Here is a 50,480-nt window from a genome sequence, read left to right as displayed (position 1 = left end):
GGGCACGGGAGGGGCGGATACGGTGGTGACGAGACCGTCGGCGGCGAGGCGCCGCAGCTCGACGAGCGTGGGGAACGTCCGCCAGGCCAGCGCCGAGGCGATCTCGGCGGCCGTGCGCACACCGTCGACCTGGGCCAGCGCGCGGCCGCGCCGGGTGGGCAGCGCCGCCGCGCGGACGCCGGGCACCCGCACGAGGGGGGCGTTGTCGATGTCGGGCTCGGGCCAGATGCGCTGGAGCTGGTCGCGCCGGCGCTGCGACTCCCGTACGACGGCGTCCACCGGCACGGGCCGGACCGCGCCGAGCCAGTGACCGATGTCGGGGCGGAAGCGCGGCGCGCGGCTGGTGCGGCCGAGGGCGAAGTACGCGGCGTCGAACAGCACGCCCAGGTGGCACAGTTCCAGCGCTCCGGCGGCGAGCCGCCCGCTGTCGACGAGTTGCCGGCCGACGCTGCGGCGTCTGCCTCCTCGGTCGAGGGCCTCCTGCCAGCCGTCGGGGTCGACGGCACCGCTGCCGGTGAGCAGCAGGCCCAGGTCGGGGGCGAACGGGGAGTCCACGTGCGCGACGCGTCCGGCCAGCAGGTAGAAGGTGCCGCGCTCTCCGCTGAGGGCACCGGTCGCACGCTCGGCGGCGAGGCTTTCGAGCGAGTTCAGCACGGTGGCGTCGGTCAGCGGTAACGGGGTCATCCGAGCACCAGCCGATTCGCCGTCTCGGCCAGTCGGATGCGGGCCAGGGCCAGGTTTCCGTCGGCGCGGTCCAGCCAGAGGTGGAGGAAGACGCTGCTGTCGAAGGGGGTGGAGACGAAGGTGAGCACGTGGTAGGAGTCGGGGGTCGTGACGATCACGTCCTGCACGGGCGGCGCGGTGCCCGGGTCGGCCTCCGGCCCGTCGCCGACGCCCTCCGGTGCGAAGGAGCGGCTCTCCAGTGCGGCCCGGGCGAACTCCGCGGTCTCCGCGGCCGCGGCCTCGTGGTCCCCGCCGGCCGCCTCGCCGACCACGCCCAGGGCGAGCCCACTGACCCAGTCGACCACCGCGGCGCCACGGGCACCGGGCACCCGCATGGCGTCCAGCAGACTCTCGTCGATTCCGGGCACGCAGGAACCCCCCTCCCCGCACGGATGTATCGCGAACGTGATGTTGAGACTACGGAATGTGTCGGCTGCGGGAGAGGGCTTTGGCATTTTCCAAGGGAACATGCGCGGATATGGCCGAGGATGATCGCTGCCCGACCCGGACCGAAGGCCGGCGGAGGCGGGGCGGAGATCCGTCCGTCCCGGCCCGCAGACAGGGCGGGGACCCGTCCGGCCGCGACCGCCGGGCGCCGGAGCGGGAACCGGTCACGTGGGTGCGCCGGTGGTACACGGAGAAGGCCGCGCACCTCATGGGTGCGACGCGCCGGGCGACCCCCGCCTGGCCGTATGCACCCCGGGACGACGATACTGGCTTTCGCACGTCGTCCCCGCACCACAGATGGACTCATGCCGACCTCTCCCACCGCGCAGCCCACCCTTCCCCCTACGGTCTGGCTCGTCCGGGGCCGCCATCTCGGCCCGGCAGCGGCCGACGCCCTGCGCAAGAACCTCCGTCTCCTCAAGGACACCGAAGTGATCCGGGACTGGCTGGAGGTGCCGGAGTCCGAGAGCTCCCCGGACGAGCGGATCTTCGAGGCCCGCTGGTCGGCCGGGCCGGAGGTGACCGTGCGGGCGCGGCTGACGCTCACCGAGGACACGGCTTTCGGACAGGACTGGACGCTGGTCGCGGAGGCCGAGCAGCCGTGGGACCAGCGCTGGCCCTCCCCTGCCACCATGTTCTGGCCGCAGGAGCGGGACACCTCCTGGGACCACGAGGCCACCACCCGCCTGAGGTTCCTCGACACCAACCAGCTCCCCGAGGACGACAAGGAGCTACGGCGGCTGCTGCGCTCCGCGGTGCGCGGCAGCTGGGCCGTCCATCTCGTCGTCCACGAGGCCATGACCCCCGACCAGCGGGGGCGCCGCCCGCTGACCCCGCTGCTCGGACCCGGTCTGCACCACCGGGTGGTGGAGCACCGTGCCGCGCCGCACCAACTGCGCTCGGTGAACTGGGCCCTGCGCGAGTTCGGCGTGGAACTGCCGCGCGGCGGGGCCGTGGTGCTGCCCGGGACCCCGGCCGCGCCCGGCTACGACGCGTCGGCGTTCTCCGTACGCAGCGTCTTCCTGGACGGCTCGGAGCCGACCGAACTGCTCGACGCGGTGACACGTTTCGCCGCGTCGCCCAGGCCGCTGCCGACCGGCGCCGAGGCCGCCCTGACCCAACTGCGCGAGGACTGGCGGCTGCTGACGCTGGAGGAGGAACTGGAGCGCGAGCGCAAGCTCGTGGCGATGTACGCCGAGGCGCTGGAGGCCATGACGCAGTCGCGCGATCTGTACCGGGAGGCGGCCGAGCGGGCGAACGAGGCACTGGCCGCCTACCGCGAGGGCGCCGGGACGCGCCCCTCGGCCACCCGCGCGGGCGGTTCTCCGCTCCAGCAGTTGACGCGCACCCTGGAACGCTTCAAGGCCGGGCCGAAGGGGCGTCCCTGGACCGCCCCGTCCACCTCGTCCACCTCGTCCCCCTCGTCCGCCACGGACATCCCGTCCCCCACCGCCACCCCGGACGAGCCCGCCGGAACAGCCGGTGCGGCCGGCACGGCCGGCACGGCTGGTACGGCGAACACGGAGCCTCCGGCCGACCGCTGAGCGCGGTGGTCGTCACGGAGGGTACACAGCCGACGCCGTGGCGCGCTCGGCCGGGGAGCGGCCGCCCCCGCACCCGTGTGGGGCGGCAGCCGACTTGGCTCCGTCCGTGAACAGGTGCCCGCACCCCCCGCCCCGTCACCGTGGAGCAGCCGGGTGAAGCGGCCGCAGCAAACGTGCTTTCCGCCGACAAAAACGGGCATTCGACTACCAAAGACGGGGGACAGTACGGGGGTAGACCAGACGTGGCGCGGCAGACCGCGCGAGGGAGGGTCCGTGGATTCGACCACCACGTTCATCACCGTCGCCGTCGTGGCGGCGGTGCTTCTGTTCGCTCTGGCCGTCGGGGTGTTGGTGCGCTTGGTCCGGGCCCGGCAGGGTCTGCGCCGCGCGGGACTCCCGACCGGGCCGCGCTGGGTCTTCTGGGGCGCGGTCCTGTATTTCGTACTGCCGACCGACTTGTTGCCCGATCCCGTCTATCTCGACGACATCGGAGTGCTCCTGCTCGCCCTTCGCACCCTGCACCGTTCTCCCGATCGCTCCGGTGCCGAGGGCTGACCAACCGGCGCCCCTCGCGCCAAATGTCACGGAGAGTAAGGAAACCAATCACCCGTTCGATTCGTATAAGTACCTGGGGGTCGCACGAAGACAACGGGCCGAGTGACACGGCCGGGCGACACCGCTTGATCGAGGCAGTACCGAAGAGGGAGAGACCATGCAACCGTTCGCGCTCAACTACGCACGCCCAGCTGCGGAGTTGGAGTTCGTGACTCCGTATGCCTACGACTCCGGACGGCAGTTGAACGTACTCTTCGACGGTCGGATAGCCGCCCGCGACCACGCCCTGCTGAGAGAACTCGGGACCACGACCTCTACGGCGGGCTCGAAGACCCACTTCGACGACTGAACACGAGCGGCCGACAATGACCGTACTGATCCTTACCTGTGAAGAAGACGTCACGACGGACATGGTGATCGTCCACCTGAACGCGACCGGCGTCCCGGTGGTCCGGCTCGACCCGGCGGATCTCACCAACGGCGTCGCGCTGTCCGGCGAGTACGTCCACGGCGCCTTCCGCGGCCATCTGTCCTCCGCGGGGCGCCTGGTGAGCATCGAGGGCCTGCGTTCCGTCTGGGTCCGCAGGCCCGGCGCCCCGGCCGCCAACGCCGCCGGCGCCTCGGCCTGGCTGGCCGAGGAGTCCTCACAGGCCCTCTACGGCATGCTCCGCGGCAGCGGCGCACGCTGGATGAACCATCCCGACGCGGCCGTGCGCGCCCGGCACAAGCCGTGGCAGCTGCACCTGGCCCAGCGCACCGGGCTGCCCGTCCCTGCCACGCTGATCACGACCTTCCCGCAGGCGGCCCGCGAGTTCGCGGAGCGCTATCCGGATCTGGTGGTGAAGCCCGTGTCGGGCGCGCATCCGCAGGACCCGCCCCGGGCGGTGCCGACCAGCCGGGTGGCTCCGGACGCCGATTTCACGGCCGTGGCGTACGGCCCGACCCTGCTGCAACGCCGGGTCGCCAAGAGCGCCGACATCCGGTTGACCGTCGTCGGCGAGCGGATGCTGGCGGCCCGCAAGGCGGCCGACCCGGACGCCGATCCCGACCTGGTGGACGTGCGCTACGCCTCGTCCGCCGTACCGTGGCGCCCCGTCGAGGTGCCGCCCCGGATCGCCGACGCGGTGCGGGCCTACCTCCGTGGGGCGGAACTGGCCTACGGCGCCTTCGACTTCGCCGAGGACGCCGACGGCACCTGGTGGTTCCTGGAGTGCAACCAGTCGGGCCAGTTCGGGTTCGTCGAGGTGGACACCGGCCAGCCCATCGCCCATGCCATCGCGCGGTGGCTGGCCCGGCCGGTGGCGGACGCGCAGCCGGAACACGCCAACTGCACCGGTTCCGCCATGCCGTGAGCCCCGACCCGCACCCTGCACCCCGACCCGCCCGGTCCGAGCCGTGCCGTGCGCCGGGGACCTCGTTCCGACCCGCGCCACACCCCGCCGCGCCCCGAGCGACCGAGGGATCGGTCAGCCCGGCAGCTGTCCCGGCATCAGGGCCGTGCGCTGCCACCCGGCGCCCGGCGAGGAGGCGCGCGACGCGGTCTCGGGATAGCCGAGCGCCTGCGTCGGCCGCAGCACTATCTCCAGTTCCCTGCTGACGCGTTCGGCCTCCCGGCGTACCTGGCCGGGAACGTCTCCGCGTTCCGCGATGAGTCGGTCGTAGATGGGGGAATCGTGGAACACCGGGCAACGTGCCTTTCGTCTGGTACGCCTCTTGCGCTGCTGCGCCTCGGCACGGTTGCCGAGTCTAGGCGCCCTCGCACACCTCGGTGTTAATTCCGGGAGAGACGGGGGAGAACCGGACAGCCGTCGACACACCGGTCTTTCCGTGCGCCCCGGACGCCCCGGACGCCCCGGACGCCCCGGACGCCAGCATGGCGTCGGCCCTCGCGATCGCCTCCCGCACCCCCTCGGTCCCCATCAGGACACACAGGGTGTAGCTGACGTCCTCCAACTCCCGTGCGGCGGCGGCCGGGCCGCCTCGTTCGGCACGGGCGATCTGCAACGACGCGTAGCGGGTGAGCAGTCTTCTGACGACCTTCGGGTCCGGAACCAGCACGCGACGCCCCTCTCTCGGATGTGCGCTCCGTCTGCCCGGTCCGCCGCCGGACATGCGCCGCGTCCGAAGCCGCCCGCTTCCAAATCAGCCGTGAGCAGTTGAACAAGGGGCACGCCCCTCTCAACGAACGGTGTACCCCGATGTCCCGCTCCAGCCGCTTCCTCTGCGCCCTCTACCTCGCCACCGGCTCCGGACTGGCCTGGCCCGCCGTCCTCGAGTTCCGCTTCGGGCCCGCGTGGGCCGGCTGCCTGTTCGTGGCCGCGAGTCTCGTGCCGGTGATCGCCGTCCTGCGCGAGAGCGTCCTGTGCGACCACCGCAGGGACGTGGCCCGGCTGCGGCGGCTGTGCGCGACCCCGGCAGCGCACTCCGGCCGCACCGCCCTGGACCAGGCGGTCCGCTCCCAGCTCGACGCCGCGTGCTGCGAGCGCTGGTGGACCAGCCTGGGCGCCGACCACGACTCGGCGTGCCGGCACCGCACCCACCGGAGCAGCGCGGCCTGACCGGCGCCCCCGGACGGCCTGTCCGCCGTGCGGTGCCGTACCCGGCGCCGCCGCGGCGCGGGGGCCCGTCGGCGCGCGGGCGAGGGGCGGGTGGCTCACTCCCCCAGAGCGCGGGCGAGTTCCGTGGTGGCGCGGGCGATCTCGGCGTCGTCCTCGGCCATCAGGTGGCACAGCTCGGCCCGGCGGGCGTGGACGGCCTGGCGCGCCTTGCGCTCCCAGACGACGTGGTTCTCGTGGTGGTTGAGCAGTTTGGGGTACACGGCGGCCGTGGACTCCCACTGACGGGCGTCGGCGATGTTGCCGAGCAACCGGATGATCTGCGCCCGGCAGGTGACGTGCGGGAGTCGGGCGAGCTCCCAGAGGAACGGGACGGTGGCGGCGGTGGCCTGCTCGACGACGAAGCCGAACTGGCAGATGCGTTTCCTCAGGTCGTCGAGCGCACTTCTGGCCGTCTCGGCGTCGCCCCAGGCGACGCTGTTGAGCAGCAGCGGGATCGCGGCGGCGGAACCGGAGGAGTCCCGGATCTCGTGCCAGGGCACCTGCCCCAGGGCCATCAGGGGGGCGGTCCTGGCCACGCCCCGCGCGGGTGCGTCGCTGTCGGTGCGCTGCGTGCTCGGCTGTGCGGTCGGAGCGGGGCGCATGGCGGAGAGCCTTTCCACGGCGGTCGTGTCAGCGGAGGGGGTGGAGCGACGGCTCGGCACGGGCGGCGGTGCTCGCGGGGGCCGGCCGGTCCGGCTCCCGCGCAGGTCCTCGGACAGGGTGTGGGCCGTGCCCGGGCGGTGTCCCGGCGGCACGACGGACGGCGGAGCGGGCGGGCACGGGCCCTCCCTGGCCGCATCCGGCACGCGGCGCGGCCGGGGCACGGGAGCCGCTGGACCAGCCGGCTCCCGGCGGCGGCCGCTCCCCGGGATGTACGGAGTGGACGGTTCGCACCGGCACCCCACTGATACCGGTCCCACCTGCCGACAGCGCGGCCTCGCCCGCCGGCCGGGCCGCTCCGGGTGCAGGTGACGACACGACATCCCCCTGATGTGAGGTCAGGTTGCGGCGTCCACACGGGGGTTGACGCCACGGCTATTATCCACGCTGAAGGCCTCCGCGTGCAATTGCACGAGAAATTGCGCGAAAGTCAGCGGTCGTACGCGGGGTTCGGCGAGGAACGTGAACAGCGGCGAGGAACGAACAGCAAGGAGACGTCGATGCCAGGAGTACGCAACGGTGTGCGGGCCAGTTCACTGGACGTCACCTGGGTCAAGAGCCGTCACAGCAACGCCGAGGGCAACTGTGTCGAAGTCGCCTCACTGACCGGCGGAGGCATCGCGGTGCGCAACTCCCGCGACCCCGACGGGCCCGCGCTCGTCTACACGCCGGCCGAGTTGGCGGCGTTCCTCGCCGGGGCGAAGGAGGGGGAGTTCGACCATCTGCTGTGAGCCCGCCGCGACAGCGGACGGCGAGCGCGAGCGGAATGCAACTCCCCTGCTTTCCGGCCACACATGAAGGAGACCGGAGGCGTGCGATAGGGTGGTTGGCACTTCTGCCGGTCAGCTGGGAGTAGAGGATGTCAGCCGAGTCGCATCGCATCTCCCGTCTCGAACCCTATCTGGACAGACCCGAGCCTGCCCCGACTTTGCTCAAGATGCTGGTCGGCGTGCAGCTGGCCGGCTTCCGGGAGGACGCGGGCCTCTCCCAGGACCAGGCGGCGCGCACCCTGGGGTTCAGCGGGGCGAAGCTCTCCCGCATCGAGTCGGGCAAGGGCCGCAGGCCGCCGACGGAGCACGACGTCCGCGCGCTGCTGGAGCTGTACGGCACGGACGACTACGCGACCTCGGTCCTGCTCAAGCTGCTCAAGCGGGCGGGCGAGCCGGGGTGGTGGCAGCGGTACGACAAACGGCTGATGCCGGAGTGGTTCGACCGTCTGGTCGGATTGCAGGAGGCCGCCGCCACCATCCGGACGTTCGAGATCCAGTACGTCCCGGGCCTGCTGCAGACGCCCGCCTACACCCGGGCCGTGGTGGAGCGAGGCCTGCCCAACGCGACGGCCGCCGAGGTGCAGCGCCGGGTGGAGCTGCGGATGCGCCGGGCGGAGCTGTTGTCACGCAAGGACGCCCCGCAACTGTGGGCGGTCGTCGACGAGTCGGTCCTGCTCAGGGTGCTGGGCAGCCGCACGGTGATGCGCGAACAGCTGGCCCACCTGGTCGAGATGGCCCAGCGGCCCCATGTGACCGTGCAGGTCGTGCCCCTGGACGTGACGAACGCGTCGGCGCCCGCCATACCGATCACCTATCTGCGCTTCGGCGGGCTCGACCTGCCCGACGTCGTCTACCTCGAACACATAAGAAGCGCGAACTTCCTGGAGGACCGGGACGAGACGGAGGAGTACCGGCTCGCGCTGGACCGGCTGGCGGACGAGGCGCTCAATCCGCGCGAGTCGATGCGGCTGCTGCGCGCGACGATGGCGGAGCGCTATCAGCGGTCGTGAGCGAGGCTCGCGACCCCCGCTCCGCTCCGGACGGTCCGGCCGTGTTCCGCGACCGGGTGGTCAGCCGAGACGGCCCACGCCGCCGAACTCGATCCACTCCTGGGTGAGCTGACGCGGCGCCACCTCGCTGTCCGGGCGCCAGCCGGACACCTCCACCAGGCCCGGCTCCAGGATCTCGGTGCCCTCGAACAGGGCGGCGACGTCCTTCTCCTGGCGGACCCGGCCCCAGTGGCCCTGCGTGGCCTTGTCCATGAAGTCGGTGACGAACTCACGGACCTCGGCGTCCTCGCTGACCAGCTGGCACATCACCAGAAAGCTGCCGGGCGCGAGTCGTTCGCTCACCCGGCGGACGACGGCCTGCGGACCGTCGGTCTCGCTGTCCGGGATGCAGTGGAAGACCGAGTTGAACAGCACGGCCACCGGCTCGGAGAAGTCGATCAGGCGCTGGGTGTCGGGGTGGTCGAAGATCTGGTCGGTGGCCCGCAGGTCGGCGTGGATGACGGTGGTGCGCTCGTCCTGCTCCAGCAGCGCCCGGCCGTGGACCAGCACCATCGGGTCGTTGTCGACGTAGACGACGTGCGTGCGCGGGTCGACGCGCTGGGCGACCTGGTGCACGTTGTCCTGGGTGGGCAGGCCTGAGCCGTGGTCGAGGAACTGGCGGATCCCGAAGTCGGTCGCCAGGGTCCTGACGACCCGCTGGAGGAAGCGCCGGTTGTTCACGGCGAGCCGACGGGTGCTGGGGACGACCTTGTCGAGCTCCTCGCAGGCCGCCCGGTCCGCCGCGTAGTTGTCCTTGCCGCCGAGGTAGTGGTCGTACATCCGGGCGGCGGTCGGCACATTGGCGTCGATCTTCGTGGACAGCTGCTTTTCCATGTGCACCGCTCCCCCAGCTCCGTACCGTGCCACCTGCACGACTGACGGTACATCCTAGGGACTTGGCCTTCGGCCGTTCCAGACTCTGCGCCAAAGTCCCTGTGAATCAATCGGGTTGCTCACGCAACCTGTCAACAGGCCTTTTCCCGTCGGCCCTGCCGACGCGTCGCGGACCATCACGGATTCTTCACCTTTCGGACACGCATCAGGTGGCTGGACCTGAGCACTCGCAGCAGATGGATCGCCGGGAGGGGATGTCGTGATCGTGATCGTGGTCGCCGTTCTGCTGTTGCCGCTGCTGTCCGCCCTGCTGATCGTGATGGACCGGGTGGAGGACCACCTGCTGCATCCCGTCCGCACGAGACGTCGGCACGCCGGTGGGCGTCGGCAGCTGCGCCTGATACGGGGCGACGGCCGCCGGTACGCGACCGGGAACCCCGAGCGACACCCCACCGAGCGCTCCGCCGAGCGCCCCGCCGAACACCTCGCCGAGCGCCCCGCCGCCGCAGGCGGGCCCGAGGCCGCCCCGGCGGCCCGCGCGGCCTGAACACCGGGCACCGAGCACCGGCAGGCGTGCGCGTCTGCCGCGTCATGTGCGAGGCTCGCCCACGGCCGACCGCCACGAGGGCGCCGGCCGGAGGCACCGTGCGGCACGGTGGAAGGCGGCGGCATGCGCATCGGACTGCTCGGAACCGGCCCCTGGGCGCACCAGGTCCACGCACCCGCCCTCGCCGCACACCCCGAGGTCGACTTCGCGGGCGTCTGGGGCCGTCGCGCCGACGCGGCGAAGGAACTGGCCGAACAGCACGGCACCCGGCCGTACGACGACGTGGACGCCCTGTTCGCCGAGGTCGACGCGGTGGCCGTGGCCCTTCCCCCGGACGTCCAGGCCGGCCTGGCGGCGCGGGCCGCGCGGGCCGGGTGCCATCTGCTGCTCGACAAGCCCGTCGCGACCGACGTCGAGCGGGGACGCGCCGTGGTCGACGCCGTGCGCGAGGCCGGTGTCGCCTCGGTGGTCTTCTTCACCACCCGCTTCCTGGCGGACTCCGCGACCTGGATCGGCGAGCAGGCGGACGTGGGCGGCTGGTTCACCGGGCGGGCGCAGTGGCTCGGCGCGGTGTTCACCTCCGACAGTCCGTTCGCGGCCTCGCCCTGGCGGCGGGAGAAGGGCGCGCTGTGGGACGTGGGCCCGCACGCCCTGTCCGTGCTGCTCCCGGTGCTCGGCGACGTCCGGCGGGTGACCGCCGCGGCCCCCGGTCCCGGTGACACCGTCCACGTGGTCCTCGGGCACGCCGGCGGCGCCTCCAGCACGCTGACCCTCAGCCTCACCGCGCCGGCCGCGGCGGCGGGGACGACGGTCGAGCTCCGGGGCGAGCACGGGGTGGCCCTGCTGCCGGAGCGCTCCGAGGGCGCCCTGACCGCCTTCGGCCGCGCCGTCGACGCCCTGCGCGAGGCCGCCCGCACCGGTGTCCCCCACCCGTGCGACGCCGCGTTCGCCCTCCGGGTCACCGAGATCCTCACCGAGGCCGAGACCCTGCTGACCTCCGACGCGCACTGACCTACACGCACCGGCCGACGCGATGCGGCCGCGGCCGGATGCCGGGCGCGGGTCCGCGGACATGCGGCGCGCGGGTCGTCGTAGGAGCGTGGTGGTGTGGGAAGCGTGCGTGCCAGGTCATTCCGCCGGGACCGACGGGGCTGGCTGCGGGGCGCGCCGCCGCCCCGGTGGATCCGCGCGCTGCCGCCCGTCCTGATCTGCACCGTCGCGGTGGTCACGCTGCTGAGCCCCGGTCCGCTCGACATCGGCTTCCTGCTGGGCGCCATCCCGCCGCTGGCGGTGCTGTCGTACGGGCCGCTGGCGACGGCACTGCTCGGCATCGTCGCGGTCGCGGTGCTGATCGTCCCGGTGTTCCAGCTGAACCGTCCGGGCAACACCGACCTGCTGACCGTCTGCTTCGTGGCCCTGCTGAGCATCTTCGTGTCGTACGTGCGCAGCCGTCGGGACGCCCAGCTCGATCTGGAGCGCACGGTGGCCGAGGCGGCGCAGCGCGCGGTCGTGCCGGAGGTGCCCCAACGGGTCGGCCAGGTGCGCTGCGCGGCCCTCTACCGTGCGGCACAGCACGGGACGCTGGTGGGCGGGGACTTCTTCGACGTCCGCGAGGGTCCGCACGGGGTACGGGCCGTGCTCGGCGATGTGCAGGGGCACGGGCTGGCGGCGGTGTCGTCGGTGGCGCTGCTGCTCGGGGCGTTCCGGGAGGCGGCGCTGGACCACCCGGACCTGGAGTCGATCGTCGGCCGCCTGGACCGGCGGCTGCTGGTGGACGCGGCGCAGAACCGGCGCGACGAGCGGTTCGCGACGGCCGTGCTGCTGGACATCTCGCCGGAGGCGGACCTGGTGCGGATCGTGACCTGCGGCCATCCGCCGCCCCTGCTGCTGCACGACGGAACGGCCCGCGAGGTCGGCAGCGCCCCGTGGCCGCCGCTCGGCCTCGGGCTGCCCGACGCCTCCCCGCACGGGGAGGGCGCGGTGCGGCTGCGGCCGGGCGACCGTCTCGTGCTGGCCTCCGACGGGGTCTGGGAGAGCAGGGACGCCTCCGGGGCCTTCTACCCGCTGCCCGAGCGGCTCGCCGCGCTCGCCGCGGAACACGGTGACGACCCGGAGGCCCTGGCCGACCAGGTCTGGGTCGACGTCCTGCGGTTCTGCGGCACGACGACGGTCCACGACGACGTCACGGTGCTCGTCCTCGCCCCTGATCTTGCCGCACCGCACTGACCTGGGCGTTTCCCGGAGACCGGGCCGGTCGGGGACCGGTTCGGCCATCCGGGTGTGTGCCGCCCGTACCGGGGCACCCGCTTCTTCCGGATGCGCGCCGCGCCCGCGCGATGAATGGTGATAGTGGGACCCGGTGCCGGCACCGGGCCGAAGCAGTCCCCAACGGACCCGAGGAGCAGTGATCATGGAGACGTCACAGACCGACGCGTCCCGGCAGATCCGGGAGCGCGTCACCCCGGACAGCCTGCTCCACACCCGCACCGGCACGGAGGTGGCACCGGAGGACCTGGTGCTCGCCACCGGCCGGGACGTGACCCCGAGCAACCTGGAATGGGCCCGGCGGAAGCTGGACCGGGAGGGGCCCGCCGCCATGGAGAAACTGCTCCCGTAGGACGCGGAACGGCTCCCTGGAGCCGGTACACCCTTTCGAAAGGCGCCTTCGGGCTGACAGACTCCCGAGGGTGCCAGACTTCGACATGCTCGTCCTCGGTTCAGGACCCGGTGGCCAGAAGGCCGCCATCGCCGCCGCCAAGCTCGGCCGCCGGGTCGCCGTCGTCGACCGCCCCGACATGGTCGGTGGGGTCTCCATCCACACCGGCACCATCCCCTCCAAGACGTTGCGGGAGGCGGTGCTCTACCTGACCGGACTCACCCAACGCGATCTGTACGGGCAGAGCTACCGCCTGAAGGACGACATCACCATCGGCGATCTGACCGCGCGCACCCAGCACGTGGTCGGCCGCGAGGTCGACGTCATCCGCAACCAGCTCTCCCGCAACCAGATCTCGCTGTACGCCGGTATCGGCCGCTTCGTCGACGCCCACACGGTCGCCGTGCGCGAGGCCGACGGCCAGGACCAGCTGCTGACCGCCGAGCACATCGTCATCGCGACCGGCACCCGGCCGGCCCGGCCCGAGTCCGTGGCGTTCGACGGGCAGACGATCCTCGACTCGGACAACGTCCTCACCCTGGAAGGCGTTCCGCGCTCCATGGTGATCGTGGGCGCGGGTGTGATCGGCATGGAGTACGCCTCCATGTTCGCCGCGCTCGGCAGCAAGGTCACCGTGGTCGAGAAGCGGGCCGGAATGCTCGACATGTGCGACGTCGAGGTCATCGAGTCGCTGAAGTACCATCTGCGCGACCTGGCGGTCGCGTTCAGGTTCGGGGAGACGGTCGCCTCCGTCGAGCGCCATGCGCGCGGCACGCTCACCGTCCTGGAGAGCGGCAAGAAGATACCGGCGGACGCGGTTCTGTACTCGGCGGGTCGGCAGGGCCTGACCGACGAACTCGACCTGGACAAGGCCGGACTGACCGCCGATCCGCGCGGCCGGATCACCGTCGACGAGCACTACCGCACCGAGGTGCCGCACATCTACGCCGTCGGCGACGTCATCGGTTTCCCGGCGCTGGCCGCCACCTCGATGGAGCAGGGGCGTTCGGCGGCGTACCACGCCTTCGGAGAGCCGGTCGGGCAGATGGACCACCTCCAGCCGATCGGCATCTACACCATCCCCGAGATCAGTTTCGTGGGCCGGACCGAGGACCAACTCACCGAGGCGTGCGTGCCGTTCGAGGTCGGCATCGCCCGCTACCGGGAGCTGGCGCGCGGTCAGATCATCGGCGACCAGCACGGCATGCTGAAGCTGTTGGTCTCCCCGCAGGACCGCAAGCTGCTCGGTGTGCACTGCTTCGGCACCGGGGCCACGGAATTGATCCACATCGGACAGTCCGTGATGGGCTGCGGCGGTACGGTCGACTATCTGGTCAATGCGGTGTTCAACTATCCGACGCTCGCCGAGTCCTACAAGGTCGCGGCGCTGGACGCCACCAACAGGCTGCGTCAACTGGACCGTATCGGGGACTGATCCGGGAACCGGGCCGGGAGCCGAGCCGGGGGACCTTGGGGCTATCATCACTCGCACACTCGGTGTGATCTTTCGCCGACCCGGCGGTTGAACGGCGGCCACCTGCTCCTTCGCCGTCCCTGACCCGAGGTCATCCCCCTCCGGCGCACGGCGGCCGCAACCCCACCCCCCTACGTCGTCGGGGCCGGGCCGGCCGCCCTCGCGTCGTGCACGACGGAAAGCAGCACAGCCATGAGCAAGAGCAGGGGCAGAGGACTCCAGGCCAACGCCCTCGGTACGTTCGACACAGTGGTGATGGCGGTCGCGGGCAGTGCTCCGGCCTACTCGCTGGCCGCGACCACCGCGGTACTGGTCGGCACGGTCGGTGTGGCCAGTCCCGCGGCTCTGCTGTACTGCGTGATCCCCATGCTCGGCATCGCGCTGGCGTTCAGCTATCTCAGTCGTATCGACGTGAACGCGGGCGCCAGTTACTCGTGGGTGGGGCGCACGCTCCACCCCTTCCTGGGGTTCGTCAGCGGCTGGGCGCTGGTGGTCTCGGCGACCATCTTCATGGTGGCCGGATCGCTGCCCGCGGGTTCGATGACGCTCGCGCTCTTCGACGAGGGTCTCGCCGACGACACCGCGCTGTCGACGCTCGTCGGCGCCGCCTGGTTCCTGGTGATGCTGGGTGTGGTGCTGGGCGGTGCGCGGCTCACCGTACGCGCGCAACTGCTCATGTCGGGCGTGGAGTTGGCCGTGCTGGCGCTGTTCGCGGTGCTCGCGCTGTTCCACTCGGGCAACGCCCGCGCCTTCGACTGGTCCTGGTTCGGGTTCGGTCACTTCGACGGGGTGTCGGGGTTCGCGTCGGGCGCGCTGGTCGCCGCGTTCTACTACTGGGGCTGGGACGTCACCAGCAACCTGAGCGAGGAGACCCGCAACAGCCGCCGTACGACGGGACTCGCGGGCCTGATCGGATTGGGCGTCGTGTTCCTGCTGTTCGAGGTGTTCACGATCGTGGTGAACGTGGTCCTGTCCACCGGGCAGATCGAGGACAACGCCGCCAACGTGCTGGGGGCGCTCGGTGAGGAGATCTGGCCGGGCTGGGGCGGCAGGCTGATGGTCGTGGCGGTGATGCTGTCCACCATCGCCACCCTGGAGACCACGCTCATCCAGGTCACCCGCTCGCTGTTCGCGATGGGCCGGGACCGTACGATGCCGGCCGCGCTGGGCCGGGTGCACCGCACCTGGAACACCCCATGGGTGGCGATCACGGTGGTCGGCGCGGTGGCGCTCGCGATGTTCGTCGCGGCCAACGCGCTGGGCTCGGTGGGCGACATCCTCGCGGACGCCATCGCGGCGATCGGTCTCCAGATCGCCGTCTACTACGGTCTCGCGGGGCTCGCGGTGGTCGTCGCCTACCGCAGGATGCTGCTGAAGTCGCCCGCCCACTTCGTGTTCGGCGGGGTCTGGCCGCTGTTCGGCGCCCTGTTCATGTTCTGGACCTTCGTCGAGTCGCTGGGCGAGCTGAGCGCGGCGGCCGTCACAATCGGCATCGGCGGACTCGCCGTCGGACTGGTCCCGATGTTCTGGTACTGGAGGCAGGGCAGCGACTACTACCGGCCCGCCCGGCTGGACGCCAGCCGCACGGTCGCCACGGAGTACGTCCCGGCCGACCGTGCCGCCGCGGCCTCGGCCGCCCACGAGGGTCTCCCCACCGACTTCTGAGGGGGAATCCGATGGCGCGAGACCGTTTCGCTCCCGACTTCGACCCCGACTGCGGGGACACGGCCGTCACCTCGGCCCGGCACGACATCGTCATCGGCCGCTGGCAGGGGCTGCGGGAACTGCTGCGGGCCACCGGTCCCGACTGGGCCGCCCGGGGACACCGGGTCCGGCTGCTCGCGCAGGCCTGCACGGACAGTTCCGCGGTCGAGACCTGGCTGGCCGCCGAGCCGCACAGCGGCGACGCGCTGGTGCTGCGGGCGGCCACGGAGGCGGTGCGGGCCTTCACCCTGGCCATCGCCGCCGGCCGGGGTGTGCCCATCGACCAGCACCGGGTCGACACCGCGGTACTGGCGTGCCTGCGGGCGGCCGAGGCGCTGCCCCAGGACCCGACGCCGTGGGTCTCCCTGATCTCCGTGGCCCGGCTGTACCCGTCGGGGGTGCGTAGACAGGAACTGGCCCGCTGGTGGGACGAGTTGCACCGGCGCGACCCGTACAGCGTGGAGGGTCACCTTCAGGTCCTGCACTACTACTCCGCGCGCTGGCACGGCACGCACGGCGTCATGTACGACTTCGCCCGCGACGCGGCGGGCGCGGCGCCGCCCGGCTGCGCGCTGCCGGTCCTGGTGCAGTACGCCCGGGTCGAGGAGTACCGCTACGCCCTGGACGCGGCCAGGGGCGACCAGGCCGTGGTGCGGCTCGGCCGCCACTGGGACAACCCCGGCGCGGTCGGCGACGTACGACGCACCTGGCAGCGCTGGCTCGCGGACCGCGCCGACCTCGACACGCCGGTCGAGCCGAGTGCACTGCGCGACCTCAACTATCTCGCGCACGCGGCCTGTCTGGCGGATGCCCGGGACGTCTCGGGCCCGTTGCTGCGGAGGCTCGGCCGCCGGGCGACGCGTACGCCGTGGTCGTACACCGGCGATCCGCAGCAGCAACTCGCCAAGTGGCACAAGGAGTCGGGGTCACCGGTGTGACGGCCGGGCCGCGTCCCGCGGGTCAACGGGCTTTCGGGATGCGGTGGACCGGCTGTTCGGGGGCCGGGCGCGGCGGTGCCGGAGGGACCGGCCGTACCTGCGGACCGTCCCCGTTCAGGGACAGGGGCTCGCCGTGGTGGCGCAGGGTCAGCGGCGGCCCGGACAGCAGGGTGTACGTGGCCTCTTCCGGTCCGATCTCCACGCGCAGACGACGGCCGCGGTGCTGGAGGGTGAAGGCCAGCCGGCCCAGCCGCTCGGGGAGCCGGGGCGCGAACCGGAGGGTGCCGCCGTCGCGGCGCAGCCCGCCGAAGCCCGCCACCAGCGCCGTCCAGGTGCCGGCCAGCGACGCGATGTGCAGTCCGTCGCGGGTGTTGTGCTCCAGGTCCGCCAGGTCCATCAGCGCCGCCTCGGCCGCGTAGGCGTGGGCGAGGTCGAGATGACCGGCCTGGGCGGCGACCACGGCCTGACAGCACGCCGACAGCGAGGAGTCCCGTACGGTCAGCGGTTCGTAGTAGGCGAAGTTGCGGGCGACCTGCTCGTCGTCGAAGTGGTCCCCGCAGATGTACATGGCGAGGACCAGGTCCGCCTGTTTGACGACCTGCTTGCGGTAGAGGTCGAAGTAGGGGAAGTGCAGCAGCAGCGGGTACTGATCAGGCCGGGTGCCCGCGAAGTCCCAGCGCTGGTAGCGGGTGAAGCCCTCGTGCTGCTCGTGCACGCCGAGTTCGTGGTTGTAGGGGATGTGCATCGCCCGGGCCGCGTCCCGCCAGGCCGCGCTCTCCTCCGCGTCGACCCCGAGCCGGGCGGCCTGGCGGGGATGGCGTTCGGCGGTGTCGGCGGCGGCCAGCAGGTTCGTCCGGGCCATGAGGTTGGTGTAGGTGTTGTCGTCCGCGACGGCGCTGTACTCGTCGGGCCCGGTCACGCCGTCGATGTGGAAGGCGCCGCGCGGATCGTGGTGGCCCAGCGACCGCCACAACCGGGCGGTCTCCACCAGCAGTTCGAGCCCGGTCTCGCGCTCGAAGCCGGTGTCGCCCGTGGCCTGGACGTAGCGCACCGCCGCGTCCGCGATGTCGGCGTTGACGTGGAAGGCGGCCGTGCCCGCCGGCCAGTACGCGGACCCCTCCGAGCCCTCGATGGTCCGCCAGGGGAACGCGGCGCCGCGCAGCCCGAGTTGGGCGGCCCGGGCACGGGCGGCGGGCAGGGTGCTCTGCCGCCAGCGCAGTGCCTCCGCGACGGCCTGGGGCGCGGTGTGGGTGAGCAGGGGCAGGACGAAGGTCTCGGTGTCCCAGAAGGCGTGGCCGTCGTAGCCGGAGCCGGTGAGCCCCTTGGCGGGTATCGCACGCCGTTCGGCGCGGGCTCCGGCCTGGAGGACGTGGAAGAGGGCGAAGCGGACCGCCTGCTGGATCTCCTCGTCGCCGTCGACCTCGACGTCCGCGCGCGCCCAGAAGTCGTCGAGGAAGGCCCGCTGGTCGTCGAGGAGGCCCTGCCAGCCGCTGTGCGCGGCGGCCGCCAGGGCGGCCTCGACCTGGTCGCTCATCGCGGGCCGGGAGCGGACGCCGGACCAGCCGTGCGCGACCAGCTTCGCCACCCGCAGCCGCTCGCCCGGCTCCAGCACGGCGGTGACCGTGAGCCGGGCGACGTCGACATTGCTCTCGGCGCTCGTGGTGGTCCGCTCGGGGCCGGTCACGGTGTGGTCGGCGGCGACCGCCACCCGCAGGCCGCTGCGCCGGGTGCGGTGCACGAGACGCAGCCGCAGGCCGGCGGCGAAGTCCTCCTCCGGCTCCAGCGGCGAGCGCAGCGCCCTGGCCGCGCGCGGGTCGCCGTCCGGTTCGGGCAGGCTCTCGTTGGCGACCAGCTCCGACTGGATCACCACCCGGGCCGGTGCGCCGACGGCCTCCACCTCGTACGCCACGGCGGCGATCGCCCGCTGGGTGAGGGAGACCAGCCGCGTCGAACGCACCCGTACGGTCGTCCCGGCGGGCGAGGTCCACTCGCAGACCCGCTCCAGCACCCCCGCGCGCAGGTCGAGGGTGCGCTCGTGGGAGACGAGCCGTCCGTAGCGCAGGTCGAAGGGCTCGTCGTCGACGAGCAGCCGCAGCACCTTGCCGTTGGTGACGTTGATGACGGTCTGGCCGGACTCCGGGTAGCCGTAGCCGGCCTCGGCGTAGGGCAGCGGGTGCAGTTCGTGCACGCCGTTGAGGTAGGAGCCGGGCAGGCCGTGCGGTTCGCCCTCGTCGAGGTTGCCGCGCCAGCCGACATGGCCGTTGGACAGCGCGAACACCGACTCGCTCTGGGCGAGCACGTCGAGGTCGAGGTCCGTCTCGCGGACGGTCCACGGCTCCACGCTGTACGAGCGGTGGGTGATCACGCCCGGCCTCCCAGTTCCGCGAGGTCCTTCACGACGACGTCCGCGCCGTGTGCGCGCAGCGCGTCGGCCTGTCCTGTCCGGTCGACGCCGACGACGTATCCGAAGTGCCCGGCGCGGCCCGCGTCCGCCCCGGCCAGGGCGTCCTCGAAGACGGCGGCGCGGGCGGGCGGCACACCGAGGTCTTGGGCGGCGGCGAGGAAGGTGTCCGGGTGCGGCTTGCCCGGCAACTTCCGGTCGGCGGCCACGACCCCGTCGACGCGTACGTCGAAGAGGTGCTCGGCGCCGATCGAGCGCAGGACGTCGAGGGTGTTGGCGCTGGAGGAGACGATCGCGGTCCGCAGTCCGTGCGCGCGGACCGCCTCGATGTAGCGCAGGGTGCCGTCGTAGGCCTCGACGCCCTGGGTGCGGATCTTCTCCAGGAGCAGTTCGTTCTTGCGGTTGCCGAGGCCGTGGACGGTACCGGCGTCCGGCGGGTCGTCCGCCGTGCCCTCCGGCAGTTCGATGCCGCGGGAGGCGAGGAAGGTGCGTACCCCGTCGGCGCGTGGGCGGCCGTCGACGTACGAGGCGTAGTCGGCCGCGGCGTCGAACGGCCGGAAGCGCTCGCCCTCGCGCTCGCGCAGGAACGCGTCGAACGTCTCCTTCCAGGCGGACGCGTGCACCACGGCGGTCTTGGTGACGACCCCGTCCAGATCGAAGAGGCAGGCCAGGATGTTTTCGGGCAGACCGAGCTCCGTCATACCTTCACCGTTCCCCGCCCGACGCCGTCCACGGGGTGGCACGCGCCACATCTTGCCGACTCGGTGTCCTGGAGCCGGGAGTCGGCGGTCAGCGCCGCTTGAACTCCACCGGTCCCGCGTTCATCGCGATGGTCCCGTCCGGGTTGAGGACCGGCCGGCGTTCCGTCATCCGGCCGCTGTAGGCCTCGATGTGGTGGATCGCCGCCCCGTCGGCGCCGGTGAAATCGACGAGGGCGATGGCGACCCAGTAGCGGGTCTTGGTGTTCTCGAAGAGCGGGACGGTGACGGTGGAACCGCGCCCGTCGTCGACGACGACCCGCGCGCCGAAACTGCGGAAGGAGCCGTAGCCGTTGCTGACGGCGGAGTAGGCGCACAGCAGGACGTATCCCTGCTCGTCGGGGCGCACGATGCGCAGCGACTCACGGCCCGGAGCGCGTGCGTCGCCGTCGAGGCGGATGTAGGGCGGGCTCTGCACCGAACCGAGGCGCTTGTAGTAGACGACGTCACCGCCCTTCCCTTTCTTCGCCGTGTCCGAAGCGGTCCCGGTCCGGGTCCCGGTCCCGGCGACCGCCGACCCGGGCCGCAGCGGCTCGCCCTGCGCCACATGACCGGTCTTGACGAGGGTGCCGGGCGCCGTCTCCCCGCGCACGGCCTTGGCGGCGGGCACGAACAGGGCGTACAGGTCGAGGTCGGCGCCCATCCTGCGGCGCCGGTCGCTGCCGCCGTCCCACTCCAGGGACGCGGTGACCACCGACTCGCGGTCCGACTTGTCCAGCCCGATCGAGATCCGGCCGCCCTTGTCGAGACTGACTCTGCCCAGCGGAGGCTTGCGCAGGTTCGCCGGCGCCGCGGCGCCGACGGACGGCGGCCCGGGCACCGGCACCGGCTCCACCACCGACGGGGTGTCGAGTGGGGCCCGACCGGTGTCGGTGTCGAGCGGGGCCCCGCGGTGGTCGGTGCCGAGCGAAGCTCCGCCGTGGTCGGTGTCGGGCCGCTCCCCGGCCGGGGCAGGCTGCGGCTCCTCGACCCGGATGCCGAAGTCGGTGGCGAGGCCGGCCAGTCCGTCGGCGTAGCCCTGCCCGATGGCGCGCAGCTTCCAGACCGGACCTCGGCGGTAGAGCTCCATCAGCAGCACGGCGCGCTCGCCGTCCACGAGGGCGGGCGGACAGAACCGCACCGGTTCGGCCCCGTCCTGCTCGGCACGTACCAGCACGTCCCTGACGTCGCTGAAGGTACGGGTCGGGTCGTCGGGGTCGCAGCTGCCCACCAGGACGACCCGGTCCACGTCCGTGGGCAGTGCGGCCGGATCCACGACGATCCGCTCGGGCCCCTCGGTGTCGGCGGCCAGGTGCCGGACGGCTCCGGACTCGGCGGAGGGCTGGTTGTAGAAGACCAGGTCGTCGTCGGACCTGACCTTCCCGTCCGCGGAGACCAGCAGGGCACTGAGATCGACCGCGTCACCCACCGCGTGCAGTTCGACGGTGACGCACCCTGAGCCCACCGCCGTGTTCTCGCCTTTACGAAGCTCAGCCATGCCGTCCTCCCCGCGCTCTCCCCGTCACTTCGTCGCACCTTGTCACATCACGACGGCGAGGCCGAGCCGTTCGCCGCCCCGACGGCCGCGACCGCAGTCCGCAGTCCGCAGTCCGCAGTCCGCAGTCCGCAGTCCGCAGTCCGCCCGGATGTCCCACATCCTGCCTCGGGCGCAACTCCCCGGACCTATCATCAGATGTACCGCCCGGTCGCCGACCCGCGTACCGGGGCCGACCGGCGACGGGGGGCTTGATGGGTCTCGCAGACGCGTATCTGGGTGCCGCGACTCAGGCGGTGACCTTGCTGAGCACGCCTGAGGTCGCCGCTTCCTGGGAGAAGCCGAGCGCGTTGGCGGAGATGTCCGTCGCCGCCCTGGCCGGTCATCTGGCGTACCAGGTCCTCAGCGTGACCCCGGCACTGCGGGAATCCGCGTCGGGGCAGGCGCCGATCCCCCTTCTCGAACACTATGCGCGTGCCGCGTGGATCGATGCGCCACTCGACGGTGAGGTGAACACCGGTATCCGGGCGAAGGGGGCGGAGATCGCGTCCGAGGGCGCTCAAGCCTTGTTCGAACACGCCCGCGCGGAACTCGCCGGACAGCGGTTCGTGCTGCCGGGGACCCCGGGTGACCGGACCGTCTTCCTGCCGCAGACGGGTTGGTCCCTGAGCCTCGACGACTTCCTTGTGACACGGCTGACGGAACTCGCCGTTCACATGGACGATCTGGCGGTCAGCGTGGGAATCCCCGCAATGGAGATCCCGGCCGCCGCGTTCGATCCCGTGCTGGCCCTGCTGGCCAGACTCGCCGTCCGTCGGCACGGCCGGACGGCTCTGCTGCGCGCACTGACCCGCGCGGAGCGCGCACCGTCGGCGATCAACGCGCTCTGACGCCGCTCGCCGCCGGAGGCCCGGAGGTGTCCCGGAAGCCGCGAGGGGAAGTCGATCACCACCTGCTGATCGCCGATGAACTCCAGGCCCGGCCAACTGGCCGCGTAGACCGTCCCGCTCGGCGGGTACACGCCGCCGTTCAGCGTCGAGCCCCCGCACTCCGTGATCTCCCGGCCCGGGTGGAGCCGCCGCACCATGGCGGCCGTCCGATCCCTGGTCAGGGCGTCCGATCGGCTGGATGATCGCCTCATGTCCCCTGACGCACCGCCGACCGAGTCCGATCCGCCTTCCGGGACGGGTGCTTCGCGCCCGACCTCCGCCGACCTGCTGCGCCGGGCCGCCGCGCTCGTGCGGCCCGGGCGGCGGGCGATCCTCGGGGTCGCCGGCAGCCCGGGCGCGGGCAAGAGCACGCTCGCCGCCTGGCTGGTCCGGGAGCTGAACGGGGACGGGCCCGCCTGGGTCGCGCACGTCCCGATGGACGGCTTCCATCTCGCCGACGTCGAGCTGGACCGGCTCGGCCGCCGCGACCGCAAGGGCGCGCCGGACACGTTCGACGCGGCCGGGTACGCGGCGCTGCTGCGGCGACTGCGGGAGGAGGCGGACGGGGACGACATCGTGTACGCGCCCGGGTTCGAACGGGTGCTGGAACAGCCGCTCGCGGGGGCGGTCCCGGTGCCGTCGACGGCGCGGCTGGTCGTGACGGAGGGGAACTACCTGCTGCTGGGGACGGGTGCGTGGCGGCGGGTACGGCCGCAACTGGACGAGGTGTGGTTCTGCGAGGTGGACGAGCAGGAGCGGATCCGTCGGCTGGTGGCCCGGCACGAGGAGTTCGGCAAGGGGCACGAGGAGGCCGTGGCGTGGGTGCTGGGCACGGACCAGCGCAACGCCGACCTGGTGGCGGGGACCCGGGAGCGGGCTGATCTGGTGGTGCCGGAGGCGGCCGTTCCGCAGGTCGCGGCGGGGCCGTGAGGCGGGTGCGCGGCGGCCGCGGCAAGTCCTCGGGCGGGTCCGCCGCCGCTCACGCGCGCAGGGTCAGCTCCGGTTCCCCCGACGCGTCGCCCGCCGGTTGCCCGATCAGTGCGGTGAAGGCCTCAGTGCGGACCGTCAGGCCCGTCTCGCCGTCGGCGAAGACGGGGGCGAACGGGCGGCCCTCGGGGCCGTAGCGCACCGCGAACACGTGCAGGTGCTCCGGGGCGCCGGGTGCCGGGTCCGCCTCCAGCGCGCTGGAGGACACCAGGTGCCGCCAGCCCTCGTCGGGGTTGCCGTACACCCGTGGGTCGGCGGCCAGGGCGAAGGCGGCCTGCTCCTGCGTGGTCGCGGCGCGGGCGTCGAAGTGGTCGACGCCGGTGGTGCGGGGGTGGGTGAGCCGCAGCGGGCCCGCGCCCGTCACCCGTGCCTGCGCGGTCCTGCGTACCCGGTCGCCGTCGTCGGCGGCGTAGGGCAGCCCGGCCAGCAGGTACGGCGTACCGTCCAGCCGCTGCACGACGACCGTCGTCCACAGGCTCGTGCCGTCGGTGACGTACAGGGATCGGACATGGCGCAGGACGTGGTCGCGGCCGACGACCGGCTGGGTGACCAGTTTGGCCGTCAGGCCGTCCACGCGCACGTCCCGGACGCGGACCTCGCCCGTCGGACGGCACATCAGGAAGCCGTCGAGCACCGGTCCGAAGCCGTGCTGACGGTTCACGACGGCGGCCAGGCAGTACGTGCCGGCCGCCTCGACGAGCGCCGGGGTCATCCGGTCGTCGAAGGCCACCGAGACGGTGCCCGCGCGTAGTTGATGCCGCGCCGTCGGGGCGGCGGGGGTGCGGTGCCAGCGCGTAGGGTCCTGGATCTGCCAGACCAGCATGAACGCGAAGTGGCCGTCGAGACCGCCGTCGGCCCTGGTCGCATGACGGCCCCAGCGGCTGTCGCCCCGGTAGCGGCCCAGGTCGGAGCCGATGCGTCGGCCGAAGTAGCGCAGCCCGAGGACCGATTCGAAGCCGGAGTGCTGCTCGCTGTAGCGGGGGCCTCCGATGTCGAAGCCGCCGTTGGTCAGCCGGGCGTCGAGGTAGCGGGCCAGCGCGTCCCCGTCCTCGGCGAACATCTCCGCACCGCTGACCCGGTGGGCCTGGGCGAGAAAGGAGAGGGAGATCGGGCCGTAGTTGTTGTCGTACGCGCCGCGGTGCTCGGGGGGCAGCAGCGCGCCCCGGTCGCGCACCCGGTGGGCGCGGATCTCGTCGGCGTAGAGCGCGAGCGCGCGTGAACGCACCGACTCCCCCTGCTCCGGCGGGAGATGGCGGGCCAGCATCAGTCCGCCCACGACACAGCCGATGGCCTGGTTGCCCGCCTCCTGCGGGTTGAAGAAGGTCGCCTCGGTGAGCCGGTGCCAGTAGCCGTGCGCGGTGTCGCGGAGTTGCGCGCGCTGGGCGTCGGCGACCAGCCCGTCCGCCGCGTCCAGCACGTTCACCGCCTGGAGCAGCGCCCACACCGTGCTCGGCCAGTCGCCGATCGGGTGCGCGCCGGGCTCCAGGACATAGCGGGCGTACGGCAGTCGGGTGTCGCTCCGCCGGAGGTTGGGATAGCCGGGGTTGTCCTCGCGGTAGACGCGCTCGCGGAGGTGGAAGGCGAGGCTGCGGCCGACCGCCGCGGGCAGGCGCGGGTCCCGGGAGCGCTGCCAGGCCAGCGCCAGCAGCGAGGTGACGCCGAGCGAGGTGTCGCCGATGTCGTCGCCACCTGCGGGGTGTTCGAGGCTGCCGTCCGGGGTCAGCCGGGCCAGCGCCTGCTCCACGACGTCGGCGAGGACGGCGTCGTACGCCTGCGGGCTGTCGGGCAGGTCGTGCAACGGGCCGCGCTGGTAGGGAAGATGCATGGTTGCTCGGCCCTTCGGTGCGGAGGTCGCCGTGCTCACGGCCAGCTTCTTCGGGGAGGAGAGGAAGCAGATGAGCGCGGGCGGGAGTGCGGGCGTCCACCGGGCGAACATCGCGTGGCACGGTACGCAGGTGGGCTCGTCACGCGGGCGCGGCGCGGGCGGTCCGACCGTGGGGAGCTGAACCCCGGCCCGTCGCGGGCCGTACCTGTCCACACGGCGGAAAGTCTGTCGGTACGACTCCTGAAGCGGTGCCGTCCTGCGGGGCGGGAGCTGAGGCAGAGTACGTCCATGAGGCGGCTCAGGATCGCTCCCGCCACCCCACGCGGGGCGGACCCCGGGACGGATGATGGCGAGCGAAGAGACGACGGTCGTGCTCGACCGTGAGAAACCCACCGGCCCGGAAGCCGCCGGGCCGGCCACGGCGGCGAAGCTTCGACAGTGGCTGCGGCGGCACCGGCGCCTGCTGCTGCCGCTGGTCGTGACCGTGCTGCTGGCCCAGATGGCCGTGGCGATGGTGAGCACGGCGTTACGGCAGACCCCGACCATCGACGAACCGGTGTACGTCGGCACGGCCGCGGTCTCCCTGCACGAGCACCGGCTGCGCTACAACCCCGAGCATCCGCCGCTCGGCAAGCTGATCGTCGCGGTCGGTGTGGCGGTGGCCGATCCGCGGGTCGACCTGGCCTTCAGCGGTGACCAGGGCCAGGTCGGGCGCCATCTGCTGTACGAGTCCGGGAACGACCCCTGGCGGCTGATGCTGTGGGCCAGACTGCCGGTGATCACGCTGACCCTGCTGTTCGGTCTGGTCGTGTTCGGTTTCGCCCGGGACCTGGTCGGGGCGCGCGGCGCGGTCGCGGCGCTCGCGCTGTACGCCTTCTCCCCCGATGTGATCGCGCAAGGGTCGCTCGCCACGCTCGATCTCCCGGTGACCGGGTTCCTGGTCACCTCGGTCTGGCTGGTGTGGCGGGCCCGGCGACGCCCCCGGCTCTGGCTGCCGCTGTCCGGGGTGGCGCTCGGCGCCGCGCTGGCCACGAAGATGTCCGCGCTGCCCGCGGTCCCGGTGCTGATGGCCCTGGCCGCCGGGTCCGTGTGGGTGTGGCACGGCCGTCGGCGGGACGTGCCGCCCGCGGGCCCCACCACTCCCCCGGCCCGGCGTGGCGCGCGGTCGTGGCTCGGCGCGGGCCGGCGTGGCGCGCTCCTGGGGGCCTGCGCGGGTGCGGCCGTGCTGGCGCTGACCGCCGTCGCCGTCGTGTGGGCGACGTATCTGGCGGTCGATCCGCGGCTGCGGTGGACGCCCGAGCAGCACATCCCCGCCGCGCACGGCCTGCACGGCCTCCTGGTGCGCCTGATGCCCTTCCCGGACGCCTACCGGGACGGGATGCGCATCCAGTTCGCCTTCGAGAAGGCCCCCTGGAAGGGCTTCCTGTTCGGGCGGCTGTACTCCGGCCCGCTCTGGTACTACCTGCCCGCCGCGCTGCTGGTGAAGACGCCGCTGGGCATGCTGGCCCTGTGGGCGGCGGGCGCGCTCGCGCTGGTGACGGTACGACGGCTGCGGCCCGCCGCGCCCTATCTGCTCGCGCCGACGGCCGTGCTGCTCGCGGCGGCCATGCTGGGCTCGCGGGACTTCGGCACCCGCTACGCGCTGTTCATGCCGGTGTTCCTGGCGGTGGCGGCGGGCTGCGCCCTGACGGTACGCCTGCGGTGGACGCCGGTGGCGACGTGGGCGCTGGTGCTGTTCGTGGCGGCCAGCTCGATGCACACGTACCCGTACTACCTGCCGTACTCCAACGAGGCGTTCGGCGGGCCGGCCAAGACCCATCTGCGGCTGCACGACTCCAACGTGGACTGGGGCCAGGACCTGGGCGCGCTGGCCGACCGGTTGCGCGAGCGCTACGGGGGCAAGCGGGTCTGGCTGGTGTACAAGGGCAGCGGGGTGCCGTCGTACTACGGCATCCACGCGGCGGATCCGCGCAAGCGGCCCGCCGACGAGGTCCGCGGGCTGCTGGTCGTGTCCGACTCGGCCGTGGCCAAGGCGACGGGGCGGCTGGCCGCGCTGATCCACAGCAGCCGTGAGATCGACGAGGTCGGTCACTCGATCACGATCTACCGGCGCTGACGGTCCCGGGGTGCGTCCGCGACCGCCTCCGCGCCGACGTGCGCCGTCGCCCGACTGGCCACCCGGTAGCGGCCGTTGGGCACGTTCGAGGACCGCACGACCCGGACCGTGAGCGGCCCCGCCCACGCGTAGCCCTCGCGGTCCGCGTGCCGGGCCAGGCTGTCGGTGAGGGCCTGACCCACCTGGCTGTCCCGGCGCGTCAGTTCGTCGTGGACCGTGGCGTCCAGCTCGACGTCGTAGGCGTTGGGGACCACGACGAGGCGTTCGCTGCACACCACGGCGTGGTCGTCGCACTCGCGGCGCAGCGCGGCGAGCAGCTCGATCGGCTCCTTGCCCACGACGCGGGCCCACAGGGCCTCCCAGTGGCGTTCCAGGGTCAGTTCCCATGCGCTGAGCGCACCCATGCGTCTTCACCTGCCTGCTCGGGGTCGGTGTTCCTCGGCGTCGGGTGCCCGCGGTGCGCCCGGCCCTCACCCACGGATGTCGAAGGCCCCGGAGCCTGCTCCACAATCCCTGGTCACCGCGGTGGGTGAGCTATGTTCAGTGTCTGTGGGAGACAAAGAAGACGCGCCGGCCCCCTCGTTGCAGCAGGCGCGCGCACAGGCATCGGCGATCACGTCCGGGAAGACCGACCCGCAGGCGGAGGTCTCCCCCACCTCCCGGCTCAGGGAGCTCTTCGACGGGCCCCATCTGTCTCCCGGGCAGAGGCGTATCGCGCAGTATCTGATCGAGCACATCACCGAGGCCGCCTTCCTGTCGATCACCGACCTCGCCGACCGGGTCGGCGTGAGCCAGCCCTCGGTGACGCGCTTCGCGGCCGCGGTGGGCTTCAGCGGCTACCCCGCCCTGCGGGAGAAGCTCCAGGCGATCGCCCTGGGCACCCTGGCCGGCGGTCCGGCGGCGGACGAGGTGAACCGGGGCAACGAGCTCCAGGCGGCGGTGGACGCCGAGATCGAGAACCTGGAGAACCTGCGGCGCGACTTCGCGGATCCCGACCGGGTCATCGAGATCGGCCGCGCGCTGTCGGAGTCGTCGCCGTTGACGGTGCTCGGGCTGCGCATCTCGGTGTCGCTGGCCGAGTACTTCGCGTACGCGGCGCGCCGCGTCCATCCGGACGTTCGGCTGGTGACCCTGGGCGGCAGTGTCGCCTACGACGCGCTGCTCCAGTCCCGTGCGGCGGGCGGCACCTGGGTGCTGGCCTTCTCGATGCCCCGGCACGCGCAGGAGACCCTGGCCGCGCTGCGGGTCGCGCGCAGTGCCGGGCTGCGGGTCGCGCTGATCACCGACCTGGCGCTGGGGGCGCTCGCCGACGAGGCCGACGTCACCTTCGCCACCGGCACCGGCTCCCGGCTGGTCTTCGACTCCTACGCGGCGCCGGGCGTGCTGGCCGCCGCGCTGCTCCAGGCGATGACGGACGCAGGACCCGAGCGGACCCAGGCGCGGCTTGAGGAGTACGAACAGATCTCCGAGCAGCACCACTTCTTCCTGCGGGAGTGACGGCGGCCCCGGCACGACAGGACGTCCGCCATGGTCAAACGGCGTCACACCCGGATCATTCAGAACAGATCGCGCATGAATGTTTTCATGCATCTTGAAAAGCAGACGGCATATATAAATACTGCTCACGGCCGCACCCGCCCCGAGCCCGCCGTCCCTACCCACGTCGGCGCCGGGGCGCGGTCGGGCGTCGCCTGCGCGCGCCCGTGGCGGCTCCGGTCGTCCCCTGGACCGGAGCCGCCCCACCTCGTCGGACCACCCGTCCCGACGCCGCACACCCGGAAGCGATGATCATGACTCTCACGACGACGCGCATCAGCCCGGACTGGCCCTGCCAGGTCAAGACGCCCGGCAGCTACGACTGGGAACGTTCGGCGGCCAAGTGGCTGCGGGAACTCGTCCCCGCCCGCTACGCGAGCTACCCGGTACTGCTGCGCCACCCCGTGCTCCTGGCCCGGCACGCGACGATCCAGGTCCAGCAGGAGATCCGGGTCGCCCGCACCGCGCTCCAGACCGCGCGCGCCGATCTGCCGCGGCTGGGCCTGCCCGAGTCGGTCATCGAGCACACGATCAAGCTGTACGCGGCCGAGGTCATGCAGCTCCAGCACATCGCGCGCAGCGTCCGGGCGGTCACGGAGGCACTCGCCGAGCACGCCGCTGCCGCCGCTCGCTGACCGCATCGGACGCGCGGTCAGTCGTCGTCGCGGTGCTTCCAGTACCAGTACGCGCCCACGACGAGGGCCAGCAGGAAGACGGTGGGCAGCAGCAGGCCCGGAATGCGGGAGCCGGTCATCGCAACGGCTTTCGTTCGAGGCGGGCCGGCCGCCCCGTCGCGTCGGCCCCCGAGATCATCGTGAGCCCGCCCCTGCCCTCCGATCACGGCACTTTTCTCAGTCGTTGCCCGGCGTTCGATTCATCGGCCGTCAGCCGCCGCTCGTGCGTGCCTCCAGGTCACGGCGGGTGTCGTCGCCGTAGACGCCGGACTCGTCGCCCCGGATGCCGTACCAGAGCTGGAAGCGGGCCACCGCCGCGGTGAGGTCGGCGCCGTAGCTGCCGTCGGTGGCTCCGTGGTCGTACACGTTCGGGATGCGCAGCAGGCGCTGCTGGAGGTCGGTCACCTCGGGGCCGGAGTCGCCCTCGCGCAGGGTGCCCGCGCCGTCGGGGTCGGTGGACGCCGCGGCGGTCGGGGCGGGCGCGGAGGCGGACGGGGCGGGCGCGGCCGCGGTGGCGTCGTTCATGCGGGGCAGCAGGAGGGCGCCGGCGAAGCCGACGAGGGCCGCCGCGCAGACGCCCAGGGCGACGGCGGCACGGCGCTGCCACAGGCCGTCGCCCCGGCCCTCGCCGCGCCGTCCGGGACCGCCGCTCCCCGGTGCCGGCCGGTCGCGGAGACCGCCGTTCCCCGGTGCCGCCCGGTCGTGGAAGGGCGGCAGCTCCTGGGTCTCCTCCTCGGCCGGGGCATCGCGCACCGGCACGGACTCGTAGGCGGCGTCCTGCGTCATCTCGCGGAAGAGGTCCGCCAGCGCGTCGGTGCGGCGGGGGCGCAGGACCCGGATCGGTTCGAGGACCGGGCGGTCGTACGGCTCGCCGGGCTCGGGCGGTGTCGGCACGCTGCTCTCCTTCGGTACCTCGGGGCCCCCGGGGAGTGATACGCGCGCGCCGACGCCCGGGTTCAGCCCGCGAGGAACCGGCGCAGGGATCGCGCCGTCGCGGCCACGAAGGCGTCCCGCCGTGTCTCGTCGAGGGCGTCGAGGGAGAGATAGGGGTTGAGGTCCTCCAGCTCGACCAGCAGCAGGCGGCCGTCGGGTGCCCGGCAGGCGTCGACCCGCTGGATGCCGGCGTCGAGGGTGTTCCAGTCGATGAAGCGGTGGGCGAACTCCAGGTCCGCACCGGTGGGTTCGTACGTCCTGAGCTCCCAGCGCCGGTCGGGGTCCGGGGCGTACAGGGCGTACTGGAAGTCGTGGTCGACGAAGTAGAAGGAGACCTCGTACGTGAAGTCGATCCGCGGCTGGACCAGGACCGTGCCGTCGACGAGGCCGGGGAGCTCGTCGGCGGTGACCGTGCGCAGGCCTATGGAGTCGGCGCCGAGCTTGGGCTTGACGATGTAGTGCGCGGCCTCGGGCAGCAGCCCCAGGTCGGCCGGGCGATCGACGGTGGGGATCACGGGCAGGCCCGCCGCGCTCAGGTCGAGGAGGTACTGCTTGCCGGCCATGTCCGCCCGGCCGGTGAGCGGGTTGTAGACCCGGGTGCCGGCGCGCAGCGCCTGCTCGCGGAAGGCGTCGTACTGCTCCTGGTACGCCAGGACGGGGCCGCTGTTGCGGACCACGACGGCGTCGAAGGCCTCCATCAGGGCGGCGGCGTCGCACGGATGGCACAGGGCCAGGTCGAAGTCCGCGCGCAGCCGCGCGGTGAGGAGGATGTCCTCGTCGCAGTAGCGGCGCCCGCGGGCCGGGTACGCCAGATCGGTGACATAGAGGACGCGGGGGCGGGCGGCGGGCATGCCGGGATCTCCTCGGAAGCGGGTGAGCTGCGGCGCAGTGGGTGTCCTGCGGTGCAGGAAGATTACGCCGCGGGTCGCGAAGCCTTCACGGGGGACACTCAGTTCCCCCACGGGAGGGAACTGAGTGCCATCACGGCGGACCAGGTGCTACGTTCCCCTCCATGAGCTCCAGTGACAAGGCGGAGGAGGCGGCCGCCAAGCCGCCCATGCGGGACGCCCTGGTCGCGGCGGCCTTCCAGTTGTTCCTGGAGCGCGGCTACGAACAGACGACGGTCGACGACATCGTGGCGCTGGCCGGGGTGGGCCGACGGTCGTTCTTCCGCTACTTCCCCTCCAAGGAGGACGTGGTCTTCCCCGACCACGAGCGCTGCCTGGCCGACATGACGGCCTTCCTGGCCGCGAGCGGTGACGAGGACGAACCGGTGCGCCGGGTCTGCGACGCGGCCCGGCTCGTGCTGCGGATGTACGCCGAGAACCCGGCGTTCTCCGTGCAGCGCTACCGCCTCACCAAGCAGGTGCCGGGCCTGCGGGCGTACGAGCTGTCGGTGGTGTGGCGCTACGAGCGCGCCCTGGCCGCGTATCTGCGCGCACGCTTCGCCGGCCGCCCGGACGGCACGCTGCGGGCCGATGTGATCGCGGCCGCCGTGGTCGCGGCGCACAACAACGCGCTGCGCTCCTGGCTGCGTTCGGACGGCAAGGACGACGCCGGGGCCGCGGTCGACCACGCCCTCGGCCATGTCCAGGAGGCCTTCGCCGGGCCGGCCGGACCGGCCGCCGAGCGCCCGGCCGGGGACCAGGAGGACGTCGTCGTGGTCGTCTCCCGGCGCGGGGCACCCCTGTGGCGCGTGGTGCAGGAGATCGAGACCACGCTGGCCCGCGACTGATCCCCCGCATTTTTGGGGTACCGAGTGCCTTTACGGGTGACACTCAGTGCCATACGCTGTGGCCGTGCACGGTGGCACGACGAACCGGGGCACAGGCGTGCCCGGGCGTTCCGGGCACGCGGTTTCCGGCCTGGCGCAGGGAGTTGACAGCGTGTACCACCACTCAGGAAGCGCGGCTCAGCAGGGCACCGGCTCCGCCACGGGCGTGCTCGAACCGGCGGCCGCGAACACCGAGACGATCCTCTACCAGCGCTGCACCTGGTGCGGCACCGCGATGTACCACCGGCTGCTCTGTCCGGCGTGCCAGGGCGGCGACCTGCGCACCGAGCGCAGCGAGGGCACGGGCACCGTGCGCCACGCCACGGTGGTGCACCGCAACACCCCCGCCGCGCGCAACGTGTCGCTCGTCGAGATGGCCGAGGGCTTCGTCGTCCGGGGCCGGGTGATGGGACCGCTCATCGGCATCCACAGCGGCGACCGCGTGCGGCTGTCCACGGCCAAGGACCCCGTCCGCGGCGAGCCCGTCTTCCAGCTGCTCGACGAGCCCTTCCGCGCCTGGCACTGAGGGACCACCGGGAAACGGTCATGTATGGCCGATAACCGGTCCGTTGCCGCATCGGATCACACAACACAGGCAACCCACAGATTCTCTTTGCCCTCCTTCGGTAGGCGAGGGGCCCCCGTTACGGACGGGACGCCCGCGCACGAGGCTGAAGGAGGGGAACATTGTTCCGTGCCCGGCGAACCGCAGTCGCCGCCTTGGCGGTGCTCGCGGCACTGGCAGGATCACCAGGACTGGCACAGGCCCGACCCACCCACGAGGCACGGCCGACTGCGGCCGTGTCCGACGACGGGCTGCCACCGGGCTGGCGGCTCACCGGGGCCGGTGACGAACGCGCCCTGGTCTGGCAGTCGTCCGTGCCCGTGCCCATGGGCAACGCGCGCGTCGAGTTCCACGCCGCGGACGGGCTGCTCGGCGTGCCGTCGGCCGACCGGGACGGCAGGACGTTCCGGCTGGACCTGGCCGACGCCCGCGCCACCGATCTGACGGACCTCCAGGTACGGGCCGGGGGACGCCGACTGGACGCACCCACCGGGTCCGGCGCACCCACGACGTCCGACGGCACCACCGCACCCGGCCGACCCGGCACGCCCGTTGCGCCCGGTGTCGGCCCGGGCGGGACACCCTCCGCCGCCGCGCAGCCGCCCGCCCCGCTCCCCGCGGGCTCGGTCGACCCCGGCAGGCCGGGCCCGTACCGCACGCTCACCGGCGAGTACGCCCTCGCCCCGGTGCGCCTGCCCGGCTTCGCCGCACCGGTCGAGATGCGCGCCGTGGTGGTGGCGCCGAAGGGCACCGTCGGCAAGCGCCCGCTGGCGCTGTTCCTGCACGGCCGTCACGCCACCTGCTACGCCGGGGCCGACGTCACCGGCGACTGGCCCTGCCGGGCCGGTGCCAAGCCGATCCCGAGCTACCGCGGCTATCTGCGCGACCAGCGACTCCTCGCGTCCCAGGGCTACGTGACGGTGTCGGTGTCCGCGAACGGCATCAACGGCCAGGACTTCGCCGCCGACGACGGCGGCGCGCAGGCCCGTTCCTCGCTGGTCCGGCAGCACCTGGCCCGCTGGGCCGAGTGGGCCGCCCACCCGGCAGGCGCTCCCGCGGTGGTACGCCAGGCGCCGAGGGCCGACCTGTCCCGGGTCCTGCTCGTCGGCCACTCGCGCGGCGGCGAAGGCGTCAACCGCGCCGCGATGGACAGTCTCTACCCCCCGCCCACCGCCCAGGACGGCTATCGCGGACCGGTGCGCTGGCACATCCGCGGCACCGTCCTGATCGGGCCCACGGTCTTCGGACAGAACCCGGTGGCCGACGTGCCCTCGGCGACGATCCTGCCGGGCTGCGACGGTGACGTCTCCGACCTCCAGGGCGAGGTGTACGTCGACGGCACCCGCGGTGTCGGCCGGGGCGCCGCGCTGCACAGCGCCCTCTACGTGGTCGGCGCCGACCACAACTTCTTCAACACCGAGTGGACCCCGGGACAGGCCGCGGCACCCGCCGAGGACGACTTCTGGGACGACCCCGAGCACCCGGACCCGGTGTGCTCGACGAACGCCCGGACCCGGCTGACCGCCGACCAGCAGCACCGCGCGGGCGCCACCTACATCGCCACCGCGGCCCGGCTGTTCGTCGCCGGTGACGACCGCGCGCGCCAGCTGCTCGACGGCACGGGACGGCGGGCCCCCTCGGCGGATCCCGCCCGGGTCCTGACCCACGCGGTGGGCGGTGACCGGCGTGCCGGGTTCCTGCCGGACGGCTCGGTGACGGTGTCCGGCGCGACGCTCTGCTCGGCGGTGGATCCCGACCCGGCCGCGGCCTGTCTCGGCATGGGCACGAAGGGGTCCTCGCCGCACTTCGTCCCCTGGTACGTCGACCGGGAGAAGGGCCGCCGGGCCGTGGCCCTGCGCTGGTCTTCGGCCGGCCACACGGTACGGGTGCGCCCCGCGAAGCCGGTCTCGCTGAGCGGCGCGAAGGCGCTGACGCTGCGCGTGATCGTGCCGCCCGGCAGCCACGGCACCCGGCTGGACGTCTCCGTCACCGACGCCGCCGGCCGGCGCGCCACGCTGGGCGGGGTCGGCGTCGACGGACTGCCGGGCACGGAACGGACCTCCTCGTACTGGGCCCGTGAGATACGGGTCCCGCTCACGGCCGCCACCCGAGCCGGTCTCGACCTGCGCCGGGTGCAGTCCCTCGGCCTCACCCCGCGGACCCGGTCGGGCCGGGCCTGGCTGATGGACGCCTGGGCCTGGCGGCCCGGCACCCCGGCCGTGCGCCCGTCCGCGCTGCCGCGCGTCGACCTCGGCACCACCACCGTGCGCGAGGGCGACTCCGGCGTGCGCACCTACCGGGTGCCGGTACGGGTGTCGGGTCACGGCAGCGGCCAGGTGCGCGTCTACGTCGTCGACCCCGTCACCGGGAAGGCGAAGGACCGGCTGGTGACGGTCCGGGCGGGCGGGCACGACATCGACGTACGGGTGCGGGTGCAGGGCAACACGCGCTTCTCCTACGACGTCTCGCACGACGTGTTCGTGAAGGCCGTCCGGGGCGCGGTGATCGGCACGCCCCACGGCGGGATCCTGGTGCGCAACGACGACCCGATGCCGAAGCTGTCGGTCACCGCGGTCGCGGGCCGGGTGACCGAGGGGCAGCCGCTGCGTTGGCGCGTGTCCCTGTCGGAGGCCGCCGACACGGACACGTACGCCACCTTCGTGGTGCGGCCGGTGTCCGGCGGCGCCGAGCTGTCCACCAAGGACGTGGACCCGGCCTGGCTCATGGACACGACCGGCGCGTCCGCCGACCCGGAGCGCCCGCTGTCCGCGGTGGACCACCTGTACCTCTGGGTGACCTTCCCCGCGGGCCGGACCTCGGCGGACCTGAGCCTGCCCACCGTGCGCGACCGGGTGGCCGAGCCCGAGGAGTCGGTGCGCTTCCAGTGGGCCGACGACTCCGGTGAACCGGGCGACGGACCGGTGCTGACCGGCACGGTGCTGGACGCGCCCTAGGTGTATTGATCACGAGCGTTGTTGACACTGGCTGGTGCTTGATCATGGCGAAGACCTCCGGTGTGGTGGAGCTGTCTAGGACTGCACCGCACGGAGGTCTTCGTGTCCCACCGTAATGCCCGGCTGACCTTTCACGGCAGGCGGCTGCTCGTCGAGCGTGTCTGCGCCGGTCGCCCGGTCGCCCATGTGGCCGCCGAGATGGGCATCTCACGCGCCACGGCCCACAAGTGGGTCCGCCGCTGGCGGGCCGAGGGCGAGCAGGGGCTGACCGACCGCTCCAGCCGCCCCCGCACGACACCGCACCGCACACCGGCAGCCGTGGAGGCCCGCGTCTGCCGTCTGCGCCAGGCCCGCAAGCTCGGTCCCGCACGGCTCGGCCCGATCCTGGGCCTGCCCGCCTCGACCGTGCACCGCATCCTGACCCGCCACCACCTGAACCGGCTCGCCCACCTGGACCGGCCCACCGGCCAGGTCATTCGCCGCTACGAACGCGACCGGCCCGGCGAACTCCTCCACGTCGACGTGAAGAAACTCGGCTGGATCCCGGACGGGCGGCGGTCACAAGGTCCGCGGCCGCGACGCCGGCCGGCCGGTCCGCGGCATGGGCTTCGACTACGTCCACTCCGCCGTCGACGACCACAGCCGACTGGCCTACAGCGAGATCCACGCGGACGAGAAGGTCGCCACCTGCGCCGGCTTCCTCACCCGCGCCGCCGCTTACTTCCACGCGCACGGCATCGACCGCATCGAGCGCGTGCTGACCGACGCGGGTCGGCCGTCTCGTGCGGCCGGCCCGCTCCCCGCTCAGCCGGGGAAGGTGATCCGGATCCCGACCGTGCCGTCCGTCCCGCGCCGCAGGCGGCTGCCGAGGAGGGTGAGGCGGCCGAGGATGCCGTACTTGCGGGCGAGCAGGTCCCGGTAGCGGGCGGTGGTCCCGGCGTCGCAGATCTCGGCGGTGGCGGGGACCGGTTCGCCGGTCGGGTTGCCCCGTACGTCGCACGGGCCGACCAGGACGTCGCCGCGGGCGCGGATCCGCTTCACCTTCCAGGAGTCGGCGACCGTCCAGGCGCCCAGGGCGTCCTCGCCGTCCCGCACCACCCACACCGGGGTCGGCACCCCCGTGCCGTTCTTGCGGTAACTGGTGATCAGCAGATACTTGCCCGCACCGAGCCGGGCCACCGATGTCTCGTCCATGCGGCGCAGTCTAAGAGTCATCACGTAGTGCTGTGATGCCCGCCCGATGTCTGCACGGACCTGGCGCGCATGGGTGGCGCTGGTCCGTGCAGCCGACTGTTCCGACGTGGTCCTTGTGCCGCTGGTTCGCGGGTCGGGTCTCATTCGGGGTTGGTCCGGTACCGGTCGGTGGCGTTTTGTCGGGCAGAGGCCCACGACCGCCGGGATGTTGCGGCGGGTGGGCTACCGCGTGGGTGCGGTCCCGGGTGGGGCGGGCACCTCGCTGCGGTTGACTCGACAGGGCTTCTTGCAGCCCTTCATGGAACAAGATGGGTGTACTGCGCGCCTGGGCTACGTCCAGGCGCGCGGTGCGGGGCTCGTCGGGGTCGGCGACGTGTACGTGGGCGGCAAGGGCTGCGGAAACCATGTCCCGGTCGCCGACGAGCCCGCATCCAGTGCATGTGTGAACACGGTCGGCGAGGGTTTTGGTGGCCTTCTCGCCGCAGAAGCATGTCTGGGACAGCTTCGTGGTGAAGGTGGAGGCGCGCAGCATCCGCCCGCTGGTTTTCTCACACTCCCGGGCTATCGCGGTGATGAGTCTGCCGGGTGTGGTGGCCTGCAGGGCTTTGCCCCACCAGCGGTACCAGGTGCGGATGTCGCAGTCCTCGACGGTGAGGTTCGCGCCGTGGGTGGCGACGATGGTTTCGGCGATACGGCGGGCGCGTTGGTCTTTGGCCGCGGCCGCGGTGGCAGCTGCTTCGGCTAGGCGGGCCCGGTTGAGTCGGTAGCTGACCGATAGGGCATCACGCCGATACGCCTGCCTGGGCACCCCGGCCTTGCCGGCGGCCCGGGCACCGCCCGGCACTGCGACGGCCCGCTCGGGCAGGCTGGCAGTCGTACGTCGCTCGGAGCGGGCCTGCTGCCGTTTCGACAGGTGGTACTGGCCTGGGTTTGATGCTCTGCGGGAGCGGTCGAGCGCCCGGTTGCGGCCGCGTTCCTTGCGGCGGTCATCGGCCAGCGCGGCGATTTCGTCGTCGGTGAGCGTGATGCGGGTGGCCTCGACGTCGCCGTGGGCAGGGTCGAAGGTGGAGGGGAAGGAGACGATGGACAGGTTGGAGACGTTGCCGTCGACCCCGCCAACCCGCTCCAGGTGAGCCGCAGTATCGCGCCGGGCTTTCGTAGCGGGGGATGCGTAACCTTCGGTGAGGACCATCAGGTGGGCTTCGTACGCCCACCCGCCCGGCGCTGAGGCATCGCGGCGGCGCACGAGGTCGATCTTGTGCCACGTTTCCGGGTTGTTCAGGAAGTGCAGCACGCGTTGCCAGCGTCCGGACCCGGACGGCAGGCGGACGGGCAGGACGAGGTCGCCGCGGCTGCTGTCGCAGCCGCCGGTGAAGACGACGGCCAGCGCCCCGGTGTGGTCCCACCACGTCGCGGCCCGCGTTTTCGGTGTGCCCTTCGGGGTTACCTCGCCGGTCGCCATGCGGCCCGACGGCCGGATGGGTGCGGGCATACGCCGGGGCTGCTCGAGGACACGCGCCCCCGAGGGGAGCGCGGCTGCCTGCTCCGGCGTTGTAACGGTTGGTGCAAGGTTGCGGTGCCGGTAGGCGGCCAGGTGCCCGGCGAGCGTGCCGTGAAGGCGGAAGGTTTCCCACTTCCGCGCAGTGGTGTGCGAACGGGCCCGACCGGGAATGCGGGTGCAGTCCCACCATCGGCCGACCTTCGGCCGCCCGTGCCGGCGGCCGCATGAGTTGGGGAAGAGGTGCCGGCTGACGGATGTCTCGAAGACCTCGTCGGCCTGGTGCATCACCAGCGCTTTGGTGACGTGATGGGCGAGGTGTTTGGAGTTTTCCATGTGCTGGTAGGCGCGGCGTTCCATCCCTTCCCGTGACAGGCCCAGTTCCAGACGCCAGGCCTTCGCGTCCGTCTCACGCCGGACGTCGCCGGCCCAGTACGCGTCGACCGCGGCCCGGGCATCGCGCTGCAGCGCACGCTTGACGGACCACATCGCCGCGTACATCTGCTCGGTCCGGTGCCGGGTGTCGGGGTCGTGAACGTCCAGCGGCAGGCGGATCACCGCAAGCTCGGTGTCCTGGCCGCGCATCCACCGTGTCCCTTTGTTCCTGCCTCGGAACCGGCGGCCAGGAACATCGAAGGCGGGCACGCCTTCAGGCAGTTCAGTGCGCACTGGTCCCCACCCCCCTTTTTTCCGCTCACGGCCCGCACACCAGTCCGCTGCTCGGCACCCGCGGCAACCAACACCGAAGCTATACGCCGCCACTGACAACGCCCCGCGCCGCAGTAGCACCTCGCGGCCCCACGATCCACGCATGCGTCTGCGTCTGCGTCTGCGCCACTGCATGACCACCGAAGTTCGAGCGCGGGAATTGTGGGTTGTCGACGGCACGCAGATGCCGGTCCATGACCAGAGGCGCTCCGCGAAGAACAAGAACTACCGGCGTAGCGTCAACGTGCAGATTGTCTGCCGCGCCCGCGACCGCAGGGTGGTTGCCGTCGACGAAGCATGGCCAGACAACCGCAACGGCTCCGCTGCGGAACAGATGGCCGCATCGTCAAAGACCGGAACTACCGCCGGTTCCGCAAACGCCAGGCCGTCGCAGAACACGTCATCTCCCGACTCACGGACCACCTGATCCTCCGCCAGTGCCGACGCCGCGGCGACGCGATCAACCATGCCGCAGCTGGCATCGCAGCACTCCACAACCTCAAGCTCGACTTCCGGTAAACGGAGCAGGCACCACGGTGCGGCACATCCCGGCCCGCATTACGTGATAGCTCATAGGCAGCCGCCCGCCCCGGCGCCGCGGCCGTCAGGCCATCGCCTTCGCCATCCTGCGCACGGCCTCCGTGATCACCTCGGGCGAGGTCGCGAGATTCAGCCGTACGTGGCCGGTGCCGCCCGTGCCGAAGTCCGTCCCGGAGTTGAGCGCCACCCGGCCGCGTTCCAGGAAGACCTGCCCCGGGTCGTCCGGCAGGCCGAGTGCCCGGCAGTCGAGCCAGGCGAGGTAGGTGGCCTCGCTCGGCCGGTACCCGATCGCGGGCAGCTGCTCGGCGAGGAGTCCGGCGAGCAGGCGCCGGTTGTCGTCGAGTCCGGCCAGCAGCGCGTCCAGCCAGGCGGTGCCCTCGCGCAGGGCGGCGGTGTGGGCGAGCACGCCGACATGGCTCGGGCCGTGGCTCACCTCCTCGGGCAGCCGGGCCAGGTCGGCGGCGGCCGCGGGGCCCGCCACGGCCAGGGCGGCCTTGAGCCCGGCGAGGTTCCAGCCCTTGGAGGCCGACATCAGCGACAGACCGTTCTCGCCGCCCGGCACGCTCAGGTACGGCACGAAGTCCACGCCCTCGACGACCAGCGGGGCGTGGATCTCGTCGGCGACGACGCGCACCCCGTACCGCTCGGCGAGCGCGGCCACGGCGGTGAGCTCGCCGGCGGTGTGCACCGTGCCGGTCGGGTTGTGCGGGCTGCACAGCAGATACGCGGCGGGCCTGCCGCCGGCCACGGCCCGCCGGAAGGTCTCCTCCAGCGCGCCGAGGTCCAGCCGCAGGTCCGGGCCGAGCGGAGCCTCGCACAGGCGCCGGTCCATGTGGCCGACGAACTGGAAGAACGGCGGATAGACGGGCGGGGTGACGACGACGGCGTCACCCGGCCCGGTCACCAGCCGCAGCATCTCCACCACGCCCAGCATCACGTCCGGCACGATCGCGGTGCGCTCCACCGCGAGTCCTTCCCAGCCCCACCGCGCCGCGGCGAAGGCGGCGAGCGCCTCGGCGTAGGCGGTGCCCGCGGGGTAGCCGGTGTCGCCCAGTTCCATCGCGTCGGTGACGGCGCGCACGACCGGCTCGGCGAGCGGCACGTCCATCTCGGCCACCCACAGCGGCAGCACGTCCTGCGGGTACGTGCGCCACTTCATGCTCGTACGACGTCGCAGGCGGTCGAGGGCGAGTGCGCGCAGGGGGTTCGGCTCGGCGGGCGTGACGTGCGGGATGCGTGTCATGGGGCACAAGATAGGCCGCTGCACGGTGTGCCGGAACGACGCCTCGGGGGCACGGGCGCGGAACCCGGGCGTTCGGCTCCGATCATGTGCGCGGTGAACATCCGCCGGTCGGCGTACGTATGGGAGTCAGGGCGCTCGACGACCGGAGGGCCCCGCGGTGTGACCACCGCGCGTTCGGGGTTCGGGAGCCATGCATGAGGCACGCACGACGACGGGTCGTCCGGCGGGCGACACAACTGACGGCCGTCGGCGGACTCCTCCTGGGAGGGGTGATGGTGACGCAGGCCATGGCGAGCGAGAAGCCGGCCGTGACCGCCGTCCCGCGCAGCTCCGCGCAGTCGGTCGCGGACACCGGGTCGCAGCTCGTGTCGCGGCTGGGCACCGCCCGTACGGCGGGCAGTTGGATCGGCGCGGACGGCAAGCCGGTCGTGGCGGTCACCGACGAGGACGCGGCGGCCGAGGTCCGCAAGGCGGGTGCCGAGGCCAAGATGGTCGGGCACAGCATGAACGAGCTGAAGTCGGCCACGACGGCGCTGCGTTCGGCGCCGCGGGTGGCGGGCACGGCGTGGTCGGTGGACCCCCGCACGAACCAGGTCGTGGTGCTGGCCGACCGCACGGTCTCCGCGGCCGACTGGTCGGCGATGACCCAGGTGGCGGGGAAGATCGGCAGTTTCGTGCGGATGGAGCGCACCGGCGGCTCGTTCACCACGCGGCTCAACGGCGCCCAGCCGATCCTGTCGACCGGGGGCCGCTGCTCGGCGGGCTTCAACGTGACCAACGGGCAGAGCGACTTCATCCTCACCGCCGGTCACTGCGGGCCCACCGGTTCGCTGTGGTTCGCCGACAACCAGGCCACCCAGCAGGTCGGCAGGACGGTGAACAGCTCGTTCCCCGGCGCCGACTTCTCGCTGGTGCAGTACGCGAGCGGCCGGGCGGGCGGCGGTGCCGACATCGTGGCCATCGGCAACGGCAACGGGGTGCGGATCACGGGCGCGGCCGATCCGACCGTCGGGCAGCGGGTGTTCCGCAGCGGCAGCACCAGCGGGCTGCACGACGGGACGGTGACCTCGCTCAACGCTACGGTCAACTACCCCGAGGGCACGGTCACGGGTCTGATCGAGACGAACGTGTGCGCCGAACCCGGCGACAGCGGCGGGCCGTTGTTCTCCGAGGGGATCGCGCTCGGCGTGACCTCGGGCGGCAGCGGTGACTGCACCACCGGCGGCACCACGTTCTTCCAGCCGGTGACCAGGGCGCTGTCGGGGCTGGGGGTGCAGCTGATCGTGTCGACGCAGGCCGCAGGTCAGGGGGGCGCGCCCTCGTCGGCCGCCTCCTCGGCCCCGTCCGGTTCCGCCACGCACAGCGCGATCGCCCCGAGCGCCGCCTCGCCGGGGTCGACGGCTCCGGTGACGGGCGGCACGTCGGACTCGACGCTGCTGTCGGTGCTCACGGACCCGGACAACCTCGGCCCGGGCGTACTGGTGATCGCGGTGAGTCTGATCGCGCTGTTCGCGACCCGCTACATCCGCGCGGAGCAGGACCGCAAGGCGTATCAGCGGTACTACTCGGCGACGTGGGGATGATGGCCCGTCCCGGCACGAGCGGGACGGGGTGACGCGGTGGCCACGGCATCGACGGGATGCCGTGGCGCGGGGAAGCCGGTGGGAGAAGGACACCCGCGTGGTCGCGGTGCGCCGTCCGGCGGGGGACGGCTCTCAGGCCGCCTGTTGCGACTGCGGGGCCGCGGCGGCCCACTCCAGGACGAGCCGCCGGTATTCCTCGCGCTGCTCGCCGCTCAGTGTCCCGCCCGACCGCAGCCACAGGGCCCGGATCTCCTCGTTGACCTCCGCCGCCGATCGGTCGGATACGGGTTCAACACTGGTGGACATACCGTGAAGCATACGACGCACCGCGTGAAGGCCATGTGAGTAATCAGGAACATATCGGACATACGAGACAGTGTTGCTGATCACGTCCATCCGGCTGAACCCGGACCGGGGTTCGGCGACCGAGGGTCCGCCCGCATGTCGATTCGCACCGACAACCACCGCATCACGTCATAATTGTGCCGCTCCCGCGGTGAGCACGTTCCTCTCCTAGTGTCCTAGTGAAAGGCACGCACTCCATGACGTTCTCGCTCGGCATCGTCGGCGCCGGCCAGTTCTCCGGCCGGTTCGCCCTGCTGTTCCAGGCCCACCCCGGTATCGACGACGTCTATGTCACCGACCTCCTGCCCGAGCGGGCCGAACGACTCGCCGCCGCCCAGCAACTCGCGGGCACCTTCCCCTCGTACGAGGCCATGCTGGAGTCGCCGGCCGTCGACGCGGTCGCGGTCTTCACCCAGCGCTGGACGCACGGCCCCCTGGTGCTCCAGGGACTGCGGGCCGGCAAGCACGTGTACTCCGCCGTCCCGATGGCGGTCACCGTGGAGGAGATCGCGGACATCGTCGACGCGGTCCGCACCACCGGACTGACGTACATGATGGGCGAGACCAGCCAGTACCACCCGGCGACCGTGCACGCCCGCAACCGGATCGCCGAAGGCGCCTTCGGACGGCTCTTCTACGCCGAGGGCGACTACGTCCACGACATGGACCTGGGGTTCTACGACGCCTACCGCTACAGCGGGGGCGAGAACTGGAAGGCGACCGCCAGCTATCCGCCGCTGCTCTACCCGACGCACTCGGTGGGCGGGGTGCTCGGCGCCTGGCGGACGCACGCGGTGAGCGTGTCCGCGATCGGGGTGGCCGACGAGCGCCAGGACGGTGTGTTCGACAAGGAGATCAGCCAGTTCGGCAACGACCTCTCCAACGCCACCGCCCTGTTCGCCGTGGCCGGCGGCGGCTCGTTCCGCACGAACGAGTTCCGGCGGGTCGGCTACCCCTCGCACATCAGGGAGTCGCGCTTCCGCTTCTTCGGCACGGAGGCCAGCATGGAACAGCTGGCCACGGTCGCGCTGTGGCAGGACAAGAAGGGGGTGCAGGACATCAGCGACCTGCTGGAGCCCAGGCCCACCGTCGCCCCCGACGACCCGTCGATCCAGCACATCGCCCCGGAGCTGCGGGCCGCCTTCACCTCGGGCTCGGCGCCGGTGCACGACCGCTCCCGGCTGCCGCGGGTGTTCGACACCCTGCACAACGGCCACGAGGGCAGCCACCACTTCCTGGTGGACGACTTCGTGACCGCCGTGGAGAGCCGCACCCTGCCGTCCGTGAACGCGTGGGTGGCGGCCCGCTACACCCTGCCGGGCATCATCGCGCACGACTCCGCGCGGCAGGGCGGGACGCGGCTCGACATCCCGGACTTCGGGGACGCGCCCGAGGTCTGACCGGCCCGGCGGGCCGGGTGTCTCGTCAGGTGCCCGGCTTGCGGCCGTACACGAAGACGTCGTCGCCGGTCTTCAGCAGCGACCAGTACTTCTTGGCGTCGGTCTTCGTCATGTTGACGCAGCCGTGCGAGCCAGGCGGGTTCCACATGCTCAGGCCGACGGAGTGGAAGGCCTGACCGCCGTCGAAGAACTGGCTGTAGGGCATGGACACGTTGTAGATGTTGGAGACGTGGTCGATGTCGCGCCAGTAGATCTTCTTCAGGCCGGTACGGGTCTCGTACCCGTTGCGACCGGTGCGCACCGGGACGGGTCCGTAGACGAGCCGGGAGCCGTCCTGGATCCAGCTGAGCTGGAGCGTGAGGTTCACGCAGGCGATACGGCCCTTGTTCGTCGGACACTTGCCGGCCGCGTTGGGCTTCTTACCCACGGCCTTCTGCTTGTTCATCAGGTCCATCACGCCCCAGGTCACCGACCCGGCGTAGCCGATGTTCGGCGTGATGCCGTGCTTGGTCTGGAAGGCCTGGATGGCCTTGCAGTCGGCGGCGGACTGCCTGCCGTCCACGGGACGGCCGAGGAACTTCTCCACCTGCTTCTGGTAGGGCCCCGCCTGCGTCGTGCAGCTCGCGGCCTGGGCCGGTGCGGCGGTGACCGCGAGTGTGAGCGGGGCCACCAGCGCGGTGATCCCGAGCGCGACGGCGCCCCGTCTGTGCATGTCCCCCATGGCGGACTCCCTCTCGTACGTCCTGCGATCTCAGTTGCCTAGACCGGCCGTACGAGAGGAAAGTTGCACGGCCGACCGCGCCGGGACACAACGGTTACACGCCGGGTGCCGCCGGACGTACGCCGGTTGCTCCCCACTCCCCGCGGCCCCCCTTGGCCGCGTGGAAACCGGTGTTGACCGCCGTGAGGCCGCCGTCGACCGTGAGGGCGGTCCCGGTGATCCAGGCCGCGTCCCGGGACGCGAGGAAGGCGACGGCGGCGGCGATGTCCTCGGGCTCGCCGACGCGGCCCAGCGGGTACAGCCCGCCGATCTCCTCCAGTTCGGCCTCCTGCCCCTCCCACGCGGTGGTGCGTACGGTGCCGGGGACGACCATGTTGACCCGCACCCCGCGGCCGGCCGCGTGCCCGGCGAGGGTGCGGGTCAGCGATCCCAGGCCCGCCTTGGCGGCGCTGTAGGCGTGATTGCCGAAGTCCTGGAGGCCGTTGACCGAGCCGACGCTGACGACGGCGCCGCGGCCCGACGCCGCGAGGTGCGGCAGGGCCGCCCGGCAGCAGCGGTAGGCGCCGGTCAGGGTGAGGTCGAGGTCGTGGGCCCACACCTCGTCCGGTTCGTCCTCGAAGCGGGCCGCGTCCGGGGTGCAGCCGTAGGCGTTGTTGACCAGGACGTCGAGTGCGCCGAAGGTGTCGACGGCGTGGCCGACCGCTCGCTCCACGGAGGTGCGGTCCGCCACGTCGCAGCCGAACGCCTCGGCGCCCAGGCCCTGTTCGCGCAGTGCCGCCGCGGTCCGCTCGGCCGCGGGCAGATCCACGTCGGTCACCAGGACCCGCGCGCCCTCCCGGGCGAGCCGCCCGGCGGTGGCGGCGCCGATGCCGCGGGCGGCGGCGGTGACGAGGACGGCGTACCCCTGGAACCGTGTGCTCTCGAATCGCGGGCTGTCGGGTCGTGGGCTCTCGGATCGTGTCATGGCCTACCGATACCCGGTCACGTCCGCCGGCTTGCCCCGGTCCTGCACCTCGGTCAGATAGCGCCAGGCGTCCGGGCGGCTGCCGTCGAGGTCGGTGAAGCCGTACTCCCGGGCCAGGCCGCCGCTGGAGAGGGAACGGCCGTTGAAGCGGGCCACCTCGGGATCGGCGGCGAGGGCGGCGACGGCACGGCCCACGTAGTGCGGTGTCTCCGAGATCGCGAAGTGCGGCTCGCGGTCGAGGGCGTCGCGCCAGTTGTCCTCGCGCACCCCGAACGCGTCGAGCATGATCTCCGAGCGCATCCAGCCGGGGGTGAGCGCGACGGCGGTGGCGCCGCGTGGGCCGAGTTCGTGGCCGAGGGCGAAGGCCATGCGCAGGACGGACGCCTTGGCGAGGTCGTAGAAGAGGTTGACCCGGTAGGTGTCGCGGTTGTACTCGGCGGTTCCGTCCGTCATCTCCACCACCAGTCCGCCGGTCCCCTCCAGCAACAGGGGCAGGGCGTGGTGGCTGGTGATCGCGTGGGTCTCGACGGCGAGGCGGAGCAGCGTGAGTCCGTTGTCGAGGTCGTGCTCCCAGACCGGGGTGTCCCACTCGAAGAGCTTCTCGCCGCCCCAGATGTCGTTGACGAGGACGTCCAGGCGGCCCTGTTCCCGCGCGATACGGTCCACGAGCGTACGGACCTCGGCCGGGACGAGATGGTCGGTGGGTACGGCGATGCCGCGGCCGCCCGCCGCGGTGACCTGGTCGGCGGTGTCCTCGATGGTCTCGGGGCGGTCGTACGCGGAGCGGCGGGCGCGGGTGCTGCGTCCGGTGACGTAGACCGTGGCGCCGGCCGCGCCGAGTTCCACCGCGATCCCGCGTCCCGCTCCGCGCGTGGCCCCTGCGACCAGGGCGACCTTGCCCGCCAGTGGTCCGGACATGTCCGACCTCCCGTACCCGTACGACCGATGTCGTCTTCGAGGGTGCCGGGTGAACCGGACATCTTCTGTCGCCTTTGGCGTGGTGTCCGTCGTCACGCCCGGCCGGTCACCCGGCCGGGCGCGAGGCGGTGCCGGTCGTTGCTCAGTGGCCGCGCGCGATCCATTCCTCCAGGTGCGGGGCCTCGGCGCCGATGGTCGTCGGGTCGCCGTGGCCGGTGAGCACCTTGGTCTCCGGCGGCAGGGTCAGCAGGCGGTCGCGGATCGAGTCGATGATCGTCGGGAAGTGGGAGTAGGAGCGGCCGGTCGCGCCGGGGCCGCCGTGGAAGAGGGTGTCACCGGTGAAGACCGTGGCCAGCCCTGGTTCGTACAGGCAGACCGCGCCGGGCGCGTGGCCCGGGGTGTGCAGGACGGTCAGGTCGGCGCCCGCGGTCTCGATGACCTGGCCGTCGGCGAGATGGGCGTCGGGCTCGCGGTCCGGGTGGGTCTGGTGCCAGAGCGGCAGGTCGTCGGGGTGCAGCCAGATGGTGGCGCCGGTCAGGTCCGCGAGGGCGGGCGCGGCGCCGATGTGGTCGTTGTGGGCGTGGGTGCAGATGATGGCCGTCAGGCGGCGCTCGCCGACGGCCTCGGCGATCGCCTCGGCGTCGTGCGCGGCGTCGATGACGACGACCTCGCGCTCGTCGCCGACGATCCACACGTTGTTCTCGACGTCCCAGGTGCCGCCGTCGAGGGTGAACTTCCCGGGGACGACGAGGCGTTCGATGCGTACGGTCATCAGAGCACCACCACCGAGCGCAGGACGTCGCCCTGGTGCATGCGCTCGAACGCCTTCTCCACCTCGTCGAGCTGGATGGTCTCGGTCACGAACGCGTCCAGGTTCAGGCGGCCTTGCAGATGCAGGTCGATCAGCATGGGGAAGTCCCGGGAGGGCAGGCAGTCGCCGTACCAGGAGGACTTCAGGGCTCCGCCGCGGCCGAAGACGTCCAGCAGCGGCAGTTCGAGCTTCATCTCCGGGGTCGGTACGCCGACCAGGACGACCGTGCCGGCCAGGTCGCGTGCGTAGAAGGCCTGCTTGTACGTCTCCGGGCGGCCGACCGCCTCGATGACGACGTCGGCGCCGAAGCCACCGGTCAGTTCGCGGATCGCCTCGACGGGGTCGGTGTCCTTGGAGTTGACGGTGTGGGTGGCACCGAACGTGCGGGCCATGGCCAGTTTGCGGTCATCGATGTCGACGGCGATGATCTTCGCCGCGCCGGCCAGGTTCGCGCCGGCCACGGCCGCGTCCCCGACCCCGCCGCAGCCGATGACGGCGACCGTGTCGCCGCGGCCGACGTCGCCCGTGTTGATCGCGGCGCCGATGCCCGCCATCACCCCGCAGCCCAGCAGCCCGGCGACCGCCGGGGAGACCGCCGGGTCGACCTTGGTGCACTGGCCGGCCGCGACCAGGGTCTTCTCGGCGAAGGCGCCGATGCCCAGGGCCGGGGAGAGCTCCTGGCCGGTCGAGGCGAGCGTCATCTTCTGCTTCGCGTTGTGGGTGTCGAAGCAGTACCAGGGCCGGCCCCGCAGACAGGCCCGGCAACGGCCGCACACCGCACGCCAGTTGAGGATCACGAAGTCACCGGGCTCGACGTCGGTGACGCCCTCGCCGACCGACTCCACGACGCCGGCCGCCTCGTGGCCCAGCAGGAACGGGAAGTCGTCGCTGATTCCGCCCTGCTTGTAGTGCAGGTCGGTATGGCAGACACCGCAGGCCTGGACGCGCACGACGGCCTCCCCGGGCCCCGGGTCCGGCACGACGATCGTCTCGATCCGCACCGGCTCGTTCCTGCCCGGTGCGATCACGCCGCGTACTTCCTGCGCCATGGTGCTCAGCCCTTTCCTCGACGGGGATCCGTCCCGGTCCGACCCTACGCGTCACCGATCGGTGGTGGCACGCCTCCACGACGGCCGAGCCGATGTCCACGACGCCCGCACCCTCGTCCATGACGACCGCTCCCCCGTCCCCCTTGATCAAAATACCCCCGGGGGTACCTCTGCTACGGTGATAGACATACCCCGGGGGGTAATTTCCAGCGTGTTCGACACGAGAGGAGAGCTGCCGTGTACTTCGTCGACACGATCGACGTGCCGGGGCTCGGCAACCGCGGCTACCTGGCGGGCGGGGCGCACGGCGCCGTGGCCGTCGATCCACCGAGGGACATCGACCGGGTGCTCGCGGCCGCCGCACGGCGGGACGTGCGGGTGACGCACGTCGTCGAGACCCACGTCCACAACGACTACGTGACCGGAGGCCCGGAGCTCGCCCGGATCACCGGCGCCGCGTACCTGGTGCCGGCCGCGGCCCGGATCGACCACCCGCACACCCCCGTCTCGGACGGCGACGTCGTGGAGGTCGCGGACGGCCTGGCACTGCGCGCGCTCGCCACCCCCGGCCACACCCCGCACCACACCTCCTACGTCCTGGAGGAGGCCGGACACGCGGTGGCCGTCTTCACCGGCGGTTCGCTGCTGATCGGCACCGTCGGCCGTCCCGACCTGGTGGAACCCCGGCTGACCGCGCGGCTGGCGCGGGCCCAGTACGACTCCGCGCACCGGCTGGCCGCCGGTCTGCCGGACGACACCGCGGTCCTGCCCACCCACGGCTTCGGCAGCTTCTGCTCCGCCTCGCAGGCCGAGGGCGGGGCGACGACCACCATCGGCCGGGAGCGCGCCGCGAACGAGGCGCTGGTCAAGGACGTCGACACCTTCGTCGCCGATCTGCTCGCCGGGCTGGAGGACGTGCCCGCGTACTACGCGCACATGGCCCCGCTGAACACGCGGGGCCCCGCTCCGGTGGACCTCACCCCGCCGCGCCGGGCCGACGCCGAGGAGATCGCCGCCCGGCTGGCCGCCGGGGAGTGGGTGGTCGACCTGCGCAACCGGGTCGCGTTCGCCGACGGGCACGTCGACGGCTCGCTGAACTTCGCGGCGGAGGGACAGCTCGCCACGTATCTGGCCTGGCTGCTGCCCTGGGGCAGGCCGGTCACCCTGCTCGCCGAGTCGGCCGGGCAGCTCGCCGCCGCCCAGCGCGAACTGGTCCGGGTCGGCATCGACCGGCCGGCCGCGGCCGCGACCGGCTCCCCCGCCCAGTGGGTGCGCCCCGGCGATCGGCCGCGGGCCTTCCCGCGGGCCGACTTCGCCGCGCTCGCCGCCGAGACCGCACGCGCGGGCGCCCCGGTCGTGATCCTCGACGTGCGGCGCGACTCCGAACGCACGGCCGGGCACATCGCGGGCTCGGTGCACATACCGCTGCACCGGCTGCGCGACCGGCTCACGGAGATACCGGACGGCACGGTGTGGGTGCACTGCGCCGGCGGTACCCGGGCCGCGATCGCGACCTCGCTGCTGGACGCGGCGGGCCGGGACGTCGTCGCCGTCGACGACGGCTTCGACTCGGCAGACGCGGCCGGGCTCCCGATCGCCCGCGCCACCGAGGCCGACGCCCGGCACCGGCCGGCGCCGTGACCGCGCTCGTCCTCGCCCTCGTCGCCGGCGCCGTCACCGGCATCGCGCTGGGCGCGCTGGGCGGCGGCGGCAGCATGCTGGCCGTACCGGCGCTGATCTACCTGCTCGGTTCCACCCCGGCCGCGGCCACCACCGCGAGCCTCGTCGTCGTCTCCGTCACCTCCGTCACCGCACTGGCCGCGCACGCGCGGGCCGGCGCCGTGCACTGGCGGGCCGGCGCGCTGTTCGCCGCGGCGGGACTCGTGCCCGCCGCCGCGGGCGGGGCGCTCTCCACGCGCCTGCCGTCGGCCCTGCTCACCGGCGCTTTCGCGGTGATCGCCGGGATCGCGGCGCTGCGGATGCTGCGCCCCGCGGCCTCGGCCCGCGACGGCTCCGAGGTACGTCCGCTGCGGGTCGCCGGAGCCGGGGCGGGGCTCGGTGCGGTGACCGGGGTGCTGGGGG

General features: G+C 72.5%; 49 protein-coding genes and 2 pseudogenes. 28 read left to right on the top strand and 23 right to left on the bottom strand.

The annotated features are described in order from the left end of the window. The coding region (locus tag FNH09_RS13380; protein WP_152887455.1) for a hypothetical protein at positions 1 to 684 on the bottom strand (684 nt) is incomplete at its 3' end. Continuing rightward, positions 681 to 1,091 carry a hypothetical protein gene (locus FNH09_RS13375; RefSeq protein WP_162468529.1) on the bottom strand — a complete coding sequence of 137 codons (411 nt, stop codon included), beginning with the start codon at positions 1,089 to 1,091 and terminating at the stop codon, positions 681 to 683. The genes FNH09_RS13375 and FNH09_RS13380, both read right to left, overlap by 4 nt. Positions 1,092 to 1,475: 384 nt before the next feature. On the opposite strand from FNH09_RS13375, the gene FNH09_RS13370 reads away from it, so the two are divergent. From FNH09_RS13370 to tgmB, 4 genes are all read left to right on the top strand, one after another. Then, entirely contained in the window at positions 1,476 to 2,714 is a 1,239-nt protein-coding gene (locus tag FNH09_RS13370; RefSeq protein ID WP_238426646.1) for a hypothetical protein, read from the top strand. Positions 2,715 to 2,987: 273 nt separating this feature from the next. Then, positions 2,988 to 3,269, top strand: a complete 282-nt coding sequence (locus FNH09_RS13360; protein WP_162468528.1) for a DUF1232 domain-containing protein — start codon at positions 2,988 to 2,990, stop codon at positions 3,267 to 3,269. 157 nt (positions 3,270 to 3,426) lie between these two features. Continuing rightward, on the top strand, positions 3,427 to 3,618 hold the full coding sequence (gene tgmA, locus FNH09_RS13355) for a putative ATP-grasp-modified RiPP (protein WP_152887452.1): 192 nt from the start codon (positions 3,427 to 3,429) through the stop codon (positions 3,616 to 3,618). Positions 3,619 to 3,634: 16 nt separating this feature from the next. Next, positions 3,635 to 4,621 carry an ATP-grasp ribosomal peptide maturase gene (tgmB, locus tag FNH09_RS13350; RefSeq protein ID WP_152887450.1) on the top strand — a complete coding sequence of 329 codons (987 nt, stop codon included), beginning with the start codon at positions 3,635 to 3,637 and terminating at the stop codon, positions 4,619 to 4,621. Between the two features lie 114 nt (positions 4,622 to 4,735). On the opposite strand, the gene FNH09_RS13345 is transcribed toward tgmB, so the two are convergent. Together FNH09_RS13345 and FNH09_RS13340 are read right to left on the bottom strand one after the other, a co-directional pair. Further along, positions 4,736 to 4,951 carry a hypothetical protein gene (locus FNH09_RS13345; protein WP_162468527.1) on the bottom strand — a complete coding sequence of 72 codons (216 nt, stop codon included), beginning with the start codon at positions 4,949 to 4,951 and terminating at the stop codon, positions 4,736 to 4,738. A 64-nt stretch (positions 4,952 to 5,015) separates the two neighbouring features. Further along, a complete protein-coding gene (locus tag FNH09_RS13340) occupies positions 5,016 to 5,327 on the bottom strand; it encodes a DUF5133 domain-containing protein (protein WP_162468526.1) in 312 nt (103 codons plus the stop codon). 140 nt (positions 5,328 to 5,467) lie between these two features. On the opposite strand from FNH09_RS13340, the gene FNH09_RS13335 reads away from it, so the two are divergent. Further along, a complete protein-coding gene (locus FNH09_RS13335; protein ID WP_152887445.1) occupies positions 5,468 to 5,827 on the top strand; it encodes a hypothetical protein in 360 nt (119 codons plus the stop codon). Between the two features lie 95 nt (positions 5,828 to 5,922). Here FNH09_RS13335 and FNH09_RS13330 read toward each other — a convergent pair whose 3' ends face one another. Further along, positions 5,923 to 6,468 carry a hypothetical protein gene (locus FNH09_RS13330; protein WP_152887442.1) on the bottom strand — a complete coding sequence of 182 codons (546 nt, stop codon included), beginning with the start codon at positions 6,466 to 6,468 and terminating at the stop codon, positions 5,923 to 5,925. Positions 6,469 to 7,026: 558 nt separating this feature from the next. On the opposite strand from FNH09_RS13330, the gene FNH09_RS13325 reads away from it, so the two are divergent. Both FNH09_RS13325 and FNH09_RS13320 read left to right on the top strand, forming a co-directional pair. Further along, positions 7,027 to 7,257: a DUF397 domain-containing protein gene (locus FNH09_RS13325; RefSeq protein WP_152887440.1), complete on the top strand. Its 231-nt coding sequence runs from the start codon at positions 7,027 to 7,029 to the stop codon at positions 7,255 to 7,257. Positions 7,258 to 7,385: 128 nt separating this feature from the next. Next, the gene (locus tag FNH09_RS13320; protein ID WP_152887437.1) at positions 7,386 to 8,306 is read left to right on the top strand and encodes a helix-turn-helix domain-containing protein; all 921 of its coding nucleotides are present in this window, start codon (positions 7,386 to 7,388) and stop codon (positions 8,304 to 8,306) included. A 60-nt stretch (positions 8,307 to 8,366) separates the two neighbouring features. On the opposite strand, the gene FNH09_RS13315 is transcribed toward FNH09_RS13320, so the two are convergent. Further along, positions 8,367 to 9,185, bottom strand: coding sequence for an SAM-dependent methyltransferase (locus tag FNH09_RS13315; protein ID WP_162468525.1), 819 nt, complete (start codon positions 9,183 to 9,185; stop codon positions 8,367 to 8,369). Positions 9,186 to 9,438: 253 nt separating this feature from the next. On the opposite strand from FNH09_RS13315, the gene FNH09_RS13310 reads away from it, so the two are divergent. The 7 genes from FNH09_RS13310 to FNH09_RS13280 all read left to right on the top strand — a co-directional run bounded on the left by FNH09_RS13310 (position 9,439) and on the right by FNH09_RS13280 (position 16,498). Then, positions 9,439 to 9,726 carry a hypothetical protein gene (locus tag FNH09_RS13310; RefSeq protein ID WP_152887433.1) on the top strand — a complete coding sequence of 96 codons (288 nt, stop codon included), beginning with the start codon at positions 9,439 to 9,441 and terminating at the stop codon, positions 9,724 to 9,726. Positions 9,727 to 9,849: 123 nt separating this feature from the next. After that, positions 9,850 to 10,737 (top strand): Gfo/Idh/MocA family protein, encoded by an 888-nt coding sequence (locus tag FNH09_RS13305; protein ID WP_152887431.1) that lies wholly within the window; start codon positions 9,850 to 9,852, stop codon positions 10,735 to 10,737. A 96-nt stretch (positions 10,738 to 10,833) separates the two neighbouring features. Further along, positions 10,834 to 11,952 carry a SpoIIE family protein phosphatase gene (locus FNH09_RS13300; RefSeq protein ID WP_162468524.1) on the top strand — a complete coding sequence of 373 codons (1,119 nt, stop codon included), beginning with the start codon at positions 10,834 to 10,836 and terminating at the stop codon, positions 11,950 to 11,952. A 184-nt stretch (positions 11,953 to 12,136) separates the two neighbouring features. After that, complete coding sequence (locus FNH09_RS13295) at positions 12,137 to 12,343, top strand: hypothetical protein (RefSeq protein ID WP_152887428.1); 207 nt, start codon at positions 12,137 to 12,139, stop codon at positions 12,341 to 12,343. Between the two features lie 70 nt (positions 12,344 to 12,413). After that, the gene (sthA, locus tag FNH09_RS13290) at positions 12,414 to 13,817 is read left to right on the top strand and encodes a Si-specific NAD(P)(+) transhydrogenase (RefSeq protein ID WP_162468523.1); all 1,404 of its coding nucleotides are present in this window, start codon (positions 12,414 to 12,416) and stop codon (positions 13,815 to 13,817) included. A 231-nt stretch (positions 13,818 to 14,048) separates the two neighbouring features. Next, the gene (locus tag FNH09_RS13285) at positions 14,049 to 15,521 is read left to right on the top strand and encodes an APC family permease (protein WP_152887425.1); all 1,473 of its coding nucleotides are present in this window, start codon (positions 14,049 to 14,051) and stop codon (positions 15,519 to 15,521) included. Positions 15,522 to 15,532: 11 nt separating this feature from the next. Further along, the gene (locus FNH09_RS13280) at positions 15,533 to 16,498 is read left to right on the top strand and encodes a hypothetical protein (RefSeq protein ID WP_152887423.1); all 966 of its coding nucleotides are present in this window, start codon (positions 15,533 to 15,535) and stop codon (positions 16,496 to 16,498) included. A 22-nt stretch (positions 16,499 to 16,520) separates the two neighbouring features. Here the strand turns inward: FNH09_RS13280 and FNH09_RS13275 are convergent, their stop codons facing one another. From FNH09_RS13275 to FNH09_RS13265, 3 genes are all read right to left on the bottom strand, one after another. Then, complete coding sequence (locus FNH09_RS13275; protein ID WP_162468522.1) at positions 16,521 to 18,863, bottom strand: glycosyl hydrolase family 65 domain-containing protein; 2,343 nt, start codon at positions 18,861 to 18,863, stop codon at positions 16,521 to 16,523. Then, positions 18,860 to 19,600, bottom strand: a complete 741-nt coding sequence (locus FNH09_RS13270) for a beta-phosphoglucomutase family hydrolase (protein WP_152887421.1) — start codon at positions 19,598 to 19,600, stop codon at positions 18,860 to 18,862. Before FNH09_RS13270 ends, FNH09_RS13275 begins: the two co-directional genes overlap by 4 nt. Positions 19,601 to 19,688: 88 nt before the next feature. After that, positions 19,689 to 21,134: a TerD family protein gene (locus FNH09_RS13265; protein WP_152887419.1), complete on the bottom strand. Its 1,446-nt coding sequence runs from the start codon at positions 21,132 to 21,134 to the stop codon at positions 19,689 to 19,691. Positions 21,135 to 21,385: 251 nt separating this feature from the next. Here FNH09_RS13265 and FNH09_RS13260 point away from each other — a divergent pair, with 251 nt between their 5' ends. Continuing rightward, the gene (locus tag FNH09_RS13260) at positions 21,386 to 22,021 is read left to right on the top strand and encodes a maleylpyruvate isomerase N-terminal domain-containing protein (protein ID WP_152887417.1); all 636 of its coding nucleotides are present in this window, start codon (positions 21,386 to 21,388) and stop codon (positions 22,019 to 22,021) included. Between the two features lie 41 nt (positions 22,022 to 22,062). On the opposite strand, the pseudogene FNH09_RS50135 reads toward FNH09_RS13260, so the two are convergent. Further along, positions 22,063 to 22,218 (bottom strand): annotated as a pseudogene (locus tag FNH09_RS50135) (DUF6928 family protein); the annotation flags it as partial. Between the two features lie 52 nt (positions 22,219 to 22,270). On the opposite strand from FNH09_RS50135, the gene FNH09_RS13255 reads away from it, so the two are divergent. Continuing rightward, positions 22,271 to 22,990, top strand: coding sequence for a nucleoside/nucleotide kinase family protein (locus FNH09_RS13255; protein ID WP_152887415.1), 720 nt, complete (start codon positions 22,271 to 22,273; stop codon positions 22,988 to 22,990). 49 nt (positions 22,991 to 23,039) lie between these two features. Here the strand turns inward: FNH09_RS13255 and FNH09_RS13250 are convergent, their stop codons facing one another. Further along, positions 23,040 to 24,872: a hypothetical protein gene (locus FNH09_RS13250; protein ID WP_152887465.1), complete on the bottom strand. Its 1,833-nt coding sequence runs from the start codon at positions 24,870 to 24,872 to the stop codon at positions 23,040 to 23,042. A 343-nt stretch (positions 24,873 to 25,215) separates the two neighbouring features. Here FNH09_RS13250 and FNH09_RS13240 point away from each other — a divergent pair, with 343 nt between their 5' ends. Continuing rightward, a complete protein-coding gene (locus FNH09_RS13240) occupies positions 25,216 to 26,988 on the top strand; it encodes an ArnT family glycosyltransferase (RefSeq protein ID WP_152887411.1) in 1,773 nt (590 codons plus the stop codon). Here FNH09_RS13240 and FNH09_RS13235 read toward each other — a convergent pair. Beyond that, positions 26,976 to 27,392: a DUF3662 domain-containing protein gene (locus tag FNH09_RS13235; protein WP_152887409.1), complete on the bottom strand. Its 417-nt coding sequence runs from the start codon at positions 27,390 to 27,392 to the stop codon at positions 26,976 to 26,978. The genes FNH09_RS13240 and FNH09_RS13235 overlap by 13 nt on opposite strands. Positions 27,393 to 27,537: 145 nt before the next feature. Between FNH09_RS13235 and FNH09_RS13230 the strand changes: the two genes are divergently transcribed. Both FNH09_RS13230 and FNH09_RS13225 read left to right on the top strand, forming a co-directional pair. Next, on the top strand, positions 27,538 to 28,485 hold the full coding sequence (locus FNH09_RS13230) for a MurR/RpiR family transcriptional regulator (protein WP_338017559.1): 948 nt from the start codon (positions 27,538 to 27,540) through the stop codon (positions 28,483 to 28,485). 287 nt (positions 28,486 to 28,772) lie between these two features. Next, the gene (locus tag FNH09_RS13225; protein WP_202919659.1) at positions 28,773 to 29,159 is read left to right on the top strand and encodes a hypothetical protein; all 387 of its coding nucleotides are present in this window, start codon (positions 28,773 to 28,775) and stop codon (positions 29,157 to 29,159) included. 249 nt (positions 29,160 to 29,408) lie between these two features. Here FNH09_RS13225 and FNH09_RS13220 read toward each other — a convergent pair whose 3' ends face one another. Both FNH09_RS13220 and FNH09_RS13215 read right to left on the bottom strand, forming a co-directional pair. Next, a complete protein-coding gene (locus FNH09_RS13220) occupies positions 29,409 to 30,092 on the bottom strand; it encodes a peptidoglycan-binding protein (protein WP_162468521.1) in 684 nt (227 codons plus the stop codon). Positions 30,093 to 30,154: 62 nt separating this feature from the next. Then, positions 30,155 to 30,982 (bottom strand): ATP-grasp domain-containing protein, encoded by an 828-nt coding sequence (locus FNH09_RS13215; RefSeq protein ID WP_152887403.1) that lies wholly within the window; start codon positions 30,980 to 30,982, stop codon positions 30,155 to 30,157. Between the two features lie 161 nt (positions 30,983 to 31,143). On the opposite strand from FNH09_RS13215, the gene FNH09_RS13210 reads away from it, so the two are divergent. From FNH09_RS13210 to FNH09_RS13195, 4 genes and pseudogenes are all read left to right on the top strand, one after another. After that, a complete protein-coding gene (locus FNH09_RS13210) occupies positions 31,144 to 31,866 on the top strand; it encodes a TetR family transcriptional regulator (protein WP_152887401.1) in 723 nt (240 codons plus the stop codon). Between the two features lie 151 nt (positions 31,867 to 32,017). Continuing rightward, on the top strand, positions 32,018 to 32,431 hold the full coding sequence (locus FNH09_RS13205; RefSeq protein WP_162468520.1) for a zinc ribbon domain-containing protein: 414 nt from the start codon (positions 32,018 to 32,020) through the stop codon (positions 32,429 to 32,431). Positions 32,432 to 32,592: 161 nt separating this feature from the next. Beyond that, positions 32,593 to 35,424: an alpha/beta hydrolase family protein gene (locus FNH09_RS13200; protein WP_152887399.1), complete on the top strand. Its 2,832-nt coding sequence runs from the start codon at positions 32,593 to 32,595 to the stop codon at positions 35,422 to 35,424. A 102-nt stretch (positions 35,425 to 35,526) separates the two neighbouring features. Beyond that, positions 35,527 to 36,307, top strand: a pseudogene (locus tag FNH09_RS13195) (leucine zipper domain-containing protein); the annotation flags it as partial. On the opposite strand, the gene FNH09_RS13190 reads toward FNH09_RS13195, so the two are convergent. Further along, positions 36,229 to 36,618 carry a PPOX class F420-dependent oxidoreductase gene (locus tag FNH09_RS13190; protein WP_152887397.1) on the bottom strand — a complete coding sequence of 130 codons (390 nt, stop codon included), beginning with the start codon at positions 36,616 to 36,618 and terminating at the stop codon, positions 36,229 to 36,231. The pseudogene FNH09_RS13195 and the gene FNH09_RS13190 sit on opposite strands and share 79 nt — an antisense overlap. A 10-nt stretch (positions 36,619 to 36,628) precedes the next feature. Continuing rightward, positions 36,629 to 38,701, bottom strand: a complete 2,073-nt coding sequence (locus tag FNH09_RS13185) for a zinc ribbon domain-containing protein (protein ID WP_202919658.1) — start codon at positions 38,699 to 38,701, stop codon at positions 36,629 to 36,631. Positions 38,702 to 38,927: 226 nt separating this feature from the next. On the opposite strand from FNH09_RS13185, the gene FNH09_RS13180 reads away from it, so the two are divergent. After that, a complete protein-coding gene (locus FNH09_RS13180; protein ID WP_202919657.1) occupies positions 38,928 to 39,251 on the top strand; it encodes a hypothetical protein in 324 nt (107 codons plus the stop codon). A 177-nt stretch (positions 39,252 to 39,428) separates the two neighbouring features. On the opposite strand, the gene FNH09_RS13175 is transcribed toward FNH09_RS13180, so the two are convergent. Next, positions 39,429 to 40,607, bottom strand: a complete 1,179-nt coding sequence (locus tag FNH09_RS13175; RefSeq protein WP_152887396.1) for a MalY/PatB family protein — start codon at positions 40,605 to 40,607, stop codon at positions 39,429 to 39,431. 194 nt (positions 40,608 to 40,801) lie between these two features. Between FNH09_RS13175 and FNH09_RS13170 the strand changes: the two genes are divergently transcribed. Next, a complete protein-coding gene (locus FNH09_RS13170) occupies positions 40,802 to 42,190 on the top strand; it encodes a S1 family peptidase (RefSeq protein ID WP_152887393.1) in 1,389 nt (462 codons plus the stop codon). A 132-nt stretch (positions 42,191 to 42,322) separates the two neighbouring features. Here FNH09_RS13170 and FNH09_RS13165 read toward each other — a convergent pair whose 3' ends face one another. Then, positions 42,323 to 42,508, bottom strand: coding sequence for a hypothetical protein (locus FNH09_RS13165; protein WP_152887392.1), 186 nt, complete (start codon positions 42,506 to 42,508; stop codon positions 42,323 to 42,325). Between the two features lie 224 nt (positions 42,509 to 42,732). On the opposite strand from FNH09_RS13165, the gene FNH09_RS13160 reads away from it, so the two are divergent. Continuing rightward, a complete protein-coding gene (locus FNH09_RS13160) occupies positions 42,733 to 43,935 on the top strand; it encodes a Gfo/Idh/MocA family protein (protein ID WP_152887390.1) in 1,203 nt (400 codons plus the stop codon). Positions 43,936 to 43,960: 25 nt separating this feature from the next. Here FNH09_RS13160 and FNH09_RS13155 read toward each other — a convergent pair whose 3' ends face one another. The 5 genes from FNH09_RS13155 to FNH09_RS13135 form a co-directional block, all read right to left on the bottom strand. Beyond that, positions 43,961 to 44,656: a L,D-transpeptidase family protein gene (locus tag FNH09_RS13155; protein WP_152887388.1), complete on the bottom strand. Its 696-nt coding sequence runs from the start codon at positions 44,654 to 44,656 to the stop codon at positions 43,961 to 43,963. A 94-nt stretch (positions 44,657 to 44,750) separates the two neighbouring features. Beyond that, complete coding sequence (locus FNH09_RS13150) at positions 44,751 to 45,620, bottom strand: SDR family NAD(P)-dependent oxidoreductase (protein WP_152887386.1); 870 nt, start codon at positions 45,618 to 45,620, stop codon at positions 44,751 to 44,753. A 3-nt stretch (positions 45,621 to 45,623) separates the two neighbouring features. Further along, complete coding sequence (locus tag FNH09_RS13145; protein ID WP_152887384.1) at positions 45,624 to 46,538, bottom strand: SDR family oxidoreductase; 915 nt, start codon at positions 46,536 to 46,538, stop codon at positions 45,624 to 45,626. Positions 46,539 to 46,680: 142 nt separating this feature from the next. Further along, entirely contained in the window at positions 46,681 to 47,310 is a 630-nt protein-coding gene (locus FNH09_RS13140; RefSeq protein WP_152887382.1) for an MBL fold metallo-hydrolase, read from the bottom strand. Next, positions 47,310 to 48,398 carry an S-(hydroxymethyl)mycothiol dehydrogenase gene (locus FNH09_RS13135; RefSeq protein WP_152887380.1) on the bottom strand — a complete coding sequence of 363 codons (1,089 nt, stop codon included), beginning with the start codon at positions 48,396 to 48,398 and terminating at the stop codon, positions 47,310 to 47,312. The genes FNH09_RS13140 and FNH09_RS13135 overlap by 1 nt, the downstream gene beginning before the upstream one ends. 237 nt (positions 48,399 to 48,635) lie before the next feature. Here FNH09_RS13135 and FNH09_RS13130 point away from each other — a divergent pair, with 237 nt between their 5' ends. Both FNH09_RS13130 and FNH09_RS13125 read left to right on the top strand, forming a co-directional pair. Beyond that, entirely contained in the window at positions 48,636 to 50,039 is a 1,404-nt protein-coding gene (locus FNH09_RS13130) for a rhodanese-like domain-containing protein (protein ID WP_162468519.1), read from the top strand. Continuing rightward, positions 50,036 to 50,480 (top strand): TSUP family transporter (locus FNH09_RS13125; RefSeq protein WP_162468518.1); only part of this gene is annotated, 445 nt, incomplete at its 3' end. The genes FNH09_RS13130 and FNH09_RS13125, both read left to right, overlap by 4 nt.

Origin of the sequence: Streptomyces adustus (assembly GCF_009377175.1) — a bacterium.
In the GTDB taxonomy this organism is placed as follows: Bacteria; Actinomycetota; Actinomycetes; order Streptomycetales; family Streptomycetaceae; genus Streptomyces; species Streptomyces adustus.
The sequence above is the reverse complement of the archived record's forward strand: the minus strand, read 5'-3'. Positions and strand labels throughout refer to the sequence as shown.

Coding starts and splice junctions, on each gene's coding strand:
- FNH09_RS13235 (WP_152887409.1), bottom strand. CDS start 27,392: ATGGGTGCGCTCAGCGCATGGGAACTGACCCTGGAACGCCACTGGGAG.
- FNH09_RS13325 (WP_152887440.1), top strand. CDS start 7,027: ATGCCAGGAGTACGCAACGGTGTGCGGGCCAGTTCACTGGACGTCACC.
- FNH09_RS13210 (WP_152887401.1), top strand. CDS start 31,144: ATGAGCTCCAGTGACAAGGCGGAGGAGGCGGCCGCCAAGCCGCCCATG.
- FNH09_RS13285 (WP_152887425.1), top strand. CDS start 14,049: ATGAGCAAGAGCAGGGGCAGAGGACTCCAGGCCAACGCCCTCGGTACG.
- FNH09_RS13150 (WP_152887386.1), bottom strand. CDS start 45,620: ATGACACGATCCGAGAGCCCACGACCCGACAGCCCGCGATTCGAGAGC.
- FNH09_RS13260 (WP_152887417.1), top strand. CDS start 21,386: ATGGGTCTCGCAGACGCGTATCTGGGTGCCGCGACTCAGGCGGTGACC.
- FNH09_RS13135 (WP_152887380.1), bottom strand. CDS start 48,398: ATGGCGCAGGAAGTACGCGGCGTGATCGCACCGGGCAGGAACGAGCCG.
- FNH09_RS13330 (WP_152887442.1), bottom strand. CDS start 6,468: ATGCGCCCCGCTCCGACCGCACAGCCGAGCACGCAGCGCACCGACAGC.
- FNH09_RS13155 (WP_152887388.1), bottom strand. CDS start 44,656: ATGGGGGACATGCACAGACGGGGCGCCGTCGCGCTCGGGATCACCGCG.
- FNH09_RS13225 (WP_202919659.1), top strand. CDS start 28,773: ATGATCATGACTCTCACGACGACGCGCATCAGCCCGGACTGGCCCTGC.
- FNH09_RS13295 (WP_152887428.1), top strand. CDS start 12,137: ATGGAGACGTCACAGACCGACGCGTCCCGGCAGATCCGGGAGCGCGTC.
- FNH09_RS13305 (WP_152887431.1), top strand. CDS start 9,850: ATGCGCATCGGACTGCTCGGAACCGGCCCCTGGGCGCACCAGGTCCAC.
- tgmB (WP_152887450.1), top strand. CDS start 3,635: ATGACCGTACTGATCCTTACCTGTGAAGAAGACGTCACGACGGACATG.
- FNH09_RS13320 (WP_152887437.1), top strand. CDS start 7,386: ATGTCAGCCGAGTCGCATCGCATCTCCCGTCTCGAACCCTATCTGGAC.
- FNH09_RS13335 (WP_152887445.1), top strand. CDS start 5,468: ATGTCCCGCTCCAGCCGCTTCCTCTGCGCCCTCTACCTCGCCACCGGC.
- FNH09_RS13160 (WP_152887390.1), top strand. CDS start 42,733: ATGACGTTCTCGCTCGGCATCGTCGGCGCCGGCCAGTTCTCCGGCCGG.
- FNH09_RS13215 (WP_152887403.1), bottom strand. CDS start 30,982: ATGCCCGCCGCCCGCCCCCGCGTCCTCTATGTCACCGATCTGGCGTAC.
- FNH09_RS13280 (WP_152887423.1), top strand. CDS start 15,533: ATGGCGCGAGACCGTTTCGCTCCCGACTTCGACCCCGACTGCGGGGAC.
- FNH09_RS13145 (WP_152887384.1), bottom strand. CDS start 46,538: ATGTCCGGACCACTGGCGGGCAAGGTCGCCCTGGTCGCAGGGGCCACG.
- FNH09_RS13185 (WP_202919658.1), bottom strand. CDS start 38,701: ATGCGCGGCCAGGACACCGAGCTTGCGGTGATCCGCCTGCCGCTGGAC.
- FNH09_RS13165 (WP_152887392.1), bottom strand. CDS start 42,508: ATGCTTCACGGTATGTCCACCAGTGTTGAACCCGTATCCGACCGATCG.
- FNH09_RS13140 (WP_152887382.1), bottom strand. CDS start 47,310: ATGACCGTACGCATCGAACGCCTCGTCGTCCCCGGGAAGTTCACCCTC.
- FNH09_RS13255 (WP_152887415.1), top strand. CDS start 22,271: ATGTCCCCTGACGCACCGCCGACCGAGTCCGATCCGCCTTCCGGGACG.
- FNH09_RS13180 (WP_202919657.1), top strand. CDS start 38,928: ATGCGTCTGCGTCTGCGTCTGCGCCACTGCATGACCACCGAAGTTCGA.
- FNH09_RS13270 (WP_152887421.1), bottom strand. CDS start 19,600: ATGACGGAGCTCGGTCTGCCCGAAAACATCCTGGCCTGCCTCTTCGAT.
- FNH09_RS13170 (WP_152887393.1), top strand. CDS start 40,802: ATGAGGCACGCACGACGACGGGTCGTCCGGCGGGCGACACAACTGACG.
- FNH09_RS13240 (WP_152887411.1), top strand. CDS start 25,216: ATGATGGCGAGCGAAGAGACGACGGTCGTGCTCGACCGTGAGAAACCC.
- FNH09_RS13250 (WP_152887465.1), bottom strand. CDS start 24,872: ATGCATCTTCCCTACCAGCGCGGCCCGTTGCACGACCTGCCCGACAGC.
- FNH09_RS13175 (WP_152887396.1), bottom strand. CDS start 40,607: ATGACACGCATCCCGCACGTCACGCCCGCCGAGCCGAACCCCCTGCGC.
- FNH09_RS13265 (WP_152887419.1), bottom strand. CDS start 21,134: ATGGCTGAGCTTCGTAAAGGCGAGAACACGGCGGTGGGCTCAGGGTGC.
- FNH09_RS13370 (WP_238426646.1), top strand. CDS start 1,476: ATGCCGACCTCTCCCACCGCGCAGCCCACCCTTCCCCCTACGGTCTGG.
- tgmA (WP_152887452.1), top strand. CDS start 3,427: ATGCAACCGTTCGCGCTCAACTACGCACGCCCAGCTGCGGAGTTGGAG.
- FNH09_RS13190 (WP_152887397.1), bottom strand. CDS start 36,618: ATGGACGAGACATCGGTGGCCCGGCTCGGTGCGGGCAAGTATCTGCTG.